Genomic DNA, 57,671 nt, shown 5'->3' with positions numbered 1-57,671 from the left:
TTGATTTGTATATGATCCTTATATAAAACATGAGAAATAGTATTTATACTTGTTACTCGCTTTTAATTTTTATTAAACACTTCAAATTTGTACATCTTTATCCATCACTAACAATTCGTTAATTAGTTAACTTTATAATATAAGTTTTGTATATAATTTCATTCAAAAACACAATATATATAAGTGGTCATTTTATAATTACATTGCTTTTTATCGAATTCCAAAAAGGAGCTGTATACTATGGATAAAGAAAACCTATTAAGCCAGCAGGTTAATAGCATCCCCTCAGATGCTCTGAATACCCCTAGTAAGGAACAAGAACAACTGTTAGAAACATCATCTCAAAACGTACAAAATTCCAACAACAATGCTAACAAAAAAGATGTTACTCAAGGTCTATCTGAAAAAAATTCCCCTATTTCAATGAAGAATACAAATTTATAGTTATTTACTATCATACGCAGTAAATGCTCTTGCTGAAATAATTCTTCTACAGAAACTAATACGCATTCCAGATAATTTTTTACCAGTTGTAACATAGAAAAAGAGATTTAGATATAAAAACAGGCTCTAAAAAGACTTTCCCCACAACAAAAAAAGGATGGCATTAGCCATCCTTTTTTCCATCATCAACTATAAAATTATAGTTTGATTACGTTTTTAGCTTGAGGTCCACGGTTACCTTCTTCGATTTCGAAGCTAACTTTTTGGCCTTCTTCTAGAGATTTGAAACCTTCAGTTTCGATTGCAGAGAAATGTACGAATACGTCGTTTTCGCCTGGAACTTCGATGAAACCGAAGCCTTTTTCGTTGTTAAACCATTTTACTTGTCCTGTTACTGCCATGATTATTTCCTCCTAAGAAAATACAAATTTAATTTTTTTAGTCTTCCTGTCTAAAAAAAGAATCCACACATTATCAAATACGAAACATAAACTAGTTCTCACATACTTTTTCTCGTTCGTTTTCAGCACTTGATAACATATGGATTGCTTAATTTAACTATTCAACTGACATCATCATAGCACATTAAAATAAAATGTACAATCTTTTTCGAAAATAGAATTTCTAATTTTTAGTATTTCTTATAAAATATAATTATCTCTATTCCAAATAAGGAGGAGTTTATGACCAATAAAATTCCTAGAAAAACATTAAAAAGAATTGAAGAGGATATTGAAAATAATAATCTTGGAAAAGCAAGAGATAGATTGCATGGCCTCATCTTTACATACCCAAATGAATTACATCTTCGAAAAAAACTCGGAGATATTTATTATACATTACAATATCCAGAAATGGCTGGACGTTACTGGTATCTAGAGGAGCATAAAACAGATATTATGCATGAATCATGTTTATTATTTGAAAAATCAATAGGAAATAATCCTCATCATATTGCACGTGCTTTAAAGTTTAAAGGCGATTCTAACCATATAAAAGGTTTGTATAAAGATCAACCTTTATCTTCAGTGCAGAAGAAAGTAGCAGAGGAGTTAATTTATGAGTATAAAGAAACATGGCAAGATAAGCTAGTTCCTTTTGGCTGTCTAGCATTCCTTGCTTGCCTTCTCTTTTCTGCCATTGTTGGTCTATTTACTATTTGGAATTGGATTTTTTAATCACAGGGGGAATTTTCACATGTCAAACTACGCTAAAGAAGAAAGGCTAACAGGGGGAAACGTCTCAAACGTATATCGTTCTGAAAATACTGTTCGGCGAGAGTTAAAGCCGGGCGGTGAAAAGATTCATAAGCTATTGCAACATTTAGAAAACAAAGGATTTCATTATGCTCCAAAGTTTTTAGGTGTAGATGAAAAGGATAGAGAGATTTTATCCTTTATTGAAGGAGAAGCTGGCAATTATCCTTTAAAAGAATATATGCGATCTAATGATGTATTAAAAGAAATCGCAAAGATACTTCGCCTTTACCATGATGCTGTAAGTGATTTTCCGTTATTAGATGATTGGAAACCGATGGATCACACTCCAAATAACATTGAGGTTTTATGTCACAATGATTTTGCCATATATAACATTATTTTTAATAATGAGAAGCCAGTAGGGATTATTGATTTCGATGTTGCTGCTCCTGGTCCAAGACTATGGGATATCGCTTATACACTCTATACTTGTGTGCCTTTAAGTAGAGTGTATTATACAGAATCCGGTGAAGCCGTTCATTATGACTCATCGCAACATGCAGATCGCATTAAAGAGAGAATGAATTTGTTCGTTCAGTCCTATGATAAAAATATGGATGAAGATTACTTAGGAATGGTGTTGCTTCGATTAGAAGGATTATGTACATATATGAAACGAAAAGCGCAAGAAGGCGACTTGAATTTCCAAAGAATGATTGATGAAGGACATCTAGAGCATTATGAGAAAGATATGAAGTTTATTCGTGATCATAGGGCTGAGTGGAGTTGATTTAGTAATAAAGAAAAGGAAGTATCGTTTTTTGCCGACAACTCAATCTCTCTTTTCGAATCGTTTAGAAAATAACAAGGGGCACCCTTCAAAAAGGTGCCCCTTCCTTTTATTTCGTAAACTGTGCTTCTTCCGTAGATCCTTTTAACGCTGTCGTTGATGAAGTTCCGCCTGTAATCACTTGTGCAACTTCATCAAAGTAACCTGTTCCTACTTCGCGTTGATGACGTGTTGCAGAGTAGCCATGTTTTTCAGCTGCGAATTCTGCTTGTTGTAGTTCAGAGTATGCTGCCATGCCGCGCTCTTTATAGCCACGTGCTAGTTCAAACATACCGTAATTTAATGAATGGAATCCAGCAAGTGTTACGAATTGGAACTTGTAACCATAAGATGCGATTTCCTTTTGGAAGCTTGCAATTGTTTTTTCATCTAGTTTTTGTTTCCAGTTGAATGAAGGTGAGCAGTTATATGCAAGTAGCTTTCCTGGATGCTCCTTATGAATTGCGTCCGCAAATCGTTTTGCATCTTCTAAATTTGGTTCCGACGTTTCACACCAAACGAGGTCTGCATACGGTGCATACGCTAAACCGCGCGCAATTGCTTGATCAAGACCTGCATTTGTACGGTAAAATCCTTCTGGTGTTCTTTCTCCTGTAATAAATGCTTTATCAACAGGATCGATATCGCTCGTAATTAAATCAGCTGCATCCGCATCTGTTCTTGCAACGATAATTGTCGGCACTCCCATTACATCTGCTGCAAGACGTGCAGAAATTAAATTGCGTACTGCTGTTTGCGTTGGTAGTAGTACTTTTCCGCCTAAATGGCCACATTTTTTCTCTGAAGATAATTGATCTTCAAAATGCACACCTGATGCACCTGCTTCAATCATACCTTTCATCAGTTCGAATACGTTTAATTGTCCGCCAAATCCAGCTTCTGCATCTGCTACAATCGGTACGAAATAGTCTGTATCATCACTTCCTTCCATATGCTGAATTTGATCCGCACGTTGAAGCGTTTGATTAATTCGTTTTACTACAGCAGGTACGCTGTTCGCTGGATATAAACTTTGGTCTGGATACATATGTCCAGAAAGGTTTGCATCAGCTGCTACTTGCCAACCACTTAAGTAAATCGCTTGTAACCCAGCTTTTACTTGTTGCATCGCTTGGTTTCCTGTTAATGCGCCAAGTGCGTTAATATAGTCTTCTGTATGAAGCGATGTCCAAAGCTTCTCAGCACCGCGACGCGCTAACGTATGTTCAATATCAATTGACCCGCGCAGGCGAATTACATCTTCTGCCGAATATGGACGTGTGATCCCTTTCCAACGCTCATCTAATTCCCAGCTTTCTTGTAACTTCTCGATTCTTTCGTTTTTCATTTGTTCCATCCCCTTTTCATTTTTTATAAAATTTCATAACCCGGTAATGTTAAAAATGGTACGAATTCATCATTTCGAACGAGATCTGTAAACAACGTTGTCGCCTCTTGGAATCTCCCTTTCTTAAAGGCTTCCTTACCAATCTCTCTTTCTATTTTTGCTAATTCTTCTTCTTTTAGCTCTTCCATTAATTCAAGCGTAATATTACGACCATCATTTAGTTTTCCACCTTCATGACGAATCCATTGCCATACTTGTGCTCTTGAAATTTCAGCAGTTGCCGCATCTTCCATTAAGTTATAAATGGGTGCTGCTCCCCGTCCGCTTAACCAAGATGCAATATATTGAATACCTACACTAATATTCATGCGAAGGCCCTCTTCTGTAATCGTTCCCACCGGTACCTCTAGTAAATCGTTTTCTGTTACACATATTTCTTCACGTTTTCTAAAAATTTGATTCGGTGTTTTCATAATGTGATTAAATACTTCCATTGCAACCGGTACAAGTCCAGGGTGGGCAACCCAAGTCCCGTCATGACCGTCTAAAGCTTCGCGCTCCTTATCAGCACGCACTTTTTCAAAAGCTGCTTCATTTGCTTCTGGATTATTTTTAATCGGAATTTGTGCCGCCATTCCTCCAATTGCTGGTGCATTACGGCGGTGACATGTTTGAATTACTTTCAAAGAATAGGAACGCATAAATGGTGCCGTCATCGTGACTTGTGCTCTATCTGGTAGTAAGAATTTATTATGATTACGGAAACTCTTTAAAAAGCTAAAAATATAATCCCATCTTCCGCAGTTTAAGCCAGCAGAATGATCTTTTAGCTCATACAAAATTTCATCCATTTCAAACGAAGCGTGAATCGTTTCCAGTAACACAGTTGCTTTAATCGTTCCATTTGGAATGCCGATATATTTTTGAACAAATACGAATACATCATTCCATAATCTTGCTTCTAAATAACTTTCCATTTTCGGTAAGTAAAAGTATGGGCCGCTCCCTTTTGCTAAAAGAGCTTTCGCATTATGGAAAAAGTACAAGCCGAAATCTACTAAGCTACCCGACATATTTTTCCCATCAACTTGCATATGCTTTTCCTCTAAATGCCATCCTCTTGGACGTACAATGAGTACAGCTGTTTTCTCATTTAATCTATATTCTTTCCCTTTATCATTTTCATGTGAAATCGTTCCCTTTACTGCATCTCGTAAGTTGATTTGACCTTCAACTGCATTTTCCCAAGTTGGTGCATTCGAATCTTCAAAATCCGCCATAAAAAGATGCGCTCCTGAATTTAAAGCGTTAATGACCATCTTTCTATCTACCGGTCCAGTAATCTCTACGCGGCGATCCTCTAAGTCTTTTGGCAGCTTGGCAATTGTCCAATCCGCTTCACGTATGTGTTTTGTTTCTTCTAGAAACTTCGGAAACTCCCCTGCATCAATTCTCTTTTGTTTTTCTACACGTTTTTGTAAAAGTTCTATGCGGCGCTCATTGAAATTCTCATGTAGTTCCTTCAAAAAACTAAGCACCTCAGGTGTCAATATTTCGTTGTACGCTGGTAACATTTCTCCAACGAGTGTAACCCGTGAAGTTTGCGTCGACATATTAGCATCCCCTTCTTAAACTGTTTTATAACAGATTTGATTTCATGTTTTATATTATATAACAAATCTTCAGAAAAGGAAGTTTTTTTTGAAAATTCACTTCATTTTTTTTCAAAACGCCATTCTTTCGTGCTTTATTTCATACAAAAAAGGCCACTGTTATACAACAACGACCTTTTTGTATTATTTTTAAATTTCACTTTGACTAGTTAAACTTTATTACTGCCCTTGTTCCATATCATGCAATATTGCTCTATGTAAAAACTGTGCGTATTGTTCTCTCGTTACCTTCATAGACGGACCGAATTTACCTTCTCCGATTCCCATTGTAATACCATTTGTTTGTACTGCACTAATTGCATTCGTTGCCCATGAATTTGCTGAAACATCATTAAAGTTATGAGATCCCTTGGCCTGTAAGTCAAAAGCATTCGTAAGAACTTGTGCCATTTCCGCACGCGTTAACGTCGCCTTCGGTCTAAAGTTTCCATTCTCGTCTCCCTGGAAAATTCCCATTTCCGTTAAAGCCAATATCTCCTCGATAAAGCTTGTTGAATTTTCATCAATATCTCCATATGGGTTTTCATATTCATCTTGTTCTTCCATATCAAACACACGGTAAATTAAAGCTGCAACTTGCTCACGTGTTACATTATCCCCAAAACCGAATATTCCATCGCCATATCCCAAAATAATTTCTTGTTCCGCTAATTCATGAATTGCCTCATATGCCCAATGTCCTTTTGGTACATCTTTAAATACAATTGTATTTGCTTTTTGCAACGGTGCACTTTCCGCTTTTACACTATTACTCTCTGCTGTGAATAACACCCCACCCATAATTGTTAATGCTGTAGCTGTTTTTAATAATTTTTTGCTCATTACATTTCCTCCCCAATATGTATATATTTTTTCCGACACATTTCGTGACGTTTTTGTGAATCTTATTACACATCATGTCTTTTTTATGGGGTTGATTATAAAGCTTATGTATAACATTAAAAATACAAATAAACGAATAATAATTCTTTTTTAAACAAACAAAAAAGCACAAATATTTCTATTTGTGCTTTCATATTTCACTCTATTTCCAATCCTCTTTCAAATGATAATTAATAATCGCATTATTAATAAACTGAGCATATTGTTCTCTAGGTACAGGGCGATTTAATTCATACATGCCATTCCCAGTTCCTCTTACAACATTATTAGATTGTAGCGCACTAATTGCATCTTCTGCCCAGTGGCCTTTTGGAATATCTTTAAATGTATGTTTTTGTTTCGTTTCAAAATTAAATGCTCGTTTTAAAATGACAGCCATTTCCGCTCTAGAGATTGGTGCTTTCGGCCTAAAATTCCCTTGGCCATCCCCTGTAAAAACACCACGTTTTGTTAACGCCAAAATTTCCTTTTTAAAAGTTGTTGTACTATCAGAAACATCTTTATATGGATTCGCTACTGATCCTTCTTCTTTTATCTCAAGTGTTCTGTAAATAGTCCCAGCTACTTGTTCACGTGTTATAAGATCACCAACACCATACTTCCCGTTTCCATACCCTAATATAATTTTATGATATGCTAAATCCATAATAGCATCATATGCCCAAAATCCGTATGGAACATCTTCAAACACAATCATTTGTGGATACTCTTCCGCTTTTACAGGCGTCACATTCGTCCCTGCAAATATACCTCCTGCCATTGTCGCAATCATCATTACACCCAATATTTTTTTCTTCATTATCCTCTCTCCCTATTTCATTCAAATAAAATGAATTTCATTGTTTCAGGAGTACTCTTTTTTGGTGAATGTAAGATAAAATGCAAATCTTCTAGGAGAAATATTTCCACTACCTTTCTGCTTTATGCCTTCTTCTTTCTTTTTCAAAAAGGAAGTTGTCACATCTAAGGTGTTATATACTAAAACATTCTACAATTTCTTTATAAACTCCTTTTCACTTTACAACTTCTCTTTATTGGGACCTAAAAGAGATACCTAATGGCGATTACTATATTCATAATTTATATTTCAGAGGTAGCATTCCCCTTCACTGATAACTCGCCTTCTCTTCCCTTGCGAAAAGTTAGTGCCATCCCTACAAATATAAGGATAATCCCTATTACTTGCATCTAAATCCGGTCTAATAGTTTGGCAACAGCAGGATCTAAAAACACTAATACAGAAATGAGTCTCGTCGATAAATCTCTTAAACTGTCAAAAAATAAGTAATATACAAATCTAGTATGTCTAAATCATCGCCTTGAAAATGCCCGAAGTCTATGAATAGTAGCAATAAAAAAAGCATCCTTTTTTATTAAAAGAGGATGCTTTTTTTATATTTATTAACACTCAAATATGCTACTACTTTTGAAGAGTAAATTGGGCAACTATTTGTTTTAGTTTTCCTGCTGCGTTATGCATATGTTCAATTGAAACCGAAATCTCTTGAACAGATTTTTCTTGCTGTTGAATAGACTCTTTTACCCTATCAGTTCGGTCAGATGATCTTTGGGAAATTTGAGCCATGTCTTCTGCAGAAGCCGAGATTTCCTCACTACTCGCTGCAATTTCATCTGTAGACATAGATACCGTTTGAATTTGCTCAGATACTTGCTGTACTTTTTCTGTAATTGTTCCAAATACTTTTTCTGTATGCATTACTACTTGTGTACCTGCCTGTACCTCATTATCTACTTTCCCCATCATATGTACCGTATGGTTCGTTGTTCCCATAACTTGAGTAATAAGATTCTCAATTTGTTTTGCAGAATCACTAGATTGTTCTGCTAATTTCCGCACTTCATCTGCCACAATTGCAAATCCTCTACCACTTTCACCAGCACGTGCAGCCTCAATTGCGGCGTTTAATGCTAATAAGTTAATCTGGGAGGTAATACCTTGCATAACATCAATGATTTTAACAATTTCTTCTGATTGTTCTTTCATAGTCTCTACTTGTTTCACACCGCTATGTACCGAATTTTGGATTGTATCCATCTGTTGAATCATTTGTTTCATTAATTTGTTACCACTCTCTGCATCTAATGCTGATTGAGCAGATAATTCATTTACAGAGGATGATGTATTGACTATACTCTGCATTCCTTGCGTCAACTCTTCCATCGCACCCGCAGTTTGTTCCATTGCTTGCATTTGACTCTCTGCACCATTTGCAACTTCTTCAATATCCATAGTGATTTTCTTCGCTGCACTACTAGATACTTCTGATGCAGATACTACTCCGTCTGCATGTTGGAATAAAAGCTGAATATTATTCTCTACTTCTTCCATATTTGTTCTTAGCCCTGCAATCATCTCGTTAAAATTACTTACTAATACACCTAATTCATCCTTAGCAGTATAATCACCATGTACGGTTAAATCTCCTTCTTTCGCTCTTTCCATCATACGACTAACCGTTTGTAAAGGAGCAACTATGAGCTTGCTAATAATATAACTTACTATACATATAACGATTGTAGTAACTACTACAAGAATGATAAAGGTAATAACGGAACGATCAATCATTTTTTGAGAATCTTTAAATACTTGGTCAGCTAAATTTGAAACATACGATTCTAGATCCACTGCATAACCAGCTAACTCTATTCCCTTCGGTTTTAATTCCTTCTGAAATTCATTTACCATTTGTGGCTCGTTTGTTGCCTTTGCCTTTTCAAATAATTTTTTATATGTATCTTTATAACTTGGCAAAGATTTCTTCATCTTCTGAAACAGTTCATCCTCTTGCTTACTTAAATTAAAACCATCATCATATTCTTTTAATAAAGAATCATATTTTTTAAGATCCTTTTCAATATTATCAATTATTCCCTCTTTATTTGCCACTTCATTTTGTGATACCGTAATTAATTCTAATAAATTATATTCTAGTGAATTTTGTGTGCGAAGCATTCCTTCTAATAAAATTGCAGAATATTGATAATCATCTACTACAACCTCTGTATCATGCTTAATCTTATTAATAGAACTAATTGCTACACTGCTTATAATTACCATACCTAAAACTGCTAATGAAATAAGCGCTAATAATTTATATTTCACTTTTAAATTTTGTAAAAAATACATTTTTCCACCTTTATTCCTTTATATATAGATTTTTAGAATTTTATAGCTTATTATTTACAAAATCACAATAAAAAGCAATGATAAATATTCCCAATATGAAACTTATATCTCTATAAAAAAAGAAGTAGCTATCATGCTACTCCTTTTTGCTTTGTTTCTCATATTGTTCAAACGTATGAATTCTTTCAAAAATTGGTGGGTGCGTGTATAAGAAAAATTTCACTAACGCAGGCGGATTTACTTGGCTTAAACTTGTTTTTGATAAATATTGAAAAGTTTTCACACCAGATTTCCCGTCCTTCGTCATATTTAAAGCATATTGATCTGCGGCTCTTTCTTCTATACGTGAAACGTAGTTTGTTGCTGGTTGTGCTGCAAAAGAGAGTATAGAAGAAATTAAGAAAAATAAAGGTAAAATGGAGAAACATGCCACTTTTGAAATTTGCAATGTATCTCCCCATTTGCGAATACACATATTTATAATACGACTAATTAAAAACATACCTATAAACGATAGCAATACATAACTTGCAACGCCAAAAAATATATGTTTCATAACATAATGCCCCATTTCATGGGCCATTATAAATAAAATCTCTTTATCTTTTAACTGCTTAAGTGTTGTATCCCACATTACAATACGGGCGTTAGGGCCAATTCCTGTTACGTAAGCATTTAATGCATTCGTTTTTTCTGACATATTTACTTCATATACGTGTTTAGCAGGAATGTCCGCTTTGTCTGCTATCGCTAAAATTTTCGTTTCTAATTCTTTATTTTTCAGCGTCGAGAAGTCGTTATACAGTGGATCAATAACGACAGGCTGTATGAATGTTAAAAAGATTGTAAATGGAACAGAGAGCGCCCATCCTGCGAGCCACCATCTCTTCGGAAATTTACGGATAAGCCATAATAGAACGGTAACTACGATTAACATAGTCGCATAACTTTCCCAAAAACCGATAACATGATCTTTAATCCAGCTTTGTGTACTTTGTGTTGAAATGCCGTAATCAACGGACACTTTCCGGCCAATCCATTGCATCGGTAAGGCAAGCACTGTTGTCAATAATGATAAATAAAAGAAATAAATCGCAACTTGCAAAACACTTATTTTAGTCGTTTCCTTCGACCATTTCTCAAACTTTCTTGAAATACCTAGCACAAGTACAAATAATAAAATAATCCATTCAAGAGGCGTCGCTAAAAAGTATAGTAAATTTTTCACGCGCGAATAATCTTGGCTTAGCGTAAGCTCTCTAGCACTCATAAACGTTTCTGGATCTGCACTCGTTCCCTTATACATGTCCGGAATAAGTTCATGATTCCATCCAAATAAATACCAATATATAAGTAACGCAAATCCAACGTACAAAAAAAGCGACCAACCAATAACCTTCCTCACGCTATTCCCTCCTCTATGCTGCCTGTCTATTATTATTGTAAGTTCGTACACGCTAAATTAGAACAAGCTTATTATGCGAATTGCTCGAGATCCTTTTATTTACATAAAAAAACTCTTCTACATAAGAAGAGTTTTCCCTATCTTTAAACACTTTCTTCGTTTCATAATCTGGAATAAAGATCGCACTTACAAACCGACACGTACCCTACTTGCTTTTTAGATAACATAAAAAGCCTCTTTAAGGAAGTACATCTATTAATAAATTAAAATCTTGTAAAGAGAAAGAACTATATTTCATAATACCTTGTACAGCTAAAAGTAAAACAAGACCGATCACACACATATAATTAACGCTTTCTTCATTCTTTTTTTCAGTAACCACTCCACCACTTATACATAAAATCCCTAGCAAATGAAGCGCTAAATACATGAAAAAGTAAGCTTCCTCCCAGCGCAAAATAACATTCACTGTCGTTATTAACACTAGACTAAGTAAAATCAAATAAAAAAACTTATTTGATGATATCGTTTCATTCATATAATTTTATACATCCCTTTCAAATTTCGAATTAATGATGTTTCAAAGCTATAAAGTAAATGATTGTTTTCATACCATAAAACAAAAGGAAAGCCACCATTACTTTCTCGAATACTTTATGAATCCACATATACTTCTCTTCATTCTTTCTGAAGATGCGCTTCATCATTTCTTCTACAATTAGACCAAATATTAGTAAAATCCCGAACACAATAAGAAGAGAAATAATATTTTCTTTTAAATGAGTACTAGAAAATAAGTAATACTCTGGAAACACAATCGTATCTACTACCGGTTGAAGCCAATGACAAACGCTTTTATCACAAATATCTGTAATAGACGTAGCATCTATAATGTCTTTTAATATTTTTCAACCGTCTTCTTCATCTCATTTACTCCCCACTACATCTGAAAAGCTCTTTTCCTGCTCTGCATATATAACTGGCACTTCTTTACTCCAATATTTGCGATTAACAAATAAAAAGATAAGTACTAAGTTTAATCCTGTTATAAAAATAATAAGTCCAGGAAAGAATGTCGTATAACTTGAGAAATCGGCAAAACTAATAATTTTTTCTCTACTTATTAAAAAAGACGCACCTATTACAAATGCATTGTTTAACATATGTATTGCAATTGGCATGAGTAAACTTTTCGTACGAATATATACGATTGACAATACGATGCTGAATATGGCTGCACCGAGGAAATCAACATGTAACAACGCAAACAATATTGCTACAACGATGGTCGCTATGCTCGTTCCCCATTTTGTTGCAAAACGTTGAAGTAAAAATCCGCGAAAAACAAATTCCCCGATAATTGGTGCGATGAATACGACCCTAATGACTTGAGATACATATCCCCCAGTACTATCTACAATTGGTTCATGCAGGGCGTTCATAATAAAGTCCGGTGTAATCCATGCAAAACTATACATATACAAAATAAGATACCCGTAACTAAACATGCATAACATAACCGTAATGTATAAAACTTGTACCAAGTTAAATGTTTCATTTTTATTAACAAATAATGAAAATGAAATGTGGTGCTTTCTATACTCATAAGAAATCCATACGATCGGAAGGATATAGAATATAAGGATATTTATAAAAGAAGAATTTTGTATATGAAATATACTTGTTAGCAAATCGCCACTACTTCTCGCTATTAAAATTAATAGTGCAAATACAATTAAAAAATATCTAGCTCGCATCACTTGAAACGGATTCACACTCATCTCCTCCCCTATGTTACTTTTATCATATCATTTGATTCTTAATTTTTTGCGAAAGAAAACCTTAAAATTTCCTTAAAAATTCCATAAGTTACAAAATGATGATATGATATTCGAGAAAATTAGGAGGGATTTTTATGTACCAAGCAAATATTTTACTTGTTGATGATGAAACAGCAATTTTACAATTACTAACTACCATTCTTGAAAAAGAAGGTTTTTCTCATATTACAACTGCAACATCAGCTGAAATAGCTTTATCTCTAACTAAGCAAAACAATTACGATTTAATTATTTTAGATGTAATGCTTCCTGGACAATCCGGTTTTGATATTTGTCCAATCATTCGCCAACAAACAGATTGTCCAATTTTCTTCCTATCAGCAAAAGCATCTGATTTAGATAAAATATCCGGATTTTCATACGGTGCGGATGATTATATTACGAAGCCCTTTAATCCATTAGAAGTAGTAGCACGTATGAAAGCACAGCTTCGGAGACATATGAAACAAACCGTACCACACGAACAAAAATCACACTCGATTTCATTTGGCAGATTTGAAATTGATCAGCACTCTGCAGAACTGACAGTGGATGGTCACATTGTCGAATGTTCCGCTCAACTCTTTCAACTACTACTCTTCTTTTGCGAGAATCCAAACTACGTATTTTCGAAAGAGGAAATATACGAAAAAGTTTGGGGAGCACCTGCCTATAATGGCGATGACAACACTGTTATGGTCCACATTCGAAAACTACGTGAAAAAATTGAACACGATCCAAGTAAACCAGAATATATAAAAACCGTTCGCGGGCTTGGTTATAAGTTCGTTACAAAGTAGGGTGACGATATGAATTTTAATAAACGACTTATTATTCAATTTATCATGCAACACGTTTTTGTTTTAGTTACATTACTTATCGCTGTAGTTGCTGCTTTTACTTATTTAATTTTTCTTCTTACTAGTACTTTATACGAACCTAATATTCCAGATTCTGATAGTTTTACAATTTCAAGATACATCTCTTCAGAAGATGGGCATATTTCGTTACAATCTGAAGTGCAAGATTTAATAAAGGAGAAAAATGATTGGCTCCAAGTTGTAGATGAAAACGGAAAAATCCTCTACCACTTTAATACACCAAATGATGTTCCGAATGCTTATACGAAGACATCTTTAGTCGCATATATACAACATCATATCGAAAGTAATTATAAATTTACATATTGGGAAATTGAATTAGAAGAAAAGAAAGTACTTGTTATTTATGGTGGTATGTTAAAAAGCAATGCGTTACTGACAGCAATTCAAAAGGATCACTCCTCTTTAACGATGGATTCGTTCACATTAACAGATCAAGAAAAACAGTTACTGTCTAAAGAAAAAGCAGCACTTCAAATATTTAATCAAAATGGCGAAGAGGTTTTTGCCTATCCAGCTGGAAAGAAAAAAACATTTTCAGCCATACAAATCGCCCTTAATGAAAAAGAACCGTGGAATCATAAAGAAAACACGTCTAGCTTTTACGATGCAAATAGTGGCAACCTTCTCGTTGTGACTGCGAAAAATGATCACTACTATCCAGATGACGAAATTGAAGATGTATTTACTAAGAAGTTTCTCATCGGATGCGGATTAATCCTTCTTATCGTGTTTGTTTATTTAGTCATTCTTTCTATTTGGTACGGTAATAAATTCGGGAAACCGTTATTACATGCGATGCGCTGGCTAAAAAATATCGCTGGTGGAAAGTATGAAGAACCTATTAGTAAAAAAGGAAAACCTGTCAGGTTCCGGCGATCTGGTAAAGAAAAATGGTCATTCCGTTTGTTTAGAGATGTAACAAGTTCACTAGAACACCTTTCTATTACACTCAAAAAAAATGATGCGATGAGGCAAGTACTCCAGCAAACACGAGAAGAATGGATTACCGGTCTAACGCATGATTTAAAAACACCACTTAGCTCTATATATGGCTACGCATTATTACTCGAATCGAATCAATATAACTGGACTGATCGTGATATTCAGCAATTTGGTAGTGTTATGAAAGAGAAATCTCAATATATGACGACATTAATTGATGATTTAAGCTTAACGTATCAATTAAAAAATAACAGCCTTCCTGCCCAACACGTAAACGTTGAAATCAATCAGTTCGTTCAAAAAGTATTATTGCAATTTATTAACAATCCAACACTCCAAAATCAAAATATTGAATTCGTACCGAGCTCAAATAAAATTCAATATTTCATTGAAGAAAAATGGTTTCAGCGTATTATCGAAAACTTACTCGTAAACGCGGTAAAACATAATAACGAAACAACTACTGTCATCGTAAAACTATCACAAAACGCTAATTCCTTTACACTCTCCATTTCAGATGACGGAAAAGGAATGGATGAAAAAACGAAAGAACTTCTATTTGAACGATATTACCGCGGAACAAACACAGAAGAAAGCAACATCGGAACTGGACTTGGCCTAGCCATTACAAAACAGCTCGTTCATGCTCATAACGGGACAATTTCCGTTGATAGTGCACTCGGAAATGGAACGACGATTATTCTTGTATTTCCGTTTCGTTCGTAGGAAAGATGCTATGTGGCGTCTTTTTTTCTTTTCTGGGAGAATTTTGCGGTAATTGAAATTATGTGAATCGTTTTTTCGAGACAAAGTAAAAATAAAACTATTAACAAATACATTTCTAAACTGTTATACTATAAATAGAAGTATAAACTAACTAAGTTTTGCATAAAATGAAGTAGACGAGGTGCTTCCAACACCCCGTCACTGCAACTAATTACCGCAAGGTGGAAGGTTGCAACTAAAGCTTATTTGCGCTTAGAAGACTTCCCACGCTTCGCAGGCAGACGGGTGGTCTTCTTTTTGCGCTTTTTTGCCGTTAATTTCTTAAATCCAAAAACTATACCTTCTCTAGCTATAGTTTTTGTAATTTCCAACAAAATTTGCAAAAGAAATTCCATACGATTACACCTCCTTTCTTCACAAAATGAAGAAAGGGCATAACCTTCCACCCGCAATATTTAATTGCTATTTTATTTTACCATTTTCATATGTATTACAGATAAAACAATACAAATTTAACAATCCACTTATAAAGTGAAACTTTAATCAGTGGAGGTTTTGTTCATCCCCCACTGATTATTAGCCCTCACCAATCGCGCTGCCCGGCAAATAGCGGGATAAAAATAACCCTTCATAACTCACTATGAAAGGTCACTCCATATTTCAGCTATTTCCCTACTAACACAAACACATTCTCATCAGGTGCTTCCATTACTGCAACATGTCCTGATTCTGTTGGAAATGGTTCGCGAATCCATTTTACATCTTTATTATCTTTTAAACTTTCATACGTTTGTTGTACATCTTCTACTAATACTTCGACTTCCGTAAAATTAATATCCGGATGATTGCTTATTACTAACTCTGAACTTTTCTCATCTGGAAACTTCAATCCTATTAACGTCCAAATAACCCCTTCTTCTAGTTCTCTTTCTATCATCCAGTTTTGCTTCATTCCCATTTCTTTATAGAAAGAAACTGATCTTTCTATATCTTTCGTATGTATAGATACACATTCTAGTTTTTTGAACATTTTCCCATTTCCCCCTTTATGAAAAAGCGAACCATCTCCCAACGATTCGCTCTTACCCTATTATTTTTTCTTCACCGGTATCCAAAGCTCTACTTGTGCAAACTCACTCTTATCTTCGTGGCAACGCTCATCGTACAGTTCAAACTCCGTAACACCGCAATGTTCATATCCTGAATGCGGGAACCATTCTGAGAATACTGCATTCCAAGTTTGGTGAATAGACGATACCATTTCTTCATGAGGAACTTTCGGCGTTGTAAATACTGCATATGTTGCTGCCGGGAAAGTACGCTTCGCAATTTCATTTGGTACATTTTCAAAGTCTGTAACTTCCATTCCGATAATGTAAGTGAAGTCTCCTGTTTCTAAATTAAAATCAGTACATAATCCAAGCTCTACCCATTGACTCGTATCTTTACGATTCGGAATCGTCGTTCCAAGATCTTTTTGTAAATATTCTTGCCAAAATACTGGAATGTCTTGATGGTTTTTCCCTTCTTTACTTGTCGTCTTCAATTCATAACCCGCCACTAAAAATTCTGGTTTATTTACAATACGATATTCCATTTGTATGCCCCCTAAATACGGATTTAATTTTCTTTGCTTTACATTCACTCTGTAATACATCGGTGTTTCGATTTCTTGTTTTCGATATTCACTCGGTGTCATTTGAAATAATTTTTTAAAGGCTCTCGTGAACGTTTCGTGAGATTGAAAGCCATGTTCAAACGCGATATCAATAACTTTTTCATCCGTATGAGAAAGTTGATAAGCTGCCCGGGCCAACCTCCGCTTTCGAACATACTCCATTACTGTATCACCTACTAATGCCTGAAATACACGATGAAAATGCGACTCAGAAAAACCTGCAATACGTGCTAAATTACGCAGCGTCTGTTTTTCCATTACATCTTCCTCAATATAATCAATTGACCTTTGAATTTGTGTTTCATAGCTTTCCATCTCTGTTCACCCGCCTTATATGTATTATGATAAAAGAGAACGCAATCCAATTCTTGACGTTTTTTACTATAATTCCATAAAAAATTGTAACTTTTTTATATGTATTTCGTTGTTATATATGAAGGGAGGGAAATGTAGTGAAACGCAAACAATCATTAGAAGAAATTTACTCAGAGCATATGCAAGATTTATTTCGCTATCTTCTCTCCCTAACCGGAGATTCCCACTATGCGGAAGATCTCATGCAAGAAACATTTTACCGAATGCTCGTCCATATTGACTATTATAAAGGAGAAGAAATTAGGCCGTGGTTATTTACAATTGCCTACAATGCCTTTATCGATTGGTATCGTAAAGAAAAGAAATATAAAACAACAGAAGTTGCAGAATTCCATTTACCAAACGTGCCAAGTACAGAACATGCATATTTCGTAAAACATGAGATTGCTAGTTGGTTAGAAAGTTTATCTTCTCTTCCGCTCGAAAGACGAAATGCCCTGCTACTACGAGATTACTATGGATTCTCCTATAAGGAAATAGCAGAAATGACTGGTCTCTCATTAGCGAAAGTGAAAATTGAATTACACAGGGGACGAAAAGAAATGAAAAGCATAAAGGAGTGATACGGATGGGGTGTACAGAATTTAAAAAACTATGGAAGAAGTATGAAAATGGAACGCTCACGCATGATGAACAAGAACTGTTAGAAAGTCATATTGAGTCATGTGAAGAGTGTGAAGCTTACTTAGATGAGCTGTTAACAAAAACAGAACCAATTAAGAAAAAGTTACCTCCAAAAGATCTTAAAGTTCCTTTTTGGAGGATTAAGTGGAAACATCGTTTACAAACATTTGGTTTTATATTATCAATTTGCATCGTTATCTATATAATCGGCGGGGTATTATCAGCCTTTTATTTTCAAGCTAATAATGATAAAAGGCTAGAAGAAATTAGAGAGGTTCCTTCGCTTGCACTTGAAGCAACGATCCCAAATAGCCGTGTTATGGGGGGCGGAACAAGTGTAGAAGCTTTTTTCCGTACGAATAGCCAATTTGATTTAGTACGAACCGTCGGTAAAAAAGAAATGCCCCTCGGTACAATAGAAACAAAAAGCTTCTTATCATCTGTAGATGTTACGAAGCGAACTTGGATGAATCCGTTCTATCAACCAAAACTCTTCTTTGTTCATCCAAAAACAGAGCAGGGTGATTATTTAAAGGATTCATCAAAAAAAGTATGGGATACACTTGCAAAAGTACATGATGGAACCGTTGCAGAAGTAGCAATTTCTTTTGATAAATCTTACACTTTAAAAGAATTAGAACCGCTTTTATATAGCATATTCGAGGCACAAGAACTCCCTCCAACTCCTTTATGGTACGCTTTAGATACAGGACAAGAAAGAAAAAATGTAGATGACTATATCCTACATGGCGGAGAAGCTATAGGGTTTCCAGAACATGTAAGATTCCTCGATAATGAAACTGACGGGCAGAAAACGCAAGAAGACAAAGTAACCGAAATGATGCGCGTCCTTTCTATCCATAAAAAAACGGTAAGCAAAATAGCAGCGCTTTCTGAGAAAGAATTAAACTTAGATAAACGTTATCAATATGTAAAGGATAACGGTGTAAAAGTATACGGAATTGTTATTACTGGCCCGTCGAAAGAGTTATTAAAATTACAAAACTCCCCGCACGTACGTTATGCGACTCTTGGAGATATTGAGATTTGGAATTGGTTTGATAATTAATAAAAAAGAAGTAGCGCTCTAAAAACGATGCGCTACTTCTTTTTTAATTCGAAATCACTTTCACATACATCCCTCTCACCGCTTTTTCATAAGCGATATCACTCATCTGTCTTATTTTTTCTGATACAACAGATGACTGAACAATTTTCCCTTCACGAAGTAACGGCGGATCAATAAGACGCATTTTATTTTTCTGATGTAAATCATAATCGTTTCTATCTTCTTTTCCTTTTATATTTGGATGAATTTTGCTTAATAAAGCTTCTACTTCGGGGTCATTACATTGCTGCAATTTCGAAATAAGCTCCTCATCTTCAAGAAGAAAATCATCTGCATGAATAATTCTTTTATGAAGAGCTACCTTTAACGTTTTCGCTAACATATCATTTCCGTAAATATTCATTGGTTCCATAAAGAAATCGATTACTTCTTTGTAATACGTTTCTGTAAACCATTCCGCTATTTCAATATTTTGAAGAACCATTTTCCCCTCTACTTCGATGACATCCTCTAAAAAACTATGAACTTCTTCTAAAGAAATATACCCATATGTATACATATCTCGTAACGTATAATCCACTCGATCTGCGCATAATTCGGGCGCTGACCTTTCCAGTAACGTCCACTTCGAATCATCTAATAAAATATCTTCATAGTTATAACCATGCCTCACAAGGATCGCTGGAATTTCTGAGTTTTTCACAACAGAACTAAATATCTCTTCATGATAACTTTCATCTTCATTATCAAAAACGTAATCAATCACGTGGGAAAAAGCAGTATGTGATACGTCATGTAGTAAACCAGCAATCTGTTCTTCTACTGAACCACCTAGTTTTTTCACCAATAACATAACACCCACTGAATGCTCAAAACGAGTTACATCCCATTTCTCGTTCATTAAGTAACTTGCGCCTGCTTGATGAATTCCCTTTAGTCTTTGCATAGGCTTACTTAAAATTAATTCTTCTAGCACTGCATCCACTTCAAATTCTCCGTATAGTACATCTGATATGATCACTTACAATCCCCCTTTTCAAGCAAAGTCTTTTTATATTATCTCTTTTTTGAAGAAGCGTAAATATACTATTCTGTAATTTGAATATAAACGTTCTGTTTTTATAAAAAACAGGTCCTCTTGTTCTTATCAAATTTAATCAAAAAAAGAAAATATTTCCACGACCCCTCTTTTTTTGTTTTAATAGATTTATAAATACATATTTACTAAAGAAAAAAGTAGCGAATGAAGTCAATTAGAAACTGACTTACAATTATAATATGAAAGGTCGGATAACTATGGACAGTTATTTTCCAAAAGCGGGGAAGTTAATTGGCGGTATCATTATGCTTATTATTTTGCTTTCATCTTTTTGGCTTATATGGATTGGAGAAACGAACATTCGTTACAGTGGAGATCATAAGGGCACGATGCCCTTTTGGTACAAGTGGCTCCCTGTTATTGTCGGTATACTCCTTGTCCGTTTCCTACCATTTCATCATAAAAACTATAATCCCCTTCAACAATTTGAACCAAGGCGCATCATAATTCAAACTGCTATCTTCTTCTTAAGTGGCTCCCTCTTCACGATTTGTCTTCTCACCACGAACTTTGAAGGAATGGCATTACAATTGTGGTTTATGATATTTAAAATTATTTTATTATTATTCACTCCATTAATGCTGCTTTTTTTTTATAAAAATAACCCCGAAAAAGAACGACCAAAGTCAGTAAAATTAACAGGGGATAATAGATGGTATCGGTTTACACCACTTATTGTCATTATAATCTGGGGTTACTTCAACTTCTTTTCTATATTCTCTACACCATTTGTTTCAATGAAAATGGAACCCACGATTTTAATCTCCATTTTACTTGTAGGGTTTCTTATAAATAGTGTACTTGAAGAGATTTTTTATAGAGTTTGGTTGCAAACACGTTTGGAATTATTACTAGGTACTTGGCCGGCTATTCTTCTTACATCATTGTTATGGGCAAGCTGGCATATCGCATTACATGGCTCTGGTCATTGGGATATTGATACAGCTACGGTCATTGTGAACCTTGGTATCGTAGGTCTATTCCTTGGATATTTGTGGGCGCGTTATCGTAAGGTATGGGTAATTATTATTGTTCATGGATTAATTAATGCACATCCACAACAACTAATTGAGATTATATTTAAGTAAAGAGCGCGATTGAGAAATAAAAAATAAAAGGGATTATACATGATTAATATGTATAATCCCTTTTATTTAACCTTATTCAAACGTAACTTCTACCTGCACAATCTCCGACCTACTACCAAGTCTAAGCGGTGGTCCCCAAAATCCAAATCCAGAAGAAACAATTGCGTGGAACGCGCCTTTTTGTGCGTATCCCCAGTCTAGCTCGTACATTCTTCTCGTTACAATATGATTGGGCGCCATTTGTCCGCGGTGCGTATGACCGGATAATAATAAGTCTACACCAGCATCCGCTGCCTGTTTCAACTCAAATGGCTGATGATCCATTGCGATAACTGGCATGGATTTATCCACTGTACTCATAAGTTTTTCAAAGCTTTGGCGATCTCGCTCTGTTTTATCTCTTCTTCCAACGAGATAAAAGTCATCTTCAATTGTAAGCACTTCATCTAAAAGAATACGAATATCAATCTTATCCATCTCTTGTAAAAACTCTGGAACCGCTCTGCCGTAGTATTCATGGTTTCCTAAAACACCATATACGCCTAATGGAGCTTTCATTTGTTTCATAATATGACCCATGTTTTTTTGAATGAATACTCCTGGATGATCATCGATAATATCACCTGGCAGTAAAATAATATCAGGTTCCATTTCATTTACATGACGAACAAGTCTTTTCAAATGCGAAACGCCAGACAGTTTACCGAAATGCATATCAGAAGCCATCGCAATACGTAAACTTTTACGCCCCTCTACCTTTTTCGGTATGTGCACTTCGTATTTTCTTACTACTGGACTATACGCATTAAATACTCCATACGCAAAGATAAAGATAAATGCAGCTATCACAGCCGTCCCTATCCAAATAATTGCCGCTTCTTTCTCTACTGAAAACTGTAAAAGAAAGACCATAATATCAGCTAATGGCAACAACATAAGCGCATATTGTATAACCGCAAACCAAATCGAACCTATCGTTCGCAGAAATGGCAGAGACTTAAACACTTGCACGAGAATGTACGCATATGAAATAAATGCGACTATGAAAGCATAATATCCCCAAGATTCCCAGCCAAATACCGCATGAAGCCAAACCCATCCGTTCCAGCCGATATAAAACATAAGTAGTGTGTATATAATTAATATGGTAAATATATTGAGATAACGAAGATTCTTCACAGCCAGCCTCCTTATTGATTTCTTTTATTATAACTTGTTATGCACTTATAACGTAAATATTAAGCGCTTCAATCTTCAGAATAAGAACATTGATAAACATATTGTCTTAAAATTTTTAAGAACGGCTGTAATGGACATTTTTGAGTCTTACGTGTTGGATAAAATTCTATTATCTTTATCCTTCAAAACTCATCTATGCAATTATGCATAACCATCAATTCCGTTTTATTTTCATGTTACGATATAAATGTAATACGACATATATCGACAAAAATAAAAGGAAGTGATTGTATGAAACGTTCTAAAACATATTTAAAATGTTTAGCATTATCCGCTGTTTTTGCTAGTAGCGCTGTAACTCTTTCAACACCTGCTGCTTACGCTCAAACGACGTCACAAGTTGTAACAGATATCGGGCAAAATGCAAAAACACATACGAGCTATAATACATTTAATAATGATCAAGCTGATAATATGACAATGTCTTTAAAGGTAACTTTTATCGATGACCCAAGCGCTGATAAACAGATTGCCGTTATTAATACAACTGGTAGTTTTCTAAAAGCAAATCCTACTATAAGTGATGCACCTATTGATAACTACCCAATCCCTGGCGCTAGTGCAACATTACGTTATCCTTCACAATATGATGTTGCATTTAACCTTCAAGATAACAGCGCTCGTTTCTTTAACGTAGCACCTACAAATGCTGTAGAAGAAACGACTGTAACATCTAGCGTATCTTATCAACTTGGTGGCTCTGTTAAAGCTTCTGTAACGCCTAATGGCCCTAGCGGTGAAGCTGGTGCAACTGGTCAAGTCACTTGGTCTGACTCTGTAAGCTATAAACAAACTAGTTATAAAACAAATTTAATTGACCAAACAAACAAAAACGTAAAGTGGAACGTATTCTTTAACGGATATAACAATCAAAACTGGGGTATTTACACACGTGACTCCTATCATTCTTTATATGGAAACCAACTGTTCATGTACTCTCGCACATACTTATATGAATCTGATGCAAAAGGTAATTTAATACCGATGGATCAACTTCCAGCACTAACAAATAGCGGTTTCTCTCCTGGTATGATTGCTGTTGTTATCTCTGAAAAAAATACAGATCAATCTAACTTACAAGTCGCTTATACAAAACACACCGACGACTACCAACTTCGTCCAGGCTTCACATTCGGAACTGCAAACTGGGTTGGAAACAACGTAAAAGACGTTGATCAAAAAACATTTAACAAATCGTTTACACTAGATTGGAAGAATAAAAAATTGGTAGAGAAAAAATAAAGAAAACCGAACCGCCACTTAGATGACGGTTCGGTTTTTATTTAAATTACAAAATCCTCCGGAATAAACACTTTCACTTCTTTCGGCTGTACGTATACGAAATCACCCGCTTGAATGTTCAGCTGTTTGAACTGTTCTTTCGTAATTTCTGCTTCTAAATATTCATCTGTTTCGTCTCGTTTTAATTCTACATATACGACAGGTCCGACTGCGTGAGAATAAGATACTTTTGCCGGGATTGCATCTACGCTTTGTTTCGTACGAGAGATTGATAAGTCATGCGGTCTTACGTAGGCTATTCCGTCTACGTTGGAAACGTGCTTATGCTCTGGTGCTTCTAGTTCGACCGATCCTACATTTAGCTTTCCTTTATGAACGCGGCCGTGAAATAAATTTACATTTCCTAAAAAGTCATATACAAACGGACTTGCTGGGTTTTCATATACTTCTTCCGGTGTTCCCATTTGTTCAATGCAGCCTTCATTCATTACAACGATGCGGTCTGCAACGTCTAACGCTTCTTCTTGATCATGCGTTACGAATACGCTCGTAATTTGAAATTCGTCATGTAATTTTCGGAGCCATCTTCGTAATTCTTTTCTCACCTTTGCATCGAGTGCACCGAACGGTTCATCAAGTAATAAAATTTTCGGTTCGACTGCAAGTGCCCGGGCTAGTGCAATACGTTGACGTTGTCCACCAGATAATTGCGGTGGATAACGTTTAGCAAAGCCATCCATTTTTACGAGCTTTAATAATTCTGTTACCTTTTCTTCTATCGCTTCTGCTGACGGTCTTAAGCTTTTCTTTCTTACTTTTAAACCGAAAGCGACATTCTCAAATACATTCATATGCTTAAAGAGCGCATAGTGCTGAAAGACGAAACCGACTTGCCTGTTTTTTACGTGAATGTCTGTTAAATCTTCCCCATCAAATGAAATAGAACCCCCATCCGCTTCTTCTAATCCTGCAATAATGCGTAATAACGTCGTTTTCCCAGAACCTGATGGGCCTAATAAGGCAACAAGTTCACCTTTTGGAATATCCAAATGAATGTCTGTTAGTGCTTGAAATGTACCATATTGCTTTGATACACCTTGAATTTGAATACTCACCGTAATCCCCCTCTTATTGTCGTTTTTCCATTCGCCATTCAATCCCGTTTTTTATAACGAGTGTAAACACTGCAATTAATGACATTAACGTCGCTACTGCAAATGCTGCTGAAAATTGATATTCATTGTACAAAATTTCAATATGAAGCGGCATCGTATTCGTAATACCACGCACGTGACCTGATACGACAGAAACGGCTCCAAACTCACCGATAGCACGGGCATTACATAGAATCATGCCGTATAAAAGACCCCATTTTATATTTGGAAGCGTAACGCGCCAAAACATTTTCCAGCCACTTGCGCCAAGTGATAAAGCTGCCTCTTCTTCACTTTTCCCTTGCGCCTGCATAATGGGAATTAATTCACGTGCAACGAACGGGAAGGTTACAAAGATTGTTGCGATAATAATGCCTGGTACAGAGAAAATGAGTTTCACTCCATGTTCAAGTAACCATTCGCCAAGAGCACCCCTCGGTGTGAAAAGTAAAACGAATACTAATCCTGCGATAACTGGTGACACAGCAAACGGCAGTTCAATAAGAGAGAGTAATACTTGTTTTCCTTTAAACTGAAACTTTGTAATAAGCCATGCGGCCGCTATCCCAAATATCGTATTAAGCGGCACAACGATTAACGCAACGAGAAGCGTTAATCTAATTGCTGAAAATGCTTCTTGATCTGTAATAGCGGCAATGTATACATCCATCCCTCTTTCAAAGGCTTTTAGAAAAATAGTTATGAGTGGCAGTAATAGAAAGAGAGATAAAAATAAAACTGTAATCGTAATTAATACGCCTGGTACGAGCTTAGATTCTTTTTTAGCTGATACGCTTTTTACTATTTTCTTTTCTAATAATGTTGGTTCCATTTTCTCTCCTCCTATTCACTTTTTAGTTCATGCCTTCTACTCCAACTTTGAATCATATTAATAAGAAGAAGGAAAAGGAGAGAAATAATAAGCATCACGGTCGCTACAGCTGTTGCCCCCGCATAATCATATTGTTCTAGTTTCGTCATAATCATCAGTGGTGCAATTTCTGTTTTCATCGGCATATTACCTGCGATGAAAACGACAGATCCGTATTCTCCTAATGCTCTTGCAAATGCAAGTGAAAAACCTGCAAGAAGAGCGGGAAAGATCTCTGGTAAAATGATTTTCACAAATATTTGCAAGCGGGATGCACCTAAACTCGAAGCTGCCTCTTCTACTTCTTTATCAATATTTTGCAGCACTGGTTGCACCATTCGAACGACAAATGGTAAACCGATAAAAGTAAGCGCAACGATAATTCCGAGTGGTGTAAAAGCTACTTTTATGTGAAACAGACTAAATATTTTCCCAATCCATCCATTTTCCGCATAAAGCGTTGTAAGTGTAATACCAGCTACAGCTGTCGGAAGTGCAAACGGTAAATCAATGAGTCCGTCTAATAGTCGTTTCCCTGGAAATTTGTAGCGTACGAGCACCCAAGCTATTAATAAACCGAAAATGGCATTTACAATAGCAGCTGCAAATGAAGTTGTAAAACTAACTTGATAGGAATGCAACACACGCTCGTTCGTTATAACCCCAGCGAACTTCTTCCAACCTAACTGTGAAGTTTGAATAAATACGATAGAAAGTGGTATAAGTACGAATAAACTCATGTACAACATTGTAAATCCAAGCGATAATCCAAACCCTGGTAAAACACGCTTCTTCCTCATACTCTTTCACCTCATCCCCCTTTAGCAGTGCATTATTTTTGATAAATTTTATCGAATAAGCCGCCGTCATTAAAGTGTTTTTCTTGTGCTTTTTTCCAGCCACCAAATAGTTCATCTACTGTAAATAATTGAACTTTCGGAAATTGGGATGCGTATTTTTCTGCTACTTTTTCATTGCGCGGACGATAAAAGTTTTTCGCCGCAATTTCCTGTCCTTTTTCTGAGTACAAATATTCAAGATACCCTTCTGCTACTTTTTTCGTTCCTTTTTTATCAACGACTTTATCTACAACCGCTACTGGTGGTTCTGCAAGTACACTAATAGAAGGGGTTACAATTTCAAATTTATCTTTTCCAAGCTCTTTTTGAGATAATAACGCTTCATTTTCCCATGCGATTAATACGTCACCAATTCCTTTTTCAACAAATGTTGTCGTTGCTCCGCGCGCTCCTGAATCTAATACTTCTACGTTTTTATAAATTTGGCCAACAAACTCTTTCGCCTTATCTTCACTATTATTATATTTTTTCAATGCGTATCCCCACGCCGCTAAATAGTTCCAACGTGCTCCGCCTGATGTTTTTGGGTTTGGTGTAATGACAGACACACCTTTTTTCGTTAAGTCATCCCAGTCTTTAATTCCTTTCGGGTTTCCTTTTCGAACAAGAAATACAATTGTTGACGTGTATGGAGTAGAATTATTCGCAAGTCGCTTCTGCCAATCTTCTGCTAGTTGTTTTTTCTTGCTAATGGCATCAATATCATAAGCAAGTGCTAGTGTAACAACGTCTGCTTCTAAGCCATCAATAACAGAGCGTGCTTGACTTCCAGATCCCCCATGTGATTGTTTTACATTTACTGTTTGCCCATGCTTCTCTTTCCAATACTTCGCAAAATCTTTATTAAAATCTTGATATAACTCCCTAGTTGGATCATAAGAAACATTTAAAAGCTCAACTGTTTTTTTATCTCCACTTCCTTCAGAATTACTAGTGGATGTTGCCGAACCACACCCTGATAAAAGTACAACTGCTGATAATAAAACACCTGTACTTTTCATAAACGCTGTCTTACCCCACTTTTTCATCGTTAAGCCCCCTTAGTTTATACAATAGAAAAAGGCACACAATATATTCACAAATGTGAACATTGTGCGCCTTCAGTTTATCTGATTAGCTTCTAATGTATTGTATTCGATTTCTTTTCATTTTAATTCTGTAATTCATATGTGTCAACTTGGAATTTGAATTTTCTTACTAAACTAAAATATTGGCATACTTCGAGCCCAATGATTTTTCAAATCAGCAAATTCTTTTGGTAACTTACTATTTTCATTCCATTCTAATTTATATGCATTTACTAACACCGTAGCCATTGATTCACGGTTCATTACTCCATTTTGATTAAAATTACCGTTCTTATCATTTTCAGAGTTCATCCATAATTTCACAAATAAGATATTGCACTCGCCGTAAGCGTTAATCCCTTCTGTTCTATGTATATCTCCTCCTTGTTGGTCATATGAAGCTTTAAATATATGACACCACAGCTTAATCAATGCACAAAAAAATGAGGCAACCACCTTCAAAGATGGTTGCCTCATTTTTACACTTGCATCGCTTTCTCTCTCAATGCTCTTCTTAACAACTTACCAGTCGTATTCTTCGGTAATTCTATTAAAAACTCAATGCTTTTCGGCACTTTATATTTCGCTAAATGTAACGTGCAGTAATGCATTAGTTCTTCTTCTGTTACGTTCATTTTCTTCAAAACGACGTAAGCTCGTACGGCTTCTCCTAAGTTTTCGTCAGGAACACCGATTACGACAACTTCCGCTACAGATTCGTGCGTATATAATACTTCTTCTACTTCACGAGGATATACGTTATAACCGCCAACTAAGACGATATCTTTTTTACGATCAACGATATAGAAGTAACCTTCTTCATCCATTTTTGCTAAGTCACCTGTATATAGCCAGCCATTTTTCAACGTCGCAGCTGTATCTTCTGGTGCATTATAGTACCCTTTCATAACGTTAGGTCCGCGAACAATTAATTCACCGACTGCGCCGACAGGTACTTCTTCCCCTAGTTCATTCACAATTTTATTTTCTACATGCCAAATATTTGTACCAATTGATCCTGGTTTACGTGGACGATCTAGCGGGTTGAAACAAGTAACTGGTGATGCCTCTGATAAACCGTATCCTTCTGAAACAATAACGTTAAAACGTTTTTCAAAGTTTTGCAGAAGAGCAACAGGCATCGATGCACCACCGGAAATACAAAGACGAAGCGTCTTCACATCTTCTGCGCTTGCTTCTTCAAATAAATATAAATAATTGTACATCGTCGGTACGCCAGCAAAAATCGTTGGTTCGTACGTGCGACAAATACGGAATACTTCTTTCGGACTAAATTTCGGTAACATTAAAATTGTTGCCCCGTTCACAATCGGTGCATTTACCGCAACTGTTAAACAGAACACATGGAACATTGGCAGTGCCGCAACGACGCGATCGTCAGCAGTAAATTGTAAATAAGACGCAACATCATTCGCATTACTATATAAATTTTTATGTGTTAACATAGCGCCTTTTGGTTTTCCAGTTGTACCTGAAGTGTATAGGATAACCGCTACATCTTCTTCATCTAGTTCAGGGCCTTCGTATTGTAAGTCTCCAGCCCCCACAAAACTAGTAAACGTTTTCATTTTTTCGGTTTCTGTATGGTTAAAATCTGATGAGGTTTCGCATATGATGATGTTTTCTAATGAAGGAAGTCTTGTTGTAAGAGATTGTATAACAGGTAGAAGGACGTCGAGTACGATGATTGTTTTTACATCTCCATTTTGTAAAATGTAATGCATTTCGTCTGCTGTATAAATTGGATTAACTGGAATAACAGTTGCTCCGGCTTTCATTGTTCCGTATAAACCGACCAAAAAATGTGGTGAGTTCCCAACAACTAATGCGACATTGTCCCCTTTTCCAATGCCCATTTCTGCTAAATTGCTAGAAAACCTTGTGACCATTTTGTTTAATTGGTCATATGAGACCGACTGATCCATAAATATATAAGCCGGTTTATCCCCCTTCTTTTTTGCCGTTTCAGCCAAAGATTGAACGAGATTCACAAAAACCCCACCTTTATAAAATTTAGAATATTTAAAAATTCTAAATTAATTATATTAAAAGAAAATTAAAGTAGCAAGTGATATTCTATTAACTGCATATAGACAGATCACCTTCTCTTAGTTTACTTTGGAAAAATAAGGGGATTTTATTTGCAAGTAATTTATAACACTAGACCAAAAATCATTTTAGGATAATATGCACTCATCTTTTCTTTAAGCTTTTCAAGTTCCTCTTTATTTAAGTTCGTATACTCTCCATACAAATTCAAAACGTCCGCTCCATTTTCATGAAAATACACGGTAACATATAACGTCGGTAACCCTTTATTGTTTTCATCTATTGATAAGACGACATCTGGCGTTTTATTAACAGTGCTGAATGTTTCATTTCTTTTCCATTCCTTATTTTGAAACCTGTCCTGTATATCCTGTATCTTTCGTTTGTTATCTGTATGCGTAAAATATATAACATTATCCCGCGCTGGCTTTCCGATAGATAAAAGGGTACGACTTGAGGAAGTTTCACTGTTACACGCTGCAATCCCAATGACGAATCCGAGCAATATTACAATGTGTATGACCCTTTTCATATCGATCCGCCTCCTTTTCATATATATATTCCTTTATAAGAGGCAGATGTCCTGTAAGTATACATTTTGTGGTAAATGGAATTATATCGACAAAACTACAAAAAGAAAGAGGCTGCCTTTATGGCAGCCTCCCTCATTTTTAGAAGAATAAATGTAAGAAATCTTCTGTTGTAATGTTACCGAAGTAGCGTGCGATATCTACGCCTTCTAAAGCTGCAGTGAATGCATCTTTATCGAACTGAACGCCTGTTAGACGCTCTTCAATATCATGAACATCTAGTGAACCGAAGAAGTCGCCGTAAATTTTACATTCTGTTACTGTTCCTTTTTTCACTTCAAGACGAACATCAACTTGTCCAACTGGGAAGCGGTGTGAATGTTGTAAGTTGAACTTCGGTGATTTTCCATAGTTCCAATCCCAATTTTGGTAACGTTCTTCAGAAAGTTTATGGATCTCTTTCCAATCATTTTCTGTTAATTCGTACGTTGGGATTTCTGTTTCTCCTTCGAAAATTGTTTCTAGAAGAAGTTGTCTAAACTCTTCTGTCGTCATTTCTTCGTTTAGGAACTCTGTAATGTTCGCAACGCGGCTACGGATTGATTTAATACCTTTTGATTGAATCTTATCCATTTTTACTTTTAACGCTGATACGACGTGATCGATTTCAGAGTCAAATAGTAACGTACCGTGGCTGAACATACGACCTTTCGTTGAGAACTGCGCGTTACCTGAAATTTTTCTACCTTCAGCTAAAATGTCGTTACGACCACTTAGTTCTGCCTTTACACCTAATTTACTAAGCGCTTTCGTTACAGGCTCTGTGAATTTTTTGAAGTTGCTGAAACTGTCTCCATCATCTTTCGTAATAAAACTGAAGTTTAAGTTTCCTAAATCATGATATACTGCGCCTCCGCCTGATAGACGACGAACGACATGAATACCTTTTTCTTTTACGTAATCTGCATTAATTTCTTCTACTGTGTTTTGATTTTTACCAATGATAATCGAAGGCTCATTAATGTAGAACAGTAAATATGTTTCGTTAATATCTAAATTCTTCACACAATATTCTTCGATCGCTAAGTTTATTCTAGGATCTGTAATTCCTTTATTATCAATAAATAACATCGTATCACCTCATGAGTTCCATACGTAGCCACTATGCGCTAGCGTAATATGGCCACTGAAAATTTGTTTTGCTTCTGTTACTAAATCAGATGGGTTGCCTGTATGCGGTAAGTGCGTTAATAAAAGTTCTTTTACATTCGCATCTTTTGCAATACTTGCTACTTCTGTACTATTCATATGCCCTGCTTTTGCAGCCTCTTGATGTGCATACATATTACACTCACAAATGAAAAGATCAGCATCTTTTGTGAATGGAATGAATTCAGGAATATAACTTGAATCAGCGCTGTATACTACAGCATCATCTCCAGCTGTAATACGCATCGCAAAGCATGTAACAGGATGAACAGTTTTTAAGAACGAAATCGAGAACGGTCCAACTTGAAGTGTTTCTTCTGGATTGTACGCGATTCCTTTCGTATGTGGTTCATGTGTTAAAGAATGGAATCCATTCTCGTCAAACGTATGACCGTATATTGGTAATTCCGGTAGTTGCCTTGTTGTCGCACTCGTAATTAATCTCGCATATTGCAATACCCCAATGTCCGCAACATGATCGTGATGATAGTGTGACAGTACAACTGCATCTATATCAGATGGTGTTATATATTTTTGAATCTGTGCTAGTACACCACTACCACAGTCTACAAGTAAACGAAAACCATCGTGTTCAAACAAATACCCCGACGTTGCTTCTCCCGCTTCTGGAAAGCCGCCCCAAAAGCCGACAACAGTCATTTTCATATGTATCCATCCTTTCTAAAACCGAGTAGGAATGCAGTTTTTCTCCGTACTTGAGAAAGTTTTTTGCTTACATCCTACATTGTTAACTATAATCCATTTCCTAAACTTTTTCATTAATTTTCAATTTTGTTATAAAACAGTTGTTGACTTTTATTTTTTGTACTAATACAATGATAGTAAGAAATGGAAATGGAGGGATTGACATGATCGATCAACCAATGGAGTTTTTCAGAAATTTACCGACGAAAACTTGTGCGCACTGTGGGAAAGAAATTGATGAGCAACACGAAGCATACCATAACAAATGTAACGATTGCGTTCACGAAGAATAGTAGTTTGTGAACATAAAAAAACCTAGCAGACATAGTCTACTAGGCTAATAACATCTTATCCTTCATCGTTGAACCTTTCACCAAGAGCTCCAGTTCAAACTCATACAATTCTTTTTTTCGATAATTTTTCGTATGGATTTTATCCATCATCAGATCGACAACTTTTCGGGCCATTTCATCAATTGGCTGTTCAATTGTCGTAATACCTGGTTCTGTAATCTGCGATAATATTTGATTATCAAAACCGATAACAGCGAGATCCTCTGGAATGCTCCAGTTATGGTGCTTCGCCTCTGAGATAATTCCAGCTGCTACCTCATCGCCTCCTGCCAAAATCGCGGTAGGATTTTTTTTGTCCTTTAATACTTCATGGAATATTCGTTTTCCATCTTCCCAAGAGAAAGCGTTTTCAAGAAAGTCAATCGCTTCTACTTGGCGGCTCTTCTCAGTTATTGCACGTAAAAAGCCCATTTTTCGCTGCTGGCTAACTAATTTGGTTTCGTTACCACGGCAAAAAATAAGATTACGATATCCTTGATCTAACACATGCTTCGCAGCTATGTATGCTCCTTGCGCATGATCAAACTTCACTGTTGGAATATTTGCTTCCTCAATATATTCATTACACAACACGATTGGACCGTGCTGTAAGTATGGTTCTACATCTTCCCACGGATTTTCTAGTGAACATAGAATAATCCCATCTACTTGTTTCGTAGATAATAATTGTAAATACTCCATCTCTTTTTCCGGTAAATATCTTGTTTGACAAATAATCAGTTTATATTTATGTTCAGAAGCAGCAATCTCGATTGCTTCAATAAATCTACTGAAGAAAGGATTTGTAATCCTTGGAACTAGCACCGCAATTGTTTCCGTTTTTTGTTTACGAAGCCTTCTCGCCGCAGAATTAGGAACGAAGCCTAAATGCTTCATTGCTAATTGAACCCTTTTTTTCTTCTCATCTGAAACATATGGATGATTATTAATCACCCTAGAAACCGTTGTCCTTGATAACCCCGCTAATTTCGCCACGTCCTCTATAGTCGACACGAAATTCTCCCCCTTTGCATGAAAACGTTTTCTTAAATTGATTATATAGTATATTATTGGAAACTGCAATATCGGTTGTTATGATTTTACTATATTAATATTATACATAGGGAAAAGTCTGTTAATGCAGGGGCAATATACTGCTTTTAGAAATTTACGTTATGTACATTCCTTTTCTTAATACCATATATTCTTTATTCAATATAAAAGCCCATCAATACATCATCTCCATATGATCCATCTTCATATTTAATTTGCTTTCGTTGTCTTCCTTCTTCTACAAAACCCATACGTTTGTACACTTTAATTGCCCGATCATTAACAGAAACTACACCTAAGCAAATTTTCTCTAAACCTTTCTGCCCTTTAGTCCAACTAATAAGAAATTCAATTAATTTCGTACCGATGCCTTGATTACAATACGCCTCTTTAATCCCCATTCCCATTGTGCCTGCGTGTTGTAACCGTTCTAGTTCATATCGGTTGAAAAGTAAAAAGCCTACCACCTTATAATCTACTTCATACACAATATAAAGATTACCTCTCTCATTACTTTTCCGTATCTTTTCTCTTTCTGCATCAATATCATTCGGTAATTTCTTTGGAGATACTATGAAAAACTTTGTAGTATTTTCCGATAATATAATTTCTTTTCTAATGTTCATTATTGCTTCTGCATCAGCCTCTTTTGCTAATCGTATCATTGAATCACCTCGTACTTTTTCTTTTAAAAAATAATATTAAAACTATAAAACGTCCAATATGCAATATTGCATATTGAGAATCTTTTTACTCTTGATACAATATTCATACATCAAAATAAAAGGAATGTATGCAATGAATCCAATATTAACAGCTGCAAAACAACTATTACATAAAGAAGAAAAGATTTTATCTACTTTAAAATGTTCACTTACTGGCTATATGATTACGCATAAAGTCCCATATCCTGGCATGTTACTTGCTACTAATAAAAGACTTCTCTTTTTTAGCCAATATAAAAACACATTCATTGCCGAATTTGATTATGAAAAAATTCTATCCATAGAAACGAAGAGAAGAATCTTTGACAAAAAAATAATATTTTACTATGAAGATGAATATATAACGCTTGGATACATTACAAGTTCGAATGTTGAAGCGTTCATAGACTTGCTACAAAGAAACAGCAAGACTAGCACAGGCTTATAATCAGCGGGGATCCCCTCGCTGATTCATTATTTTAACTCCTCCCACTTCGTCCAAACTTCTCTCCCGTTTATACGGTACATATTATCCTCTCTATCCATAAACCTATGTACAATAAATTCACGTCTAATTGTACAAAAATCATCATGATATTGTTTTATAAATGTATTAATTTCTTTTTCTGTATATTGATTTCCAGCATCTAACTTGCTAACTAAATGCTCTAACAATACTAGTTTTTTCTTCTTTTGACCTGGAATCGATTTTAAACGATCCTCTTTATCGAAAAAGTTACGAATGGTCGTATCGCGGAATTTCATTTCACTTTCAGTCATTTTTTATCCTCCATCACTTTTTTTCTTTATCTTTTCACTTAAAATATCAATAAAGTAATATCCACCCATTAACACATAGTAGAACGTAAGTATTCCAAATGCATCTTTCATACTTGTATATACTTCTTTATCAAACAATATAGGTGAAAGGGCATAAACAAGAAAGATGATTAGCGGATTTACGATAAAATAATAAGTAAGATTGCCTCTCATCATATCAACTCCTCTACCCTATGTTTCTCTGTAAATTGTTGTAATTCCTTTTCTTTCGTTTCTATAGCTTTTAGAAAGATTTATAGATGAACTAAGGAAAAAATGCCCTCTATTAAAATAAAAAAGCACCAAAAAGGTGCTTTTTTTACGCTTCAACCGATTGATTTTCAGCAACATTTTTAAATTGTCGTTTGTGCATCAAAGTTAAGGAGGCGATTGTTCCAAGTGATAATACAACGATAAAGATCATGAGCATTCCTATGTTTTGCCACATGAAGTTAAAGTCTCCACTCGATACGACTGCTTTCAATCCTGATACAGAGTATGTCATCGGTAACCAAGCATTGAATGGTTGTAAAAACTTCGGAATCAACTCTAGTGGGAATGTTCCAGCACTTGTTGTAAGCTGCATAATTAATGTAATGATGGCGATAAAACGACCTGCATCACCAAAAGCTGTTACTAAACATTGAATTAATGCGATAAACGCTAAACTTGTAATGATACTAAAGAGTATGAAGTATGGAATGCTTTGTACTTCTACACCCAATCCGAACAGTAATATAACATCTGCTACTATCGCTTGAATAATACCGACTGATAGTAACACGCCGAACTTACTAATAAACCAACTAAATCCTGATTTCGGAACGCCAACTGTATCGCGTAATGGGTATACGATAGATAATAATAATGCCCCAACAAATAAACCGAGTGATAAGAAATACGGCGTAAATCCAGTTCCGTAGTTAGGAACTTCCGCTATTTTTTCCGTCTTCACTTTTACAGGACTTGCAAACATATCATACGTTTTATCCGTTCCTTTTACTTCACCAGTTTTCTCTGCTCCTTCGCCAAGTTTCTCTGCAAGTTCACCTGAGCCGTCATTTACTTTTACGAGACCATCTGTTACTTTTCCTGAGCCATCTGCTAGTTTATTTACGCCGTCGATTAGCTGGGTTGAGCCATTTGATAATGTATCTAAGCCTGTTGTTACTTGACCGGAGCCATCTGCTAATTGATTTACTCCACCTGCCATTTGATTTGCTCCTACAGATAATGTACCTAAACCGCCTGTTACTTGGTTTGATCCATCTGCTAATTGATTTACTCCACCTGCCATTTGGTTTGCTCCTGCAGATAATTGACCTAGGCCGCCTGTTACTTGGCTTGATCCATCTGCTAATTGATTTACACCACCTGCCATTTGATTTGCTCCTGCAGATAATGTGTCTAAGCCTGTTGTTACTTGACCAGAGCCATCTGCTAATTGATTTATCGCATCTATTAATTGACCAGACTCGTTTTTAAATTTATTTGCGCCTTCTTTAGCAGTATTTAACTTCGCACCAAACCCTTGGAATTTTTCAACAAATCCTTTTTGTGCACTGGATAATTGCTCAATACCAGCAGTTAAGGATTGTAATTCCGCTGCATTCGGCAGTTTGCTTTGTCCATCACCTGTTTTTTGATTTATTTCGCTTTTTAATTGTTTTACTTCTTCATTTAATTTATTTGTTCCACCTGCTACTCCGGCAGCTTTTTGCTGAACTGTCGCTGTACTTTTTACAGCACTTGTTATGAATGGTTGTAACTGCTCTTGATATTCTTTCGGTAAACTTTCAATTTGCTTTTGTAAATTCGCTACCTCTTGTGCTGCATTTTTGGCATCTCCTGCTGTTGATTGTGTAAGTTCATTTAACTGATTTACATTCGCCCCAGCTCCATCTATTTTCTCATTTACTGTATTCAATATAGAAGGGCCTTTCGACTGTATTTCCTCTAAACCTGCAGCAGAACTTTTCACTTTACTATTTAAATCTTGCAATCCCTTTTGAATTTCTCGAGACCCTTTTTCTAATTGACTTTGCCCTTCAACAAGTTTTCCCATACCATTTGATAGATCAGTTGTTCCTGTTTTTAATTCACCGGATTTACTTACTAATTTGTTCAAACCACCGGTCACTTTCTCAGATCCATCATGCAATTCACCAATTCCTTTTTGCATTTCACCCGTTTTGCTATTTAACGTATTTAAACCGTCTGTTACTTTTCCTGATCCATCTACTAATTTTCCGATACCTGCTTGCATCTCACTTGTTTTACTATTTAACGTATTTAAACCGTTCGTTACTTTTCCTGACCCATCTACTAATTTCCCAATACCTATTTGCATTTCACCTGTTTTGCTATTTAACGTATTTAAACCTGCTGTTACTTTCCCAGATCCATCAAATAGTTTCCCTACACCTGTCTGTATCTCCCCAGATTTCCCTTGAAGTGTATGAAGGCCATCCGTCACTTTACTTGAACCATCATGTAATTCACTTGATCCGTCATGTAGTTTATTTGCCCCTTCCGCTCCATCTGCTAATCCTTTTGAGACGTCTTTAATAGAATCAAACATTTTCTCTGCATATGTTTTCGTTAACGTGCTTGATACTTCAGTTTTAATCTTTTCAATGGCTGTTCCTCCAATTTGTGAAGATAAGAAGTTTAAGCTTTCGTTTGGAATGTACTCTAAGTTTAATGGCTTTGGATTATCTTTTAGTAACGTTGTAGCGTTACTTGAGAAGTCATCTGGAATGCGCACTAACATGTAATACTTTCTACCTTCCATTCCTTTCTTTGCTTCTTTTTCACTTACGAACTCCCATTTAAAACTTTTATTATCTTTTAAATTATCAACGAGCCCTTTTCCGACCTCAATTGGTTTCCCATCAAATACTGCACCTTTATCTAAATTGACTACTGCAACTGGTAAGTCATCTAACTGTTTATACGGATCCCAAAAGGCCCACAAAAACATCCCTGCATATAAAATCGGTACGAATAAGACCGCAATAATTGGAATTAATATTTTTTTACTTTTTATAATTTCCGTGAACTCTTTCCGAAGTAACTGATTCCCTTTCATAATTTCTCCCCCTTTTATAAAATGACCAAAATGTTCATATAGTCATTTTTACCCAAACAAAAAGGCTATACTTGTTCATACATATGCCTTATCCCCGAATTTATTACTATGCAACTTTTTCTCATTATGATTATAATTTTTCTATATCCCCCCTTAACTTAAATATATGACCGCATTGTTCATTCGGTCATTTTTTTATAAAATTAAAAGGATTATCTTAGTTTGACAATCCTTTTAGTAAATAAAGTTCAAATAACTCTGCAATTTTTTCTTTTTCTAGCGGTTCATGATTTTTTTCCCAATCAAAAATAAGCGATACATATAGACGAAGCATAATAAATGCTGTAATTTCTGGATCACATTTGCTAATTTCACCTTTTTCAATCGCAATCTTTAAATACGATTGAATAACAGAAACGATTTCCACATCAACTTGTTGCATAACTTCTTGTACTTCTTTCGTTCCCATATCGCGCTCTTCTTGAATTAATTTAATCATGAGCTGATGTTCTTTTCTAAATTCCAAGATGCTATATAATGCTCTATGTACATTTTCAAAAAATGAAACATCTGAACGAATTGCACTTTCTGCAACTTGCTTCATTTCTGTAATTAAATTAGAAATAATTTCACCAAATAGCTCTTCTTTATTTTTGAAAAAAGTATAAATCGTTCCTTTTCCTACATTCGCTAACTTCGCTACTTGATCCATCGTTGTTGCTTTATAACCGAACGCTGAAAAAGACTTTGTTGCAGCCTCAATAATAGAACGTTTTCGATCTATTGCCACATCATCACCTCCAAAAATGACCAATTGGATAATATAGTCAATCAGTACATCTTTGATATTACCACACGCTTACATTCTATACAAGTTCTCTTTTTATTATTTCCAGTATAAAAGATTTCAGTCAAGTTATATCATACTGTCCATAGTGTATCAAAAAGTATACTTGTATGGAAAGCTAGAATATATTCATAATAATTGCTGGCTAGATCCCACTAGAAATTTAATAAAATAGACAGTGTTCTTAAAACTAAAAGTTTAAGAACACTGCCTTTTATTTTGACATAGAAAGTAATATTTTCTCCATTTCTTTCTTAGTTAGCTCATCATCGATTATCTCTTCGTATATCTTTGTATCTCTTGTAAAAATATCATTCACTATGACAATTTGATACTCACTATTCTTACCTTGTGCTGGTACAAACATTTTAAGGCCTCTTAACTTCCCCTCTCCATGAGAAGATTTATTATATACCATTCCTTTCCCATCTAAACTATAACTTTCTAGATTCTCTACTCCAGGCATCATATAGTGTAGCGGATCCTTACCACCATTAACATTACCATCCATATACATCCTTGACTGGTAAATTGTAAAACCATATTTTCCTTTTGTATATTCTGATTTAATAACTAATTCCACATCTCTTCCAAAATATGAGTCAGCCCATTCTCTCTTTAATTCATAACCTTCAGGTATATAAGTCGGCTGCTTAATTTGATACGGTACATGTTCTTTCGCTTCTTCTATAGTATATGTTAAAGACTTCTCCAGCTTATCTCCAAGCGGTTTTAATGTCTTCTCAATAGTAGCTAGTCTTTCTTGATCAGCTTTCTTCAAGCGTTCAGGTTTATATTCCTTTGTATCTCCATCATAATTCTCAGGCACATTTTTCTTAACCATTGCTTTTTTATGAATTTCTTGCGCTTCCTTAAATAATCGAACATACTGCTCAAATTCTTCTTTTGTAAAATTCTTTTCTGCCAAATACAAAAAATCTGTATTCTTTTTATATGACGTTATTGACATCCCCCATTCTCTACTTGCATTCTCCGGTGTACCTAATACTGTTTCTATCGCTTTTTCAAATGCCGCTTTAGATTGCTTTTTTTCTACAACTTTTTCTTTCTGTCTTTCATCTCCTCAGTTATCCTTGCATTTAATAAAAATCCGCCCGCTATAGCTGCTATAGCAATCACTCCGAGTAAAGAAAGACGATACGATTTCTTTTGGAATTTTTTAATCATAATGATTCTCCTTTTTAGTGTTCGTTTATTTCTACTTAAATTTGCTAGGCTTGGTACTTGATAGGAATAATGTTCTAGAAGGGTAATAATTGTATATCCGTATGCAATTTGCTCCTCTTTATCTATGAAAGTAAGCGCATATGCATCACATGCCAATTCTTGATCTTCTCGCATACAAAAATAGGCGTACCAAAGAATCGGATTGAACCAATTTAATAGGATTAAACTGTACATAATCCAATTTACAGCTACATCTTTTCTCTTAATATGAGCTAACTCATGGTAAAAGACATATTGTAATTGTTGCTCATTTAATACTTTCATATGTTTTTTTGATAGTAATACTTTCGGACGAAAGAAACTAAACACAGTTGGGCTCGCAATCTTTCCTGCTAGACGTAATGAAACTGCCTTCTTCATTTTCATAGACTGCTTACAGCGATCAAACACTGTAATGACCTGTTCATCCGTAATATCCGGTTGTTTCTTTATGTACGAATATAACCATCTATTTGTAAGAAACGTGATGGCTGCTAATACAATTACCCCAGCTAGCCACACATACAAAGCAAGTTTGTATAAAGAAAATGTAGTCTGTTTTTCCGAACTGACTTCTACTTCCGGTTCGCTAGTTTTTGTCACCATTTTAGGATTTGATTCCAATTCCACTTTACGGTCGCTTTCTATGTTCACTATATTCTCAGTAGCCGGCATATTTTTTGGAATAACTTCCGATACACTAGAACTATAGGAAAGTAATGAGTAAATGCTATACGAGCTATCTGGTGACCATGGTAAAAGGAGTCTAATCATTAATACGATCCACAACATATATTGCCACCGGGGTGTTAATTTATTTCTAAATAGAACTTTTATACATAAAATAAATCCAACTAATATGCTGGCCATAAGTGACGTTTCTATAAGCCAATCAAAAAAATGAGGAAGGTATACATTTATAAGCGTGTTTATCATTTTTATCGATCCTTCCTCTTATTCTCCTCTGTCTTCTCATCTAAAATGCGTTTCAGTTCATTAATATCTTCTGAAGACAATTTTTCCTCTTTTAAAAAATTAACAAGTAACGGTTTAAACGCTGCACCGCAAAAACGCTTTAGTAAAGATTTCGTTTCCACTTGCAAATAATTATCTTGTGATACTAACGGATAATAAGCATACATTCGCCCTTTATCTTGATGATAAGAAACGGCTTCTTTTTGTACTAATCGATTAATTAATGTGCGGATTGTTTTCGGTTTCCAGTCCATTGCATCTTCCAGTTCTTCTATAATTTCATTCGCTGTTTGCGGAGAACTCGACCAAAGTACTTTCATAATTTCTAATTCCGCTTCAGATATTTTAGGTAATTGATTTGTCATCGTATGTTTCACCCCTAAGTATTACATTTGTAATCTACAATTAAGATTACAAATGTAATACTTAATTGTCAACCATATTTTAGAAAAATCCCTTTCAGCTAAACCTTACTTCACAACAACAAAATTCCTCTTTTTCAAATAATCAAATAAAAAAACAAGAAAATCTTTACAATTAATAGTAATATAGAAAATAGACAAGTTTATCAAAATAGTGGAGGCTTTTTCAGTCATGATGCGTGCGCTTCGTTTAAATATAAAGCAAGCTTTTTGTAATCGTGTTTCTTTAATTATTATGTTTAGTGGACTAGCTCTTATTTTTATTTACCATTATTATTATGTAATTCGTTACATTGGGGATGGAACGGATGCCTTTGTAACAACAGCTGTTAAATGGATTGGATTTCGCGACAATGAAATGGATGTTTATTTATTATTAATGCCCGTTATTGCTAGTTTCCCCTTTAGTACAAGTTACAATTCGGATAAATCAGATGGTTTTAAACCGTTTGTAAGTAAAGGGATTTCTTTGTTCCCTTATTCAGTAACGAAATATATCGTTACATTCTTTTGTGGCGGATTTCTTTATACATTTCCATTCATCTTATCGTTATTATTTTGCAAATTAACCATTCCAGACGGAGAACCGACTGCTGGTTCAGGCATTATAAATGATAATGGGATGTTTGCAAACTTATATTACGAATCTCCCCTCACTTACATTGCTGTATATATCGGAATTAATTTTTTATTTGCAGGTTTAATGGCCCTTTTAGGACTTGCAGCATCTGCGTGGTCACAAAAGGACTATATGGCGATTCTTTTCCCATTTGCAGTTGCCTCCATTCCATACGTCCTGCTAAATACGATATTCCCTACAATAGGCGGAGCGCCTTTTCATTTATATGACCCAAAACAACCGTTGCATGGCATGTCTCCGTATATTTTAACGATGCAATGCACTTTCTTCCTCCTCGTTAGCTTAATCATGTATATACAAGGAGTAAAACGTGATAGAAAAAAATATAGAAGAAGGTTGCAAAAAAGAGAGCGGTGTAGAAAGGCGTTTCAAGTAATTTCAGACTAAATCATTGAACGAATAAGAGCGTAATTCCCTAAGTTAACATAGAGAATTACGCTCTTATTATCATTACATATAATCATCCTCCCCTTTACGGTGTACCTGCCAATCCCCATAAGATAACGAACACCGCAAAATAAATTGCTTTAATACCTACCACTGAACATAATAAAATAATTGCATATTTACTTAATTCTCTTCTTGCACCTATTAAAGTGAAAATAACCGCCAAACTAAATGTTATATAAGAAGCTGCTGTATGTATTAAGTTATACGTAATATCTAGATTGCTTGTAAGTCCTGTTATATCAGCTACAAACTGAAGCATGATGATCGTACTAAAAAAAATTGCAAACTGATTCATTACCTTTCCATTTATTTGTAACTGCATTGTTGTCCCCCTTATTAAAAACTAAATATTCAATCAATTTTATCATTAGATTACAAAAAAAGGAATAATCTCTTTATACTATTCTATAACGATGCAAAAAAAGAACGCTTAGTCACCTAAGCGTTCCCCACTTTAAGAAGCCTTCTTCAAATCAATTTGAGCAAGTACTGGGTCATGGTCGCTTACACGTCCGTGCTCTTTCATTATGTTTGAGTTTAAGTGCACTGGATCTACAATTGTGTGCGGTGCGATGTTGTTTGTTACTAAAATATGATCTAACACTTGTGCATTTCCTTCGTGAATGTAAGTGTAACGATTCTCTTTCGGCACTGTGTTTAACATATCTTTTAAGATTGTTCCCTCTAGTGCTTTTAGTGGTTTAGAGAACTCGAAATCGTTCATATCACCTAACACGACAACTGGTGCATTCGTATTCTTTTTCTGAATTCCTTGCACGAAATGATTTACTTCTTGTGCTAACTGAATTCGTTTGTCTTCACTTTTTAATACGAGCGGCTGCACTTTTCCAAATGGCGCTGCATCTCCTAGTTTTGAGTTTAAGTGATTTGCAACGACAACAATGTTTTGTCCTTGGAACGTAAATTCTGCCGCTAACGGTTTACGTGTACTTTCAAATAATGGATTTTCGTCTCCAATACGAACAACATTTTTATCAAGTAACTTTGGTACCGTCGCTAATTTCACGCGTGATGGATTATAGAAGAAGCCGACGCGAATATTCGCTCCTGGTGCTCCTCCGTCTTGATTATTGTTTGGAGCGATTTCTACATACTCATACTTCGGTCCACGAATTTCTAGAACTGCATCAATGATACGTTTTGCGCTTAATGACGCATCTGTTGTACCGTCATTAATTGATCCGTTATTATCTTGCATTTCCTCTACACCGATAATATCTGGCATTTTTAAGTTGTATTTAATAGAATACGCTAACGCTTTTACCTTTTCATCTGTTGTTTCTTTTTTATTCGCTGAGAAGTTTTCAATGTTATATGTAGCAACCGTTAACTTATCAAGACGTGGCTGAATATTTGCGCCTACTTGCTTAAATCCACCATCCACTACAGCTGGCAGTTCTGTTATTGGCGAAATACGGAAAGAACCGTAATCATATCCTACTACCCCTGTTATATCTCCAGTGAAAGTATCTCCTACTTTTGCTACATAATCGCGAGGTACTTTTACAGAAAGACGCTCTGGGTTTAATTGATTTTCATCTAATAGAGGTGTCCCATATTGTGTTACTATTTTATCTCCACCATTTTTTACTGTTACATATAAATTCCCGTTTTTCTGAGGTGTAATAATTTTTGGTGTTGGCATCGTAACACGCATACCTTCTATACTTTCATAGAAGTCGATTGCATCTTCATTTGGATCAAATAAACCAAATGCATCATTATCAATAATCTGGTCCGGGATTTTCACACCGTTTTCTCCAAGTACAATCGGTGCCGGCAAAGATTGATCTTTTGCGATTACAGCAACGCGACTCGCCTTAATTTCTGTCGTCGTTAAGTCTGTTTCAAATCGCTCTGCATATCCTGCTCCTACATATTCTTCTACTACTCCATCAACTTGAATAAGATCTCCTACTGCTACATTCGCATCTTTTTTATATACGTACATACCTTCTGAAGTAGCTGGATCATTATCTGGCTGATTATCTTCTATATAAAAGCCGTTTTTATCAAGCGCTGTGACAACGCCTTCCACATTGTTTACTTTCTTCCCGTTGTAAGGAGACATATGTGATTTTCCTTGAATGTCATGAATACGAACCTGTTCATTATTTACGATAATAAATGAAAATGTCGAAATTGCTGAAGAAGTAAGTCCTTCTTTTTCTGCGATTGCTTTCACTACACTATTTTCATTCACTATAATTTGTCCATTATAACGAACGCTTTTATTAGTAGGATTAGAGCCATCTAACGTATAGTAGATTGTTGCGCCTTCTGTATTCGTCGTTAATGTTACCGCTGTTCCTTTAGCAACTTCTCCGCCGTTCGGCGAAGCTACTACATCGCTAACACGATTTTGTCCTTCACCTTGAAACTTATAAGCTGTTACTGATTTTAGACCTGGGTTACTAAAATATAATTCAAGAGTCCCAGTCAAACTAACTTTTTTCCCGATATTTTCAGGGTGATCTTTTACATTCACTGCCGTTCTCACATCACCTTTTGGCAACTGAACGGGCATGATTTTGTCTGGATTCGTTTCGTTTGGCGAATCTGCAATTGCTACGTTTGTATCATCAAACTTAGCTGGATCCTTCGTATATTTAGAAGAACTTTGCGTATATCCAACAATATATCCTTCCACAATCCCCTTCGTTTTCCCTTGCTGCTTAAATACTTGAATTGCTTTTTCTACTGACATAGAAGCAGTTTCTTCTGCTTGCGCTAAAGTTCCAGTAAATGAAAGCAATAGCAAGAATGATAAAAAGACGCTTAACAATTTCTTCACAGCCATTTTCCTCTCCCTATTTCATATTTTCTCAGCATTTCTATCATAACAAATGATTCGTTATATAGAACTATATTTCGACAAATTTTACAAAAAATTAATCTCAGCTATAAGTTTAAAACAAAAAATTACTTACGTTAAAAACAGGTGGAATATGGACAGTACAAACACCTATTTTCCAATAAAAAACTCCTACTTCATTAGTGAAGTAGGAGTTTTTTATACATTTAAAGCTTCTCGTTCACATTCTACTATTTTTTCAATATGTGCCAGCACACGTTTCGCTGCCAACTCACCTTGATTAATACAATCTGGAAGTCCAGCACCAGCATAGGAGCTACCTGCCAAATATATACCAGGTAACTCTTTCTCCATAAATGTTGTGAGCTTTTTCATTCGCTCGTTATGACCTACTGTATATTGGGGCATCGCTTCTTTCCAGCGACTTACGATTGTAAACTCTGGATCCTCTGTAATATCCATCGTCTTTCTTAAATCTTCTAGTACAAGCTGAACGAGTTCTTCTTCAGTTTGTTCTACAACCGCTTCATCACCAGCACGTCCAACGTAACAGCGAAGGAGTGTTTTTCCTTCTGGCGTTGTATGTGGCCATTTTTTATGCGTCCACGTACATGCTGTAATGGTGTAATCGCTATTTCGTGATACGACAAATCCTGTACCATTAATATCGCGCTGGATTGCGGACTTTTGGAAAGCAAGTGCGACATTCGCAACGGATGTGGATGGAATATTACGGAAGAAACGAAACTGCTTGTACTGAGCAAACATGGACGGCAATACTTTATGCGAAGTTGCCACTACGATGGCGTCCGCTTCTATTTCTTTTCCGTTACTAAGAGTAATCGTATAACCATCACCCTGTTTTGCAACTTTTTCAATGCGAGTTCCCTTTATTATCGTACCTTCATGCATCTTTGCTTCGAGAGATTCTACGATAGATTCTAAACCTGTTTTCACTGTTTGGAAGATTCCTTTTTTCGGTTCAGCTTTCTCTTCTTTCGGAGCGAGCGTACGCATACCGAGTGAAATACTGCGATGTTTCTGCTCAATTTGATACATTTGCGGGAATGTTGACATTAAGCTCATTTCATCAATATCCCCTGCATAAATACCTGATAGTAACGGTTCTATTAAGTTTTCAACCACTTCGTTTCCGAGGCGATGTCTGAAAAATTGTCCGAGTGATTGGTCAGATACTGGCTTTGACCTCGGCATTAATAGATCAAAACCAGCTCTTAATTTACCAATTGGGGAGAACAGCCCGGAAAATAGAAACGGCGTAATTTGCGTTGGAATTCCCATCATTGATCCGCTCGGCATTTTATGTAACCGATTGTTTACGAGGATAAATGATTGACCGGCTTGATTATTTACAAGTTCATCGCCAAGACCTAATTCTTTCACTAATCTAGCTGCACTTTCTTTTCGTGCTAAGAAAGAATCCGGTCCGCGTTCAATTGTAAATCCATCTTTTCGAACGGTTTGAATTTTTCCGCCAAGTTTACCCGATGCTTCTATAAGTAATGTATCAATCGGCAAGTTTTTTTCATGAATATTTTTTTGTAAATTATACATTGTTGTTAATCCAGTGATGCCTCCGCCGACGATCACAACTTTTTTCCTCAAGCAGGCTCCCCCTTTCTTCTTACAGTACAGATTCTTTTTTCTTTAATACAACATCTGTTAAGCAATCAATAAATGCGTCCGATGCATTTGGCATTTCTGGACGATAATATTTCGCGCCAATTTCATCCGTTACAACTTTACACTCAAAGTCGTTGTCATATAAAACTTCTAAATGTTCCGCAACAAATCCAACTGGTGCATATACGAATGAAGTATAACCGTGCTTTTCATTTAGTTCTCTCGTTAAATCTTGTACATCTGGACCAATCCAAGGATCTGGTGTGTTTCCTGCACTTTGCCAGCCTACCGCATAGTTTGCTACTTCAGCGCCACGCGCGATGTAATCAGCTGTTTCATTTAATTGATCTGGATATGGATCGCCCATTGCAATAATTTTCTCTGGTAGGCTGTGTGCAGATACGATTAGTACTGCTTTTTCACGCTCTGCGTCTGACATGCCGTTATATATACCTTTCACTGCATCGACCCAGTACTGGATGAATTTCGGCTCTTTATACCAGCTATCAATACCGTGAATTGTTAAGTTTCCAAGTTTCTCAGCTTCTTCTTGTGCTCGTCCAACGTATGATTTCACGCTAAAAGTAGAATAGTGAGGTGCAAGAACAAGTGCGATTGCATCTTGTATTCCATCGTTATGCATATCTTTCACCGCATCTTCAATAAACGGTTCAATATGTTTTAAGCCAAGATACATATGGTACTCTACTTCATCTTGTACTTCATTTAAACGCTGTTCTAACTTCTTAGCTTGCTCTAATGTAATAGTAGCTAAAGGAGAAATACCACCAATTGCACGGTAACGCTCTGTTAAATCTTCCAGCATTTCAGGACTTGGCTTTCTTCCTCTACGAATATGTGTATAGTAACGTTCAATATCTTCTTCTTTATATGGCGTTCCGTATGCCATTACAAGCAAACCAATTTTCTTTTTCATACAGCAATTCTCCTTTACTTCGCTAACTGCCCTTTAGAGTATTCATGAATAAATGTAGTTAAACGTTTTAATGTATCTGGATTTACTTCTGGGAATACACCGTGACCTAAGTTAAAGATATAACCCGGCTGTTCCATCCCTTGATCTAAAATACCTTTTACATGTTCTTCAATAACAGACCATGGCGCAAGTAAGAATGAAGGGTCCATATTACCTTGTACCGCCTTATGAACGCCACGTGCACGTGCTTCTTCAATCGGTAAGCGCCAGTCTAAGCCGACTACATCAAGCGGTAAGTCGTGCCACTCATTCACTAAGTGTGCAGCTCCTACGCCGTGCATAATCATCGGTACACCCATCTTACGAACTTCTGCAAAAATACGCTCCATTGCTGGTTTAATAAATACGCGATAATCTGCTACATTTACTGTTCCAACCCAAGAATCGAAAATTTGAACTGCTTTTGCTCCTGCATTAATTTGCGCCTTTAAATATGTAATAACCATATCTGCTAGTTTATCCATTAAAGCGAACCAAGCTTTTGGCTCTGCATACATGAACGCTTTCGTATTATGGTAGTTACGAGATGGACCGCCTTCAATCATATAGCTCGCTAATGTAAATGGAGCTCCTGAAAAACCGATTAACGGTACGTCTAACATTTCTGTCGTTAATAAACGAATTGTATCTAGTATGTACGGTACGTCATCTTCTGGATTGATTTCCCCTAGTTTTTCTACGTCTTGTAAAGAACGGATTGGATTATCAATAACTGGGCCAATACCTGATTTAATTTCTACATCCACACCAATTGCAGGTAGTGGTGACATAATATCTTTATAAAGAATTGCTGCGTCTACGTTATATTGATCAACTGGCAATTTTGTAACGTAAGCACATAACTCTGGATTGTGTGTAATTTCAAATAAAGAATACTTTTCTTTAATCTTTCTATATTCCGGCTGTGAACGACCTGCTTGACGCATATACCATGCTGGTACATAATCGGTACGTTCCCCCCTACATGCTTTTAAAAATGTCTCATTTATAGTTCTTACCAAGACCCTTGCTCCCTTCCTTACCAATGCTTCGAATACGTTCGATATTTATCTTTTTTTACTATACAGCTTGTAAAAACAAAATGCATAATATTATGTACGTTGTTCATTAAATTGACACAAACACTCTTAAAAACGTTTACTATTTTCACAACATTCTTATTATAGCACAGAGAAAAACTATGGTTTAGCTACTTTCGACTTTTCTCCTTCACGATTCGTTTGTGTATTATACGGTACAACGTAAAAGCTCGGTTTTGAAAATATGTTAACGAACTTTTCCTCATATTCCCCAGCACCATTTACAGTGCTAACATGCGTATGAATTCCATTCTCCACTCTATAGATTCGGTACATAATTCTGTTATCTGGAAGTGGCGTCCAGCTTAATTTTGCTTTAAATAAACCGAAAGGGCTAAATGATAGTTTCATTTTTACATCTTCAATTCTTCGCAGCCGAATCGGAGCACCGATTGTTTCCACACCTTCAGGCTTCATAAACTTCTCTTTATGCTCTACATTAGCCTTCGTTAAAATTTTCTTAAATAATTTTGTCGCAGATGCACTTTCTCCTTGCAACTGATGCTCCTTATCCGTGCGGTCATAACCAATCCAAACAGCGCCTACTAAGTTCGGTGTATAGCCGACGAACCACATATCTCTTGCTCCCTTATCGTCATTTGGCAATGAAGTTGTACCTGTTTTCCCAGCTAACGCACCGTTATATACACCAACTCTCGCTGTTCCTTCCTTCACAACTCCTTCTAACATTTTCGTCATATACCATGCTGTCTGCTTCGAGAAGATTTTCGTCTCTACTTTTGGCGATTCCCCAATGATTGCACCGTGTCTATTTAATACTTTATCAATAACGTGCGGCTCAATAATATTTCCATTTGCTAAAAATGAACGATACATTTTTACAAGATCAAATGTTGAAACGCCATTTTTCAATCCGCCAAGCGCTGTACTTAAACCAGCATCTGCAATATGGACATTTCCTTTTTCTAAATACTGCTTTCCTTCTTCTACCCCTAACTCATTTAATAGAGAAACTGCCGGTACGTTTGCCGACTCTAAAATCGCATCATACATCGTCATTTCTTTTGAATACTCATGATTATAATTTCGAGGTTCATACCCTTCAAAAGAATTTCTTTCATTTGTTAATAAAGAATACGGATTATACTTTTTCGTTTCTAGTGCTGGTGCATAAACGATAAGTGGTTTTAAAACAGATCCAGGCTGCCTTTTGGCAAAAACACGATTAAATCCTCTCGGGACGTACTTTCTTCCCCCAATCGCCGCTTTAATCCCTCCCGTACGATTATCCATTAATAAAAATGCACCTTGCGCCCCTTCTTCTTTCCCAGGAAAATTCCTTGCATCTTGAAACTGGTTATACGCTACCTTTTGAATTTTTTCATCCATTGGTACGACAAACGTATATCCTCCGCGAAGTACTTCTTGATGAGACAACCCGTATAAACGAGCGGCTTCATCTATGACCATATCAATATACGGCATATATGCGAGTTCATTCTCATCTAAGTTTTTATAAAGAGCAATTGTCTTTCCTTGATAGCGAACGCTTTCTTCGGCAGTCAAATAGCCTTGTTTATGCATAAGTGACAACACGAGATCGCGGCGTTCCTTACTCTTCTCTGCAGAGTAGTACGGTGAATATCCGTTTGGTGACTTCGGAAGGCCTGCAAGCATTGCCCCTTCCTCTACCGTTAAATCCTCAACATTTTTATTAAAATACAACTTTGCTGCCGCTTGAATACCGTAAGCCCCATGACCAAAATAAATATGATTCATATACATTTCAAGAATTTGTTGCTTCGTATATTTTTGCTCTAATTGAAGAGAGATTGCGACTTCCTTCAATTTGCGCGTAAATGTTTTTTCACGAGTTAAAAAGACATTTTTAGCGAGTTGCTGCGTAATGGTACTACCGCCCTCTACCTTTTCTCCAGCTAACGTATCTTTATAAAGAGCCCGGAATATAGACGGATAATCAATTCCTTGATGCTCATAAAAACGGGAATCTTCCACCGCAACAAACGCTTGCTGCACATACTTCGGAATTTGCTCGACTGGTACGAGTTCCCTATTTTCTACGTATAATTTCGTAATTTCTTTTCCTTTCTGGTCAACAATACGTGATGAAGAGTGGAAAACGAGCTGCTTTTCATCCATCATATAGCCACCAGCTAACACGATAAGTTTATAGAGTACAATTGCTACTACAAACGTTGCGACGCCGCCTAATAAAGTCCACTTTACTTTCTTCATACATCGTCCTTCTTTCCAAATGATGGTACATTTATTATTTGAAAAAGAAGTATCTTTATGTATATAATCTTCGAAGTTTTTTAAGAGAGTTGATATAATAGAAACAAACTATTAAGGGGGCATTAAAATGAAGGCGATTATTTCATACGAAACACCTCTAGAACAATCACATTTCACTGCAAAAAATGATGAGAAAAATATGTTTTATAAAGAAAATACAGAAGAATCTGTAGAAGGCTCACTTCAGTATGACGTACTAGATGCTGTCGGTGAATTTAAAGGACAATCTGGCTATATCGTTTGTAACAACATTTCTGTCACAGACGAAGGTCGCCCAGTATTTGAAAACCGCTTTAAAAACCGCGCAGGCCTTATTGAAAACGAACCAGGATTCCAAGCAATCCGTGTTTTACGCCCATTAAGTAACGATACATATGTCATCTTAACGATGTGGGAAACAGAGCAAAACTTTAAAGACTGGACAGAATCACGTTCATTCGAAAATGCTCATAAAAAACGTCCCACGCAAGCAGAAGGACAAGCTCCAGCGCATCCACATGCCGAACAGCAAAAGAGTATTTTCTCTCGGCCTTCTTTTGTGACTACTTTTGATGTGTTAGTTTAATTAAAAAGTAATACAACACTAGCAGTACGTGAAATTATATTAACGATTTTTCGAATATATCTATCACATCTTGAAATATATCAACGATTCGACTAAAGATATCCATTTAATAACAAAAAGGAAACACCATTACACACCGGTGTTTCCTTTTTCTTTGTACCAATTATATATACGAAGTGTGTCCTCTTTTCGCATGTGCTTCACTTTATAACGATGCCCCGCTACCGATACGACAGCTGTACATAACTCGTCTTTCTTTTGAAAATACGATTGATTGTACCCCACTGCTTGAACATGTCTTCTACGCATGATTCCTGTATATTTCGCAAGACCTCTGTATACCATTGTTAATTGGTTTTCTTTCATCATATAACCGCCGCTAGTATAACGAGCGTATGCGAGTATTGTAAATGCGATACATAGCGGGATAAGAGTGAACAATGCAATATGCTGTTTAAAATATATACTTGCACCGGCAATTGGCACAGCGAGCACAGCACTTGTAATCCAGCCCATGATGATGTAACGGCGCAATGCCGCTTTCGGTAAATGAACGATTTCCTCCTCCATTTCATACGGCAACTGTAAATATTCGAGTAACTGCTGCACATTTTTTTTCTTCATAAAAGGATGTAACATCACTTCATTCCCAGCGGATTCTATACTTTGAATGACTTCTACTTCGACAGAACAATACCCGATAGGCTGGCGAAGTATTCCTTCTTTCACAGTAATTGCTTGAATGCGGTGTAATTTTAACACAAACTCTTTCTTATCAAATAACCCTTGTACGATTCGAATTTCATTTCCGTTTCGCTCAATTTTAAAGTTTGCATATTTTAACGCATAGCCCGCTGTTGAAATAATCCAAGAAATTGCCATTAAAATTGCGGCCATAACGATTAATTCATATACACCGTTATCCATCACATACGCTTCCACTTTATTGATGAGCCATTCTGGTAGAAATTGATTAAACTCTGTGTAAAGGATTACTAACATAGAAAACACTAATCCAAATCTACCAGATGTAATAGATGCGAATAAAATTTCTTTCGCTGTTAACTGATAAACTGTCTTACTACCTTCTCCCGCAGGCACCTCTTCAGCCACAACGCTTCTTTCTTTATGTAATAAAGCAATTAGTCCCTTCGCTTCATCTTCTTTAATACCAGCTAACATCACTTCTGGCTCACTACCGCCGCCTGCAACTTCTATATTTAATTTTGTAAGTCCAAGTATTTGATAAATGATGTTAGAAGATGTACTAACATTTTGCACACGTTCTTTATTTAAGTAGCTTTCTTTCTTAACAAACACACCATGCTTTATATGTAAAATATTATTTTCAACCCAATACACCTTGAAATACCATTTTATAGCTGAGAAAATAGCCATAATAAATAATAAGGCCAAGAGAACAAGATGAAATAAATACCAAGGTTCCACTTCACCATCTGAGCGAAATAGAACAAGCAAAATAAAAGGCAACAAACTCGCAACCCTAATACCTAACAATATCGTGATCGGATGTTGCCTCTTATACATCCTCATCACTCACTTTCGCAAGTTCTCCAATTTGTCTTTTCAGCTGTTCTGCTTCTTCTTTCGTTAAACCTGGAATACTATGAGACGTTGCGGCTGTTGAAATGTGTAATTCTGCTAAATTATACTTTCTCATAATCGGACCTTGCTCAATCGTTACGTGCTGCACACGGATCATCGGAATAAGTACGCGTTTTACAACGAACATTCCCTTTTGAATCTCAATCTCTTCTTCATTTAATCTGTAACTATAATAGCGCTGACGTAAATTTGGAAACACAAAATAATCAAGTGGAATAAATATAATGGCTCCTGTTACTAATAGTCCAAACAACCAGCCCCACCAGTTAAAGTTAATCATAAAAAAGAAATACGCAATTACGACTGTTAGTATAACTGCCGCCCCAATTAAAGCGTGAATCCTCCACACTTTCAGCATATTAGAATGAATCTCCCTTTCTAACGGCTGCATCTCATCACTCCAATTCTATGAATTTATTACTTATATATTATCAAAAATAAGGTTTTATATACAATTTTGTAAATTTATAGTCAAATAAAAATAGTTGAATCAAAAGCATGTTAAAAAACATACCTCAGTTTTTAAAATTACATATTATAAATATGAATTATATTGAACCAAATAAACCCTGCATGATTCATGCAAGGTTTATCGTTTTATACACAATATATTTCATTATTGTTGAGATATACTAGCATCGCTTTCAATTCGCTTTTCTTTTTGGCTCAGTTTTTTATCTTTAGATTTTTTTAATGTTAAAGTCATGCCAATAAAAATAAAAAGAATTCCTGTTATTTGCATTAAAGTTGGACGGAATCCAGTAAGTACAGTATCTAATAATATTGCCACTGCCGGATCTAAAAAAACTAATATTGAGATTGTTTTTGTAGATAAATGGCGTAAACTATCAAAAAACAGATAATACACTATCCCTGTGTGAATAAAACCAGTAGCTATAATATATGTCCAATTACTTTGAGTGAGGCCACTAAAAGCATCTAAATCTATAAATGGTATTAAAAGAAATATCCCCAAGAATGTTTGTAAAAATGTCATTGCATACGCACTCATTTTGTTAATCCCTTTACCAAATAAAGTTGTAAATGCATAAAAGAGAGCTGCAAGAAATCCCCATATCATACCTGAAGACATTAATGAACCGAAAGAAAAGCTTCCATCGATACCAGCAATTAATAAAGCTCCCACAAAACACACAACTATTGAAATGATAGATATTAATGTTAATTTTTCTTTAAAGACGATACTTCCAATTAACAGTACAATTACTGGTGCAAGATGATAAACTGAGATAGCAATTGTAACTGACATATTTTCAAAGGCTTTAAATAAGAAAACCCAATTAAATACTAAGAAAAAACCACATATTAAAACTTGAATAACTTCTTTTCGTTCCCATTTATCTTGTTTATATTGCCCTGTAAGCAACCAGCATACACTTAAAAATATTGTCGCAAAAATACACCTTACAAACACTAATTCAAACGAAGGTAAGTTTGTTTGAACAGAAAAAAATCCAACTGATCCAAAGATAACCATTGATGCTATCATCTTTAAGGCCGGTACCGTTTTCTCTTGCTTAAAACTTTTTTGAAGCAAATTAATTCCCCTCCAATAAAAACTCGGTTTATAGTGAGAAAAACACCAGCCTAAAAAAGGACAGGTGCTTTTCCTCAAAAACACTCAATTACAAATTTTTCCCTGCAGTCCAACCACCATCAATTACAAAATTAGAACCAGTAATAAAGCGGGCCTGATCAGAAATCAAGTACTCAATACATGAAACAATATCCTGCGGCAATCCCCAAGTATCTAAAGATTGATTACTTTTTATCATAGACATCAAGGCTTTATTACTAAAGTATTCTTCTGTAAGTTCAGTTCTAATAACACCGGGAGAAATGCTATTTACTCTTATATTTTGCTTCCCAAATTCCATAGCCATCTGTTTAGTCAATCCGATTAAGGCATGCTTTGATGCCACATAAGCAGCTCGCTCTGGTTCAGCCATTAATCCAGAAACCGATGCTATATTCACAATACAACCTTTTATTTTCGATTCACACCATCGCTTAGCTACTTCCCTAGAAAGGATAAATGGGGCTACTAAATTTACATCAATTACTTTTTTAAACATATCATCGGATAAATGTAAAACAGGTGTTATCTCTCGAATACCAGCTGCATTTATTAATATATCAGGAGAAAGTTTTTCTAAATCTAATTGAGTAAAAAGATTATGAATCGCTTCGCTATTACTTAAATCAATTTGCACTACTTTCAAAGGCATATCTGTTTTCATATAATCTATTAAGTTATTATTATTAATATCAAGAGCTATTACATGAAATGATTTTTCTAAAAAGTATTTTATACAAGCATGACCTATACCGCTGTTGGCTCCAGAAATCATAATTATTTTATTCTCTCTCATTTTGTCTCCTTATAAGAAAATGTTACTAATAAAATATCACGAAAAGCCTCCGTACTACATTCTGTTCCAAGTGGCGTTACGGCATGGAAGACCTTTTGTCCAAATACTAAAGTTTCTAACGGCTCCTTCAAACTTATAAACTGATTAATTTCCCGAGGAGAATTAGCTATTAAATTATCTCCACCAATAGCTGTATTACTTAAATTCATAAGGTGTAAAAACACTACTGGTTCATCATCTTTATGTAACCAAATAGGTGAACTAAAAGATGGTCTTTCTTTAGTAGCTTTATATCTTTCTTGATGTAAACCTATAATTAAGTCTTTACTTGTATCTATTATATCTGTTTTAAATGCAAATTCAGTATCGAAACGCACGATATTTTGAATTAAAGGATTACATAAAAAGCTATCATTTATGCTAGTGAACTGTCTAACTTTCCCGCCATCATCATAGTTATATTCTTTAGATTGGAAGTAATCATTACTATTATCTAAAATATAATCTGGTGAATCAACATACTTTATATACCTTGAATAAGATCTAGCACGGCATTCACCGTACGCATCATCTTCCAAATTATAATAATCTAACTGTGCTTGTGTTAATAAACGATGATTCTCTTCCTCTTGTAAAAAGATTTCATTTGAGATTTCAAGGAATCCTTTAGATTCAAATTCATGTACCTTTTCTTCTATGCTAAATCCACTCATTTTACTAAGAACAAACGTCATTATAAAAACCTCCACACTATTGTATTTTTCTATCTCACCCTATGTTAGAAATGCAATAAGTAACCGAGATTCTTGCTTAATAAAATTAAAAATTATGATATTCAATTAATACACCAAATGAAATATATGTAATCCATTAACACTATCTCTTAAGCAATATTATATATCCTTTTGGATATTTTTTCTAATTATCTGAAGATTTATCAACATTAGTCTTAATATTCAAAATTAAAGAAATGGATTTTTCAGAAAGATAAAACTGCGAGTATTACAATTTTATGTATATAACTTTTTTAAAAATTATATTTTAAATATAGCTAGTTTTTTATAAAATTTTTGATATAATTACATACGGGAAAAGGGAAGAATTTTGTCTTCCCTTGTGTTTTTATTTGCATCTAGTACTTTTGCTAGATGCTTTTTTTATGCTAAAAAAGTATCCTCAAATACTTTGAGGATACCTTTTCCATCAATTTAGTGCAGTTCAATAATTGTACCATCTTCGAATACTTTGAATACTCCAGTAAATCCTGGTCCAGCTGCGCCTTCTATTTTATATGTCGTACGCACTCTAATTTGATAATATTTCTTTCCATTCTCTACTTGCGTATTCTCTAGCGTGTAATCATAGTCTTCTTTATATTCATTTTTAATATATTCTTTAGCTTTCTCAAAAGTAAATGCATTTTGATTTTTTTCTGCCTCTACCTTCTGATTCTTTTCTGTCTCAGTTTTTTGGTTCTTTTCAGTCGCTACCTTTTGATTTTTTTCTGTCTCTGC

General features: G+C 35.6%; 57 protein-coding genes and 3 pseudogenes (1 of these 60 cut by a window edge). 14 read left to right on the top strand and 46 right to left on the bottom strand.

All coding sequences use genetic code 11. From position 1 onward, the window contains the following. Positions 1-240 precede the first annotated feature (240 nt). Entirely contained in the window at positions 241-444 is a 204-nt protein-coding gene (locus ATL10_RS10725) for a hypothetical protein (RefSeq protein ID WP_097996953.1), read from the top strand. Positions 445-641: 197 nt separating this feature from the next. On the opposite strand, the gene cspA is transcribed toward ATL10_RS10725, so the two are convergent. Further along, on the bottom strand, positions 642-845 hold the full coding sequence (gene cspA / locus ATL10_RS10720) for an RNA chaperone/antiterminator CspA (protein ID WP_000301522.1): 204 nt from the start codon (positions 843-845) through the stop codon (positions 642-644). A gap of 282 nt (positions 846-1,127) precedes the next feature. On the opposite strand from cspA, the gene ATL10_RS10715 reads away from it, so the two are divergent. Both ATL10_RS10715 and ATL10_RS10710 read left to right on the top strand, forming a co-directional pair. Then, positions 1,128-1,622 carry a DUF6584 family protein gene (locus tag ATL10_RS10715; RefSeq protein ID WP_110496888.1) on the top strand — a complete coding sequence of 165 codons (495 nt, stop codon included), beginning with the start codon at positions 1,128-1,130 and terminating at the stop codon, positions 1,620-1,622. A gap of 19 nt (positions 1,623-1,641) precedes the next feature. Continuing rightward, positions 1,642-2,433 carry a phosphotransferase gene (locus ATL10_RS10710; RefSeq protein WP_078401645.1) on the top strand — a complete coding sequence of 264 codons (792 nt, stop codon included), beginning with the start codon at positions 1,642-1,644 and terminating at the stop codon, positions 2,431-2,433. Between the two features lie 109 nt (positions 2,434-2,542). On the opposite strand, the gene aceA is transcribed toward ATL10_RS10710, so the two are convergent. The 11 genes and pseudogenes from aceA to ATL10_RS10660 all read right to left on the bottom strand — a co-directional run bounded on the left by aceA (position 2,543) and on the right by ATL10_RS10660 (position 12,703). Then, complete coding sequence (aceA, locus tag ATL10_RS10705) at positions 2,543-3,820, bottom strand: isocitrate lyase (protein ID WP_082188049.1); 1,278 nt, start codon at positions 3,818-3,820, stop codon at positions 2,543-2,545. Between the two features lie 23 nt (positions 3,821-3,843). Further along, entirely contained in the window at positions 3,844-5,433 is a 1,590-nt protein-coding gene (gene aceB, locus ATL10_RS10700) for a malate synthase A (protein ID WP_110496886.1), read from the bottom strand. A 219-nt stretch (positions 5,434-5,652) separates the two neighbouring features. After that, positions 5,653-6,315, bottom strand: coding sequence for an S-layer homology domain-containing protein (locus tag ATL10_RS10695; RefSeq protein WP_110496884.1), 663 nt, complete (start codon positions 6,313-6,315; stop codon positions 5,653-5,655). Positions 6,316-6,517: 202 nt separating this feature from the next. After that, positions 6,518-7,174 (bottom strand): S-layer homology domain-containing protein, encoded by a 657-nt coding sequence (locus ATL10_RS10690; protein WP_000727104.1) that lies wholly within the window; start codon positions 7,172-7,174, stop codon positions 6,518-6,520. Between the two features lie 281 nt (positions 7,175-7,455). Beyond that, positions 7,456-7,736, bottom strand: a pseudogene (locus tag ATL10_RS31845) (EamA family transporter); the annotation flags it as partial. A gap of 59 nt (positions 7,737-7,795) precedes the next feature. Next, positions 7,796-8,587, bottom strand: coding sequence for a methyl-accepting chemotaxis protein (locus ATL10_RS32345; protein ID WP_404978265.1), 792 nt, complete (start codon positions 8,585-8,587; stop codon positions 7,796-7,798). A 156-nt stretch (positions 8,588-8,743) separates the two neighbouring features. Then, positions 8,744-9,523: pseudogene (locus ATL10_RS32340) on the bottom strand (MCP four helix bundle domain-containing protein); the annotation flags it as partial. Positions 9,524-9,659: 136 nt separating this feature from the next. Beyond that, on the bottom strand, positions 9,660-10,928 hold the full coding sequence (locus tag ATL10_RS10675) for a M48 family metallopeptidase (RefSeq protein ID WP_141531125.1): 1,269 nt from the start codon (positions 10,926-10,928) through the stop codon (positions 9,660-9,662). A gap of 238 nt (positions 10,929-11,166) precedes the next feature. After that, the gene (locus ATL10_RS10670) at positions 11,167-11,466 is read right to left on the bottom strand and encodes a DUF2101 family protein (RefSeq protein WP_016082517.1); all 300 of its coding nucleotides are present in this window, start codon (positions 11,464-11,466) and stop codon (positions 11,167-11,169) included. Positions 11,467-11,497: 31 nt separating this feature from the next. Continuing rightward, positions 11,498-11,833: a hypothetical protein gene (locus ATL10_RS10665; RefSeq protein WP_098284197.1), complete on the bottom strand. Its 336-nt coding sequence runs from the start codon at positions 11,831-11,833 to the stop codon at positions 11,498-11,500. Between the two features lie 21 nt (positions 11,834-11,854). Then, on the bottom strand, positions 11,855-12,703 hold the full coding sequence (locus ATL10_RS10660; RefSeq protein ID WP_071714127.1) for a CPBP family intramembrane glutamic endopeptidase: 849 nt from the start codon (positions 12,701-12,703) through the stop codon (positions 11,855-11,857). A gap of 140 nt (positions 12,704-12,843) precedes the next feature. Here ATL10_RS10660 and ATL10_RS10655 point away from each other — a divergent pair, with 140 nt between their 5' ends. Beyond that, a complete protein-coding gene (locus tag ATL10_RS10655) occupies positions 12,844-13,548 on the top strand; it encodes a response regulator transcription factor (protein WP_029442109.1) in 705 nt (234 codons plus the stop codon). A 9-nt stretch (positions 13,549-13,557) separates the two neighbouring features. Further along, on the top strand, positions 13,558-15,300 hold the full coding sequence (locus ATL10_RS10650; RefSeq protein ID WP_061660112.1) for a sensor histidine kinase: 1,743 nt from the start codon (positions 13,558-13,560) through the stop codon (positions 15,298-15,300). Between the two features lie 242 nt (positions 15,301-15,542). Here the strand turns inward: ATL10_RS10650 and ATL10_RS31245 are convergent, their stop codons facing one another. From ATL10_RS31245 to ATL10_RS10635, 3 genes are all read right to left on the bottom strand, one after another. After that, positions 15,543-15,695, bottom strand: a complete 153-nt coding sequence (locus ATL10_RS31245) for a hypothetical protein (protein ID WP_000394943.1) — start codon at positions 15,693-15,695, stop codon at positions 15,543-15,545. 269 nt (positions 15,696-15,964) lie between these two features. Next, complete coding sequence (locus ATL10_RS10640) at positions 15,965-16,330, bottom strand: VOC family protein (protein ID WP_000473644.1); 366 nt, start codon at positions 16,328-16,330, stop codon at positions 15,965-15,967. Between the two features lie 60 nt (positions 16,331-16,390). Next, positions 16,391-17,293, bottom strand: a complete 903-nt coding sequence (locus ATL10_RS10635) for an AraC family transcriptional regulator (RefSeq protein WP_000446842.1) — start codon at positions 17,291-17,293, stop codon at positions 16,391-16,393. Between the two features lie 137 nt (positions 17,294-17,430). Between ATL10_RS10635 and ATL10_RS10630 the strand changes: the two genes are divergently transcribed. Both ATL10_RS10630 and ATL10_RS10625 read left to right on the top strand, forming a co-directional pair. Continuing rightward, the gene (locus ATL10_RS10630) at positions 17,431-17,916 is read left to right on the top strand and encodes an RNA polymerase sigma factor (RefSeq protein WP_110496883.1); all 486 of its coding nucleotides are present in this window, start codon (positions 17,431-17,433) and stop codon (positions 17,914-17,916) included. A 5-nt stretch (positions 17,917-17,921) separates the two neighbouring features. Next, complete coding sequence (locus ATL10_RS10625; protein WP_000501938.1) at positions 17,922-19,046, top strand: anti-sigma factor; 1,125 nt, start codon at positions 17,922-17,924, stop codon at positions 19,044-19,046. Between the two features lie 43 nt (positions 19,047-19,089). Here ATL10_RS10625 and ATL10_RS10620 read toward each other — a convergent pair whose 3' ends face one another. After that, entirely contained in the window at positions 19,090-20,067 is a 978-nt protein-coding gene (locus ATL10_RS10620; RefSeq protein ID WP_110496881.1) for an HD domain-containing protein, read from the bottom strand. Positions 20,068-20,342: 275 nt separating this feature from the next. Here ATL10_RS10620 and ATL10_RS10615 point away from each other — a divergent pair, with 275 nt between their 5' ends. Continuing rightward, entirely contained in the window at positions 20,343-21,233 is an 891-nt protein-coding gene (locus tag ATL10_RS10615) for a CPBP family intramembrane glutamic endopeptidase (protein ID WP_000378922.1), read from the top strand. Between the two features lie 72 nt (positions 21,234-21,305). Here the strand turns inward: ATL10_RS10615 and ATL10_RS10610 are convergent, their stop codons facing one another. Beyond that, positions 21,306-22,412 (bottom strand): metallophosphoesterase, encoded by a 1,107-nt coding sequence (locus ATL10_RS10610; protein ID WP_000793741.1) that lies wholly within the window; start codon positions 22,410-22,412, stop codon positions 21,306-21,308. Positions 22,413-22,446: 34 nt separating this feature from the next. On the opposite strand from ATL10_RS10610, the gene ATL10_RS32190 reads away from it, so the two are divergent. Continuing rightward, positions 22,447-22,623 carry a TetR family transcriptional regulator gene (locus tag ATL10_RS32190; protein ID WP_071714124.1) on the top strand — a complete coding sequence of 59 codons (177 nt, stop codon included), beginning with the start codon at positions 22,447-22,449 and terminating at the stop codon, positions 22,621-22,623. An 80-nt stretch (positions 22,624-22,703) separates the two neighbouring features. Then, a complete protein-coding gene (gene cytK2 / locus ATL10_RS10600; RefSeq protein ID WP_016513148.1) occupies positions 22,704-23,714 on the top strand; it encodes a beta-channel forming cytolysin CytK2 in 1,011 nt (336 codons plus the stop codon). A 41-nt stretch (positions 23,715-23,755) separates the two neighbouring features. Here the strand turns inward: cytK2 and ATL10_RS10595 are convergent, their stop codons facing one another. The 9 genes from ATL10_RS10595 to ATL10_RS10555 form a co-directional block, all read right to left on the bottom strand. Continuing rightward, positions 23,756-24,829, bottom strand: coding sequence for a sulfate/molybdate ABC transporter ATP-binding protein (locus ATL10_RS10595; RefSeq protein WP_086422213.1), 1,074 nt, complete (start codon positions 24,827-24,829; stop codon positions 23,756-23,758). 13 nt (positions 24,830-24,842) lie between these two features. Next, on the bottom strand, positions 24,843-25,700 hold the full coding sequence (gene cysW / locus ATL10_RS10590; RefSeq protein ID WP_110496879.1) for a sulfate ABC transporter permease subunit CysW: 858 nt from the start codon (positions 25,698-25,700) through the stop codon (positions 24,843-24,845). A gap of 11 nt (positions 25,701-25,711) precedes the next feature. Beyond that, positions 25,712-26,539: a sulfate ABC transporter permease subunit CysT gene (gene cysT, locus ATL10_RS10585; protein ID WP_001227879.1), complete on the bottom strand. Its 828-nt coding sequence runs from the start codon at positions 26,537-26,539 to the stop codon at positions 25,712-25,714. A gap of 32 nt (positions 26,540-26,571) precedes the next feature. Continuing rightward, the gene (locus ATL10_RS10580) at positions 26,572-27,627 is read right to left on the bottom strand and encodes a sulfate ABC transporter substrate-binding protein (protein ID WP_110496877.1); all 1,056 of its coding nucleotides are present in this window, start codon (positions 27,625-27,627) and stop codon (positions 26,572-26,574) included. A 174-nt stretch (positions 27,628-27,801) separates the two neighbouring features. Next, positions 27,802-27,978 (bottom strand): hypothetical protein, encoded by a 177-nt coding sequence (locus ATL10_RS32185; RefSeq protein WP_001986183.1) that lies wholly within the window; start codon positions 27,976-27,978, stop codon positions 27,802-27,804. A 167-nt stretch (positions 27,979-28,145) separates the two neighbouring features. Continuing rightward, positions 28,146-29,678: a fatty acid--CoA ligase family protein gene (locus tag ATL10_RS10570; protein WP_001055171.1), complete on the bottom strand. Its 1,533-nt coding sequence runs from the start codon at positions 29,676-29,678 to the stop codon at positions 28,146-28,148. A 161-nt stretch (positions 29,679-29,839) separates the two neighbouring features. After that, entirely contained in the window at positions 29,840-30,268 is a 429-nt protein-coding gene (locus tag ATL10_RS10565) for a hypothetical protein (protein ID WP_000832165.1), read from the bottom strand. A gap of 139 nt (positions 30,269-30,407) precedes the next feature. Further along, positions 30,408-31,397 (bottom strand): lipoate--protein ligase, encoded by a 990-nt coding sequence (lplA, locus tag ATL10_RS10560; RefSeq protein WP_000897273.1) that lies wholly within the window; start codon positions 31,395-31,397, stop codon positions 30,408-30,410. A 9-nt stretch (positions 31,398-31,406) separates the two neighbouring features. Beyond that, positions 31,407-32,141, bottom strand: a complete 735-nt coding sequence (locus tag ATL10_RS10555; RefSeq protein ID WP_100909960.1) for an MBL fold metallo-hydrolase — start codon at positions 32,139-32,141, stop codon at positions 31,407-31,409. Between the two features lie 203 nt (positions 32,142-32,344). Here ATL10_RS10555 and yhfH point away from each other — a divergent pair, with 203 nt between their 5' ends. Beyond that, complete coding sequence (yhfH, locus tag ATL10_RS10550; protein WP_100909959.1) at positions 32,345-32,473, top strand: protein YhfH; 129 nt, start codon at positions 32,345-32,347, stop codon at positions 32,471-32,473. A gap of 39 nt (positions 32,474-32,512) precedes the next feature. Here yhfH and ATL10_RS10545 read toward each other — a convergent pair whose 3' ends face one another. Continuing rightward, on the bottom strand, positions 32,513-33,526 hold the full coding sequence (locus ATL10_RS10545) for a LacI family DNA-binding transcriptional regulator (protein ID WP_000103711.1): 1,014 nt from the start codon (positions 33,524-33,526) through the stop codon (positions 32,513-32,515). Positions 33,527-33,720: 194 nt separating this feature from the next. Continuing rightward, a complete protein-coding gene (locus tag ATL10_RS10540; protein ID WP_065228438.1) occupies positions 33,721-34,230 on the bottom strand; it encodes a GNAT family N-acetyltransferase in 510 nt (169 codons plus the stop codon). A gap of 133 nt (positions 34,231-34,363) precedes the next feature. Between ATL10_RS10540 and ATL10_RS10535 the strand changes: the two genes are divergently transcribed. Continuing rightward, the gene (locus ATL10_RS10535; protein WP_001068217.1) at positions 34,364-34,717 is read left to right on the top strand and encodes a PH domain-containing protein; all 354 of its coding nucleotides are present in this window, start codon (positions 34,364-34,366) and stop codon (positions 34,715-34,717) included. 26 nt (positions 34,718-34,743) lie between these two features. On the opposite strand, the gene ATL10_RS10530 is transcribed toward ATL10_RS10535, so the two are convergent. From ATL10_RS10530 to ATL10_RS10505, 6 genes and pseudogenes are all read right to left on the bottom strand, one after another. Next, a complete protein-coding gene (locus ATL10_RS10530) occupies positions 34,744-35,049 on the bottom strand; it encodes a DUF2087 domain-containing protein (protein ID WP_098907765.1) in 306 nt (101 codons plus the stop codon). A gap of 3 nt (positions 35,050-35,052) precedes the next feature. After that, the gene (locus tag ATL10_RS10525; protein WP_014481972.1) at positions 35,053-35,265 is read right to left on the bottom strand and encodes a hypothetical protein; all 213 of its coding nucleotides are present in this window, start codon (positions 35,263-35,265) and stop codon (positions 35,053-35,055) included. A gap of 142 nt (positions 35,266-35,407) precedes the next feature. Further along, positions 35,408-38,179, bottom strand: coding sequence for a YhgE/Pip domain-containing protein (locus tag ATL10_RS10520; protein ID WP_100909958.1), 2,772 nt, complete (start codon positions 38,177-38,179; stop codon positions 35,408-35,410). A gap of 217 nt (positions 38,180-38,396) precedes the next feature. Beyond that, the gene (locus ATL10_RS10515; protein ID WP_000963381.1) at positions 38,397-38,969 is read right to left on the bottom strand and encodes a TetR/AcrR family transcriptional regulator; all 573 of its coding nucleotides are present in this window, start codon (positions 38,967-38,969) and stop codon (positions 38,397-38,399) included. Positions 38,970-39,240: 271 nt separating this feature from the next. Then, a pseudogene (locus ATL10_RS10510) lies at positions 39,241-41,189 on the bottom strand (M56 family metallopeptidase). Positions 41,190-41,191: 2 nt separating this feature from the next. Then, positions 41,192-41,593, bottom strand: a complete 402-nt coding sequence (locus ATL10_RS10505) for a BlaI/MecI/CopY family transcriptional regulator (protein WP_000184509.1) — start codon at positions 41,591-41,593, stop codon at positions 41,192-41,194. Positions 41,594-41,822: 229 nt separating this feature from the next. Between ATL10_RS10505 and ATL10_RS10500 the strand changes: the two genes are divergently transcribed. After that, a complete protein-coding gene (locus tag ATL10_RS10500) occupies positions 41,823-42,677 on the top strand; it encodes a hypothetical protein (RefSeq protein WP_000984164.1) in 855 nt (284 codons plus the stop codon). A gap of 85 nt (positions 42,678-42,762) precedes the next feature. Here ATL10_RS10500 and ATL10_RS10495 read toward each other — a convergent pair whose 3' ends face one another. The 6 genes from ATL10_RS10495 to ATL10_RS10465 form a co-directional block, all read right to left on the bottom strand. Then, a complete protein-coding gene (locus ATL10_RS10495) occupies positions 42,763-43,062 on the bottom strand; it encodes a hypothetical protein (protein WP_001176842.1) in 300 nt (99 codons plus the stop codon). Positions 43,063-43,194: 132 nt separating this feature from the next. Next, positions 43,195-45,561 (bottom strand): DUF6359 domain-containing protein, encoded by a 2,367-nt coding sequence (locus tag ATL10_RS10490; protein ID WP_100909956.1) that lies wholly within the window; start codon positions 45,559-45,561, stop codon positions 43,195-43,197. A gap of 213 nt (positions 45,562-45,774) precedes the next feature. Then, positions 45,775-47,202, bottom strand: coding sequence for a protoporphyrinogen oxidase (hemY, locus tag ATL10_RS10480; RefSeq protein WP_098329483.1), 1,428 nt, complete (start codon positions 47,200-47,202; stop codon positions 45,775-45,777). 19 nt (positions 47,203-47,221) lie between these two features. Then, complete coding sequence (gene hemH, locus ATL10_RS10475) at positions 47,222-48,157, bottom strand: ferrochelatase (RefSeq protein WP_000726800.1); 936 nt, start codon at positions 48,155-48,157, stop codon at positions 47,222-47,224. A gap of 14 nt (positions 48,158-48,171) precedes the next feature. Beyond that, the gene (gene hemE, locus ATL10_RS10470) at positions 48,172-49,218 is read right to left on the bottom strand and encodes a uroporphyrinogen decarboxylase (protein ID WP_000252604.1); all 1,047 of its coding nucleotides are present in this window, start codon (positions 49,216-49,218) and stop codon (positions 48,172-48,174) included. 177 nt (positions 49,219-49,395) lie between these two features. Continuing rightward, complete coding sequence (locus ATL10_RS10465) at positions 49,396-51,513, bottom strand: transglycosylase domain-containing protein (protein WP_088022540.1); 2,118 nt, start codon at positions 51,511-51,513, stop codon at positions 49,396-49,398. A 127-nt stretch (positions 51,514-51,640) separates the two neighbouring features. Between ATL10_RS10465 and hmoB the strand changes: the two genes are divergently transcribed. Beyond that, positions 51,641-52,138, top strand: a complete 498-nt coding sequence (gene hmoB / locus ATL10_RS10460) for a heme-degrading monooxygenase HmoB (RefSeq protein ID WP_000644097.1) — start codon at positions 51,641-51,643, stop codon at positions 52,136-52,138. Positions 52,139-52,267: 129 nt separating this feature from the next. Here the strand turns inward: hmoB and ATL10_RS10455 are convergent, their stop codons facing one another. The 6 genes from ATL10_RS10455 to ATL10_RS10430 form a co-directional block, all read right to left on the bottom strand. Then, positions 52,268-53,686 (bottom strand): PH domain-containing protein, encoded by a 1,419-nt coding sequence (locus tag ATL10_RS10455; RefSeq protein ID WP_098251310.1) that lies wholly within the window; start codon positions 53,684-53,686, stop codon positions 52,268-52,270. Further along, positions 53,679-54,155 (bottom strand): PH domain-containing protein, encoded by a 477-nt coding sequence (locus ATL10_RS10450; RefSeq protein ID WP_001182719.1) that lies wholly within the window; start codon positions 54,153-54,155, stop codon positions 53,679-53,681. The genes ATL10_RS10455 and ATL10_RS10450 overlap by 8 nt, the downstream gene beginning before the upstream one ends. Before the next feature lie 225 nt (positions 54,156-54,380). Beyond that, the gene (locus ATL10_RS10445; RefSeq protein ID WP_000939632.1) at positions 54,381-55,322 is read right to left on the bottom strand and encodes a DMT family transporter; all 942 of its coding nucleotides are present in this window, start codon (positions 55,320-55,322) and stop codon (positions 54,381-54,383) included. An 88-nt stretch (positions 55,323-55,410) separates the two neighbouring features. Next, positions 55,411-56,157, bottom strand: coding sequence for an SDR family NAD(P)-dependent oxidoreductase (locus tag ATL10_RS10440; protein WP_001208940.1), 747 nt, complete (start codon positions 56,155-56,157; stop codon positions 55,411-55,413). After that, complete coding sequence (locus tag ATL10_RS10435) at positions 56,154-56,891, bottom strand: 2OG-Fe dioxygenase family protein (RefSeq protein ID WP_142669949.1); 738 nt, start codon at positions 56,889-56,891, stop codon at positions 56,154-56,156. Before ATL10_RS10435 ends, ATL10_RS10440 begins: the two co-directional genes overlap by 4 nt. A gap of 474 nt (positions 56,892-57,365) precedes the next feature. Continuing rightward, on the bottom strand, positions 57,366-57,671 hold the final stretch of the coding sequence (locus ATL10_RS10430; protein ID WP_100909955.1) for a hypothetical protein. 663 nt of this gene lie beyond the right edge of the window; only the last 306 of its 969 coding nucleotides appear in the window; its start codon lies off the right edge, out of view — the gene reads right to left on this strand; the stop codon is at positions 57,366-57,368.

The organism is Bacillus sp. 196mf, assembly GCF_003217275.1.
GTDB lineage: Bacteria > Bacillota > Bacilli > Bacillales > Bacillaceae_G > Bacillus_A > Bacillus_A thuringiensis_S.
This window is presented reverse-complemented; position numbering and strand designations above follow the sequence as displayed.

What these genes read in the sequence shown, in the direction of transcription:
- ATL10_RS10725 (WP_097996953.1), top strand. Translation starts at nt 241, where the DNA reads ATGGATAAAGAAAACCTATTAAGCCAGCAGGTTAATAGCATCCCCTCA.
- cspA (WP_000301522.1), bottom strand. Translation starts at nt 845, where the DNA reads ATGGCAGTAACAGGACAAGTAAAATGGTTTAACAACGAAAAAGGCTTC.
- ATL10_RS10715 (WP_110496888.1), top strand. Translation starts at nt 1,128, where the DNA reads ATGACCAATAAAATTCCTAGAAAAACATTAAAAAGAATTGAAGAGGAT.
- ATL10_RS10710 (WP_078401645.1), top strand. Translation starts at nt 1,642, where the DNA reads ATGTCAAACTACGCTAAAGAAGAAAGGCTAACAGGGGGAAACGTCTCA.
- aceA (WP_082188049.1), bottom strand. Translation starts at nt 3,820, where the DNA reads ATGAAAAACGAAAGAATCGAGAAGTTACAAGAAAGCTGGGAATTAGAT.
- aceB (WP_110496886.1), bottom strand. Translation starts at nt 5,433, where the DNA reads ATGTCGACGCAAACTTCACGGGTTACACTCGTTGGAGAAATGTTACCA.
- ATL10_RS10695 (WP_110496884.1), bottom strand. Translation starts at nt 6,315, where the DNA reads ATGAGCAAAAAATTATTAAAAACAGCTACAGCATTAACAATTATGGGT.
- ATL10_RS10690 (WP_000727104.1), bottom strand. Translation starts at nt 7,174, where the DNA reads ATGAAGAAAAAAATATTGGGTGTAATGATGATTGCGACAATGGCAGGA.
- ATL10_RS32345 (WP_404978265.1), bottom strand. Translation starts at nt 8,587, where the DNA reads ATGCAAGCAATGGAACAAACTGCGGGTGCGATGGAAGAGTTGACGCAA.
- ATL10_RS10670 (WP_016082517.1), bottom strand. Translation starts at nt 11,466, where the DNA reads ATGAATGAAACGATATCATCAAATAAGTTTTTTTATTTGATTTTACTT.
- ATL10_RS10655 (WP_029442109.1), top strand. Translation starts at nt 12,844, where the DNA reads ATGTACCAAGCAAATATTTTACTTGTTGATGATGAAACAGCAATTTTA.
- ATL10_RS10650 (WP_061660112.1), top strand. Translation starts at nt 13,558, where the DNA reads ATGAATTTTAATAAACGACTTATTATTCAATTTATCATGCAACACGTT.
- ATL10_RS31245 (WP_000394943.1), bottom strand. Translation starts at nt 15,695, where the DNA reads ATGGAATTTCTTTTGCAAATTTTGTTGGAAATTACAAAAACTATAGCT.
- ATL10_RS10640 (WP_000473644.1), bottom strand. Translation starts at nt 16,330, where the DNA reads ATGTTCAAAAAACTAGAATGTGTATCTATACATACGAAAGATATAGAA.
- ATL10_RS10635 (WP_000446842.1), bottom strand. Translation starts at nt 17,293, where the DNA reads ATGGAAAGCTATGAAACACAAATTCAAAGGTCAATTGATTATATTGAG.
- ATL10_RS10625 (WP_000501938.1), top strand. Translation starts at nt 17,922, where the DNA reads ATGGGGTGTACAGAATTTAAAAAACTATGGAAGAAGTATGAAAATGGA.
- ATL10_RS10615 (WP_000378922.1), top strand. Translation starts at nt 20,343, where the DNA reads ATGGACAGTTATTTTCCAAAAGCGGGGAAGTTAATTGGCGGTATCATT.
- cytK2 (WP_016513148.1), top strand. Translation starts at nt 22,704, where the DNA reads ATGAAACGTTCTAAAACATATTTAAAATGTTTAGCATTATCCGCTGTT.
- cysW (WP_110496879.1), bottom strand. Translation starts at nt 25,700, where the DNA reads ATGGAACCAACATTATTAGAAAAGAAAATAGTAAAAAGCGTATCAGCT.
- cysT (WP_001227879.1), bottom strand. Translation starts at nt 26,539, where the DNA reads ATGAGGAAGAAGCGTGTTTTACCAGGGTTTGGATTATCGCTTGGATTT.
- ATL10_RS10580 (WP_110496877.1), bottom strand. Translation starts at nt 27,627, where the DNA reads ATGAAAAAGTGGGGTAAGACAGCGTTTATGAAAAGTACAGGTGTTTTA.
- ATL10_RS32185 (WP_001986183.1), bottom strand. Translation starts at nt 27,978, where the DNA reads ATGAACTCTGAAAATGATAAGAACGGTAATTTTAATCAAAATGGAGTA.
- ATL10_RS10565 (WP_000832165.1), bottom strand. Translation starts at nt 30,268, where the DNA reads ATGAAAAGGGTCATACACATTGTAATATTGCTCGGATTCGTCATTGGG.
- lplA (WP_000897273.1), bottom strand. Translation starts at nt 31,397, where the DNA reads ATGTTATTTATTGATAATAAAGGAATTACAGATCCTAGAATAAACTTA.
- ATL10_RS10555 (WP_100909960.1), bottom strand. Translation starts at nt 32,141, where the DNA reads ATGAAAATGACTGTTGTCGGCTTTTGGGGCGGCTTTCCAGAAGCGGGA.
- yhfH (WP_100909959.1), top strand. Translation starts at nt 32,345, where the DNA reads ATGATCGATCAACCAATGGAGTTTTTCAGAAATTTACCGACGAAAACT.
- ATL10_RS10540 (WP_065228438.1), bottom strand. Translation starts at nt 34,230, where the DNA reads ATGATACGATTAGCAAAAGAGGCTGATGCAGAAGCAATAATGAACATT.
- ATL10_RS10535 (WP_001068217.1), top strand. Translation starts at nt 34,364, where the DNA reads ATGAATCCAATATTAACAGCTGCAAAACAACTATTACATAAAGAAGAA.
- ATL10_RS10530 (WP_098907765.1), bottom strand. Translation starts at nt 35,049, where the DNA reads ATGACTGAAAGTGAAATGAAATTCCGCGATACGACCATTCGTAACTTT.
- ATL10_RS10525 (WP_014481972.1), bottom strand. Translation starts at nt 35,265, where the DNA reads ATGATGAGAGGCAATCTTACTTATTATTTTATCGTAAATCCGCTAATC.
- ATL10_RS10520 (WP_100909958.1), bottom strand. Translation starts at nt 38,179, where the DNA reads ATGAAAGGGAATCAGTTACTTCGGAAAGAGTTCACGGAAATTATAAAA.
- ATL10_RS10505 (WP_000184509.1), bottom strand. Translation starts at nt 41,593, where the DNA reads ATGACAAATCAATTACCTAAAATATCTGAAGCGGAATTAGAAATTATG.
- ATL10_RS10500 (WP_000984164.1), top strand. Translation starts at nt 41,823, where the DNA reads ATGATGCGTGCGCTTCGTTTAAATATAAAGCAAGCTTTTTGTAATCGT.
- ATL10_RS10495 (WP_001176842.1), bottom strand. Translation starts at nt 43,062, where the DNA reads ATGCAGTTACAAATAAATGGAAAGGTAATGAATCAGTTTGCAATTTTT.
- ATL10_RS10490 (WP_100909956.1), bottom strand. Translation starts at nt 45,561, where the DNA reads ATGGCTGTGAAGAAATTGTTAAGCGTCTTTTTATCATTCTTGCTATTG.
- hemH (WP_000726800.1), bottom strand. Translation starts at nt 48,157, where the DNA reads ATGAAAAAGAAAATTGGTTTGCTTGTAATGGCATACGGAACGCCATAT.
- ATL10_RS10465 (WP_088022540.1), bottom strand. Translation starts at nt 51,513, where the DNA reads ATGAAGAAAGTAAAGTGGACTTTATTAGGCGGCGTCGCAACGTTTGTA.
- hmoB (WP_000644097.1), top strand. Translation starts at nt 51,641, where the DNA reads ATGAAGGCGATTATTTCATACGAAACACCTCTAGAACAATCACATTTC.
- ATL10_RS10455 (WP_098251310.1), bottom strand. Translation starts at nt 53,686, where the DNA reads ATGTATAAGAGGCAACATCCGATCACGATATTGTTAGGTATTAGGGTT.
- ATL10_RS10450 (WP_001182719.1), bottom strand. Translation starts at nt 54,155, where the DNA reads ATGCAGCCGTTAGAAAGGGAGATTCATTCTAATATGCTGAAAGTGTGG.
- ATL10_RS10440 (WP_001208940.1), bottom strand. Translation starts at nt 56,157, where the DNA reads ATGAGAGAGAATAAAATAATTATGATTTCTGGAGCCAACAGCGGTATA.
- ATL10_RS10435 (WP_142669949.1), bottom strand. Translation starts at nt 56,891, where the DNA reads ATGACGTTTGTTCTTAGTAAAATGAGTGGATTTAGCATAGAAGAAAAG.